Source organism: Roseococcus sp. SYP-B2431 (assembly GCF_004336745.1).
Lineage (GTDB): Bacteria > Pseudomonadota > Alphaproteobacteria > Acetobacterales > Acetobacteraceae > Roseococcus.
This window is the reverse complement of record NZ_SJXD01000011.1, coordinates 394,893-450,344: the sequence shown is the minus strand read 5'-3', so window position 1 is coordinate 450,344 and position 55,452 is coordinate 394,893. Positions and strand designations below refer to the sequence as shown.

Genomic DNA, 55,452 nt, shown 5'->3' with positions numbered 1-55,452 from the left:
CTGGGCTTCGGGCGGATCGTGAACATCGCCTCCACCGCCGCGCTCAAGGGCTATGGCTATGTCGCGCCCTATGTGGCGGCCAAGCATGCGCTGCTCGGCTTCACGCGCGCCCTGGCGCTGGAGGTCGCGGCCAAGGGCGTGACCGTGAACGCCATCTGCCCGGGATTCACCGAGACGCCGCTGCTGGCCGAGAGCGTCGCGCGCATCGCGGCGAAGACCGGCCGCGACGGGGAGGCCGCCCGCGCGGAGCTCGCGCGGAGCAACCCGCAGGGCCGCCTGCTGCAGCCGGAGGAGGTCGCGGAGCTGGCCGCGTATCTCTGCACCGATGCGGCGCGCGGCATCCATGGCGCCGCGCTGCCGGTCAGCGGGGGCGAGATCTGATGGACGCCGAGACCGCGCTGGCCGATGCGGCACCGGGCAAGGACTCGCTGCGGCTCTGGCTGCGGCTGCTCACCTGCGCGAACCTCGTCGAGGCCGAGATCCGCAGGCGCCTGCGCGTGGAGTTCGGCACCACCCTGCCCCGCTTCGACCTGCTCGCGGCGCTGGACCGTGGCGGCGAGGGGCTGACGCTCGGCGACGTTTCGCGCCGGATGATGGTGAGCAACGGCAATGTCACCGGCCTCGCCGCGCGGCTGGAGGCGGAGGGGCTGGTGGAGCGCCGCCTCGACGCCGGCGACCGCCGCGCCTTCCGCCTGCGGCTGACGGCGCGCGGCGCGCGCGAATTCGCCAAGCAATCCGCCGCGCACGAGCAGTGGATCGCCGAGCTGCTCGGCAGCCTCGCCGAGGCCGAGCGCGCGCAGCTGCACCGGCTGCTCGGCCGCGCCAAGACCTCCATCCGCGACAGGCTCGACACGGAATGATCCCCAAGACCGCGCAGCATCTCCGGCTGGACTCCTCGGGCGGCGTGGTGACGCTCACCCTCGACCGGCCGGAGCGCAAGAACCCGCTGACCTTCGAGAGCTACGAGGAGCTGTCCGCCATCTTCCGCGCCGCCGCGAAGGACGATGCCGTGCGCGCCTTCATCGTCACCGGCGCCGGCGGGAATTTCTGTTCGGGCGGCGACGTGCACGAGATCATCGGCCCGCTGCTGGAGCGCGACACGAAGGGGCTCATGCGCTTCACCGCCATGACCGGCGAGCTGGTGAAGGCCATGCGCGCCTGCCCGCAGCCCATCATCTCGGCGGTGGACGGGATCGCGGCCGGCGCCGGCGCGATCATCGCCATGGCCAGCGACATCCGCCTCGCCACGCCGCGGGCCCGCGCCGCCTTCCTGTTCAACCGCGTGGGCCTGGCCGGCTGCGACATGGGGGCCTGCGCGATCCTGCCGCGCCTGATCGGCCAGGGCCGCGCGAGCGAGCTGCTCTTCACCGGCCGCGCCCTTCGCGCCGAGGAAGGCGAGCGATGGGGCTTCTTCAACCGCATCGTCGCGGAGGACGCGCTGATGGCCGAGGCGCGCGCGCTGGCCGAAGAGATCGCGGCGGGGCCGGGTTTCGCGCATGGCATGACGAAGCGGATGCTCGCGATGGAATGGGCGATGGGCATCGAGCAGGCCATCGAGGCCGAGGCGGTGGCCCAGGCCCTCTGCATGACCACCCAGGATTTCCGCCGCGCCTACGAGGCCTTCGTGGCGAAGCAGACACCCGTGTTCAGGGGCGACTGATGGCGGACCGGTCCTTCCTCGACTGGCCCTTTTTCGAGGCGCGGCACCGCGCCTTCGCGGAGGAGGTCGAGACCTGGGCCGCCGCCAATGCCGAACGCCTCACCGACCACCACGACCCCGATGGCAGCACGCGCGCTTTGGCGCGCGCCATGGGAGAGGCTGGGCTGCTGCGCGTCGCCGTGCCGGAGGACGGCGTGCTCGACGCCCGCAGCCTCTGCCTCGCACGCGAGATTCTGGCGCGGCACTCCGGCCTCGCGGATTTCGCCTTCGCCATGCAGGGGCTCGGCACGGGCGCAATCACCCTCTTCGCCAGCGAGGCCTTGAGGCGGCAGGTGCTGCCCGGCGCGCGTGCCGGCACCATGCTGGCGGCCTTCGCGCTTTCCGAGCCCGAGGCGGGCAGCGACGTCGCCGCCCTCGCCACCACCGCGACGCGCGACGGCAGCGCGCATTGGCGGATCGACGGCGAGAAGACCTGGATCAGCAATGGCGGGATCGCCGGCAGCTACGTCGTCTTCGCGCGCAGCGGCGAGGCGCCGGGCACGCGCGGCCTCACGGCCTTCTGGATGCCGGGCGAGGCCGCGACGGTCGTCGAGCGCATCGAGGTTTCCGCGCCGCATCCCCTCGCCCGCCTGCGTTTCAACGAAGTGCGCGTGCCGGATGCCGACCGCATCGGCGCGCCCGGCGACGGCTTCAAGGTCGCCATGGCCACGCTCGACGTCTTTCGCGCCACGGTCGGCGCGGCGGCGCTGGGCTTCGCGCGGCGGGGCTTAGACCTGCTTCTGGCGCGCGCCACCTCGCGAAAGCTGTTCGGCGCCGCGCTCTTCGACCAGCAGATGACCCAGGCCGCCATCGCCGACGCCGCCGTCGAGGTGGATGCCGCCGCCCTGCTCGTCTATCGCGCCGCCTGGCTCAAGGATCAGGGCACGCCCCGCGTCACCCGCGAGGCCAGCATGGCCAAGCTCCACGCCACCGAGGCCGCCGGCCGTATCGCGGATGCCTGCGCGCAGCTGCATGGCGGGCTCGGCGTCGTCCGGGATTCCGCCCCCGAGCTGCTGACCCGCGAGGTCCGCGCGCTGCGCGTCTATGAGGGCGCCTCCGAGATCCAGCGTGTGATCGTCGCGCGCACCGAGCGGGACAGGGCCTGAGCATGGACCACTTCGCGCGCGACAACCTGCCGCCGGCCGGGGAATGGCCCGACCTCCGGCCCCTCCCCTACCCCGCGCGGCTCAACTGCGCGACCGAGCTGCTGGACGCCAATCTCGCCGCGCGCGCCGACCATCCCGCCGTCGTCACCCCGGCCGAGACGCTGACCTACGCGCAGCTGGCGGAGCGGGTGAACCGCATCGCCAATGTGCTGGTGGGCGAGCTCGGCCTCATCCCCGGCAACCGCGTGCTCCTGCGCTCCGCGAACAACGCCTGGATGGTCGCCGCCTGTTTCGCAGTGCTGAAGGCGGGTGGCGTGGCCGTCGCCACCATGCCCCTGCTGCGCGCGCGCGAGATCGGCCAGATCTGCGCCAAGGCCCGCATCACCCACGCGCTCTGCGACGCGCGGCTCGCCGAAGACCTGCGCAAGGCCGAGGCGCCGGAGCTGAAGCACCTCGTGTTCTGGGGCGACGGCGATCTGGAAGCGCGCTGCGCCGCGGCGAGCCCGGACTTCGCCGCCTTCGATTCCGCCGCCGACGACACCTGCCTCATCGGCTTCACCTCGGGCACGACCGGCGAGCCCAAGGGCACCATGCACTTCCATCGCGACATGCTCGCGGTCTGCGACGCCTATTCCGCGCGCGTGCTCCAGCCCAGCCGGGACGACCGCTTCATCGGCTCGCCGCCGCTGGCCTTCACCTTCGGCCTCGGCGGGCTGGTGCTCTTCCCCTTCCGCGTCGGCGCCACCGCCATCCTGCTGGAGCGCGCGAGCCCGGAGGAGCTGCTGCCGGCCATCGCGGCATACCGCGCCACCATCTGCTTCACCGCGCCCACGGCCTATCGCGCCATGGCGGCGCATGTCGCGGATTTCGACATCTCCTCCCTTCGCAAATGCGTCTCCGCCGGCGAGACCCTGCCCAAGCCGATTTTCGACCTCTGGCGGGAGAAGACCGGAATCCGGCTGATGGACGGCATCGGCGCCACCGAGATGCTGCACATCTTCATCGGCGCGCCCGAGGAGCTGGTCCGCCCCGGCAGCACCGGCCTCGTCGTCCCCGGCTACGAGGCGCGCGTGGTGGACGGGAGCGGCCAGGAGGTCCCGCGCGGCACCCCTGGCCGCCTCGCCGTGCGCGGCCCCACCGGCTGCCGCTACCTCGCCGATCCGCGCCAGCGCCGCTATGTCGAGAAGGGCTGGAACATCACCGGCGACACCTACATCCAGGATACCGAGGGCTATTTCTGGTACCAGGCCCGCAGCGACGACATGATCGTCTCCGCCGGCTACAACATCGCGGGCCCCGAGGTGGAGGTCGCCCTTCTGCTGCATCCGGCCGTGCGCGAATGCGGCGTGGTCGGCACCGCCGATCCGGAGCGCGGCCAGGTCGTCACCGCCTTCGTCGTGCTGGAGGACGGCCACACGCCGGACGAGGCCATGGCCAAGACCCTGCAGGACCATGTGAAGGCCGAGATCGCGCCCTACAAATACCCGCGCAGGCTGGTCTTCGTGCCGGAGCTGCCGAAGACAGGCTCGGGCAAGCTGCAACGCTTCCTTCTCCGGCAGCGGGCCTGACCTCCGCCCTTGCGCGCCGCGCCACCTCCTGCGAAAGCCTCGCCCATGAGCCTCACCGCGCTGCAACCCAAGGGCTGGCCCGCCCCCAAGGGCTATGCCAACGGCCTGACGGGCGAGGGCCGCCTCGTGATCATCGGCGGCCAGATCGGCTGGGACGCCGCCGGGCATTTCGCCGAGGGCTTCGTGCCCCAGGTGCGCCAGGCGCTGCAGAACATCCTCGCCGTGCTGGCCGAGGCCGGCGGCCGGCCCGAGGACATCGCGCGGCTCACCTGGTTCGTCACCGATATCGGCGAGTACCGCGCGAGCCTGGCCGAGCTCGGCCCCGCCTATCGCGCCGTGATGGGCCGCCACTTCCCGGCGATGACCCTGGTGCAGGTCGGCGCCCTGGTGGAGGAGGAGGCGAAGGTCGAGATCGAGGCCACCGCCATCCTTTCCAAGGTGTGACGGCGTCCGATGGCCGGAGCGCCGCAGGGCGCGGAGGCCTGAATCGGCCGCCCAACGAAGCCACCGAGGCCGTTCGGGCGGAAGCGATCGCCCAGGGCTTCGACGTGGCCCGCTTCACCCAGGCCCTGCTGCCCGAGACGGCCCGCGCGCGCCTCGACGCCTTTCTCGATGCCGGCGCCCATGGGTCGATGGGCTGGCTCGAGGGCCGCCGCGCGCAACGCGCGCAACCCCGCATGCTCTGGCCGGAGGCGGTCAGCGTCATCGCCCTCGGCCTCAACTACGGGCCCGCCTACGATCCCCTGGCCAGCCTCGCCGAGCGCGGCCGCGCCACGATCAGCGCCTATGCCCAGGGCCGCGACTATCACGACCTCGTGAAGAAGCGCCTCAAGGCCCTTGGCGGCTGGATGGTGCGCCGCTTCAAGGGCAGCGAGCTGAAGGTCTTCGTCGACACCGCCCCCGTGATGGAGAAGCCGCTGGCCGCCCAGGCCGGGCTGGGCTGGCAGGGCAAGCACACCAACCTGGTCAGCCGCACGCACGGCTCCTGGCTCTTCCTCGGCGAGATCTACACCACGCTGGATCTGGCGCCCGACAGGCCCGAGACCGACCATTGCGGCAACTGCCGCGCCTGCCTGGAGTCCTGCCCGACCGCGGCCTTCCCGGCGCCCTACCGGCTCGATGCGCGGCGCTGCATCTCCTACCTCACCATCGAGCATCACGGCCCGATCCCGCACGAGTTCCGCGAGGCCATGGGCAACCGCATCTATGGCTGCGACGACTGCCTCGCCGCGTGCCCGTGGAACAAGTTCGCCCGCGCCTCCGCCGAGATGCAGCTCGCGCCGCGCAGCGAGATCGCGCCGCCACTCAGCGTGCTCGCCGCGCTGGACGATGCCGCCTTCCGCGCGCGCTATTCCGGATCGCCCATCAAGCGCATCGGCCGCGACCGCTTCACCCGCAACGTGCTGAACGCCATCGGCAACAGCGGCGACGCCGCCCTGCTGCCCACCGCGCGCGCCCTGTGCGAGGATGCGGACCCCACCGTCGCCGAGGCCGCGCGATGGGCCGTGGAAAGGTTGCAGGCATGACGAATGGAGCCCTCGTCCTCCTCTCCGGCGGGCAGGACAGCGCCACCTGCCTCGCCTGGGCGCTCGACCGCTTCGACCATGTCGAGACGCTGGGCTTCGACTACCGCCAGCGCCATGCCGTCGAGCTCGACTGCCGCGCGGCGCTGCGCGAAGGCATGGCCTCGCCCAGGCTGGGGCCGGACCACACGATTGACCTCGGCGTGCTCGGCCAGATCAGCGAGACGGCGCTGACCCGCGATACCGAGATCGCGCTGCGCGAGGACGGGCTGCCCAATACCTTCATCCCCGGCCGCAACCTCATCTTCCTCACCTTCGCCGCCGCGCTGGCCTATCGGCGCGGGCTGAAGCACATCGTGGGCGGCATGTGCGAGACGGATTATTCCGGCTATCCGGATTGCCGCGACGACACGATCAAGGCGCTTCAGGCCGCCATCAACCTTGGCATGAACACGCGGCTGGTGCTGCACACGCCGCTCATGTGGCTGGACAAGGCGGGCACCTGGCGGCTGGCGGAATCGCTCGGCGGACCGCGGCTGGTGGAGCTGATCCGCACCGAAAGCCACTCCTGCTACAAGGGCGAGCGAAGCAAGCTGCGCCCCTGGGGCTTCGGCTGCGGCAGCTGCCCCGCCTGCGAGCTGCGGGCCGCGGGCTGGGCGGCCTATGCGGCGCGTGCCGCCTGACAGCGCGCGTCGAATCCACGCTCCTATCCTGCTCGATTGCTCACGCTTGGCGATATTTACGTGATCGGGGTGAAATTGTATTTATCGGACTTAGATGTGATTTACCCGATGCACGGAGTTGCTTGATTATTCCGCCGCGATATGTGGTCATGCGCGAGAAATACTTGAGGGCGACGCTTGATGGCGGAATGCGAGGCCAGCATCCTGATCTGCACCCGGAACCGGGCCGCCTCCCTCGCCCGGACGCTTCATGGGCTCGCCGGGATGCCGGTTCCGGCGGGCCTCTCCTGGGAGGTCGTCGTCGTGGACAACGGCAGCACGGACGACACCCAGGCCGTCATCGCCCAGTTCTCGGCCCGCCTGCCGCTGCGCGGCGTCGTCGAGCCGCGGACAGGGCTGGCGATCGCCCGCAACAGGTCGCTGTCGGCCTCCCGGGGGCGATGGCTGCTGGTCACGGACGACGATTGCGTGGTCGCGCCGGACTGGCTGGCCGTGGCCGTCGGACTGCTCCGGGCCGAGCCCATGCAGCTGATCTGCGGTCGCGTGGAGCTGGGAGATCCCCTCGACTTGCCGCTGGCCATCAAGACCTCCCGCATCCGCGACATCCTGGCCCACCCGGGCGGGCTGTGGGGGTTCCTGCACGGGGCCAACATGGCCTTCGGGCGCTGCGTCGTCGAGCGCGCGGGCGGCTTCGATCCGCGCTTCGGCGCGGGGTCCAGGCTGAGATCGGCCGAGGATGTCGACTTCGCCTATCGCGTGCTGCGTTCCGGCACCCGCATCGCCTACGAGCCCGACCTGCTGGTCCACCACTTCCATGGCCGGCGCGGCACCCGGACGTGGTACCAGCAGGTCGGCGACCACGCCTTCGGCTTCGGCGCCATGGCGACGAAGTACGCGCTGCGCGGCGACGGCGACCCGATGCGCGCCCTGTACTGGGACATGCGATCCACCATGCGCCTGTGCCGCAGCGAGCTGCGGGAATGGCGGCGGATTCCCGCCAAGCTCCGCGGCCTTCTCGGATGCGCGCAATTCCTGCGCGTGCGGCACCACCCCGACGACCAGGCCGAAATGGGAGGCCCCAAATGAACGCCGCAGCCACGTCCACGCCCTATGGGCGCGAATTCTACCTGGACCAGCAGGATGGGTCGCTCCGCTCCGCCGCGGCGGTCGTGCCGCATATCCTGGAAAGCTTCCACCCCGGCTCGGTCGTCGATGTCGGCTGCGGCGTCGGAACCTGGCTGTCGGTCGTGCGGCAGGCCGGGGTCCAGGACGTGCTGGGCCTGGACGGCGACTATGTGGACCGCTCGCTCCTGAAGATCCCGCCCGCCGACTTCCTCAGCGCGGACCTGCGCCAGCCGCTTCCGGTGGTGCGCGGCTTCGACCTGGCGATGTGCCTCGAAGTGGCCGAGCATCTTCCCGAAGCGGCCGGCGCCGCCCTGGTCCGGCAGCTGACCGCGCTGGCGCCCGTCGTGGTCTTCTCGGCCGCGATCCCCGGCCAGGCCGGCACCGACCACATCAACGAGCAGTGGCAGGACTATTGGCGGGCCCGCTTCGCGGCCGAGGGCTTCGCGGCCTATGACGTGATCCGCCCCAGGATCTGGAACGACGACCGGGTCGATTTCTGGTACCGGCAGAACCTCGTCTGCTACGTCAGGGCGGGCCATCCGGTGGCGGCCGGTCTTACGCCGGTGGCCGAGGGCGCCAGCCTCAACTTCGTGCATCCCGCCCTGTTCCAGCGGGCGCTGGAGCAGGCCGACATGTTCCTGTCCCGCGCGGTGTCGATGCTGCCGAGGCTGGCGGCCAAGGCCATGAAGCGCCGGCTGCCCGGCGCCAGGGCGCCGGACCGCGAGACCGGCTGACCCGGCGCGCGGCCCGACCGGAGCCTCCCTCGGCGAAGGCACGCCCTGCGGGCGCCCCCGGGAAACCGGAGCGGCCGAACTCCGTTCGACCCTGGGGGCCCGGGCGGCCCTTCGAGGGGGATCGGAATTGCCTGTGGAACCGACGGCGCGACCTGCGCCGCACATGACCCATGAGTCGGCGCCGGCCGCGGCCCGTTCCGGCATCGGCCGAGCGGCCCTCGCGGCGCGCGGATGAGCCCGATGGACACGGCGTCCAGCTGGCTGCGGGCCGGCGAGAAGACATCGCTGCCAATCGAGGATTACGGCCTCATCGGCGACGGCCGGACCGCGGCCCTGGTCGGGCGCGACGGCTCCATCGACTGGTTGTGTTGGCCCCGCTTCGACAGCGCGAGCTGCTTCGCCGCCCTGCTCGGCGACGAGGGCCATGGCCACTGGTCCATCGCGCCGGCCGGGGGCGAGGCACGCGCGACGCGCGCCTATCGCGGCGACACCATGATCCTGGAGACCGTCTTCGAGACGCGGGACGGCAGCTTCGCGGTGATCGACTTCATGCCGGCGGCCCGTCCGGATTCCTCCATCATCCGCATCGTGGAGGGCCGGCGGGGCACGAGTCCCGTGCGCATGCAGCTCCGGCTGCGCTTCGACTACGGCTCCTCCGTCCCCTGGGTGACCCGGCTGCCGGACGGGACGGGGATCTCGGCGATCGCCGGGCCGAACCTCGTGGTCCTCCGATCGGAGGCGGAGCTCCATGGCGAGAACCTCGCGACCGTCGCGGAATTCAGCCTCTCGGCCGGGCAGCGCCGACACTTCGTGCTCACCTATGGCCCCTCGCATCTCGCCCCGCCCGCGCCGATCGACCCGGAGGCCGCCCTGCGCGAGACGGACACCTTCTGGCGCGCCTGGGCCGGGCGCTGCACCTATGACGGCCACCGGCGCGAGGCGGTGCTGCGCTCGCTGCTGACGCTCAAGGCGCTCATCTACGCCGAGACGGGCGGCATCGTCGCTGCCCCCACCACCTCGCTGCCCGAATGCCTCGGCGGGACGCGCAACTGGGACTACCGCTACTGCTGGATCCGCGACGCGACGCTGACGCTCATCGCCCTGATGGGCGCGGGCTATCACGAGGAGGCGAAGGCCTGGCGCGACTGGCTGCAACGGGCCGTGGCGGGAAGCCCGGCCGACCTGCAGCTCATGTACGGCATCGCGGGCGAGCGCCGGCTGGACGAATGGGAGGTGCCGGGCCTGCCGGGCTACGAGGGCTCGGCGCCGGTCCGGGTCGGGAATGCCGCGTCGGGCCAGCTCCAGCTCGATGTCTGGGGCGAGATGATGGATGCGCTGCACCTCGCGCGCGAAGGCGGGCTCGCCTCCCTGCCCTCGGCCTGGGCGCTGGAATGCCGGGCGCTGGAGCATCTCGAGGGCATCTGGGACGAGCCCGACGACGGCATCTGGGAAATGCGCGGCGGGCGGCGGCACTTCACCCATTCGAAGGTCATGGCCTGGGTGGCCTTCGACCGCGTGATCCGCGACGCGGAGAAATACGGGCTAAGGGCGCCGCTGGACCGCTGGCGCGCCGTCCGGGAGGAGATCCACCGCACCGTCTGCGACAAGGGCTTCGACCCGGCGCTCGGCAGCTTCACCCAGAGCTTCGGATCGCGCGAGCTGGATGCCAGCCTCCTCCTGATCCCCACGACCGGCTTCCTGCCCATCGACGATCCGCGCGTCGCCGGCACCATCGCCGCGGTGGAGCGCGAGCTTCTGGAGGACGGGCTGGTGCTGCGCTACCGCACCGAGAGCGGCAAGGACGGGCTGCCCGCCGGCGAGGGCGCCTTCCTCGCCTGCAGCTTCTGGCTGGCCGATGCCTGGTTGCTCCAGGGGCGGGAGGCGGAGGCGAATGCGCTCGTCGACCGGCTGCTGTCCCTGCGCAACGACCTCGGCCTGCTCGCCGAGGAATTCGACACCGGGGCCCTCCGGCAGGTGGGCAACTTCCCGCAGGCCTTCTCGCACCTCGCGCTGGTGCGAACGGCGATCAGCCTGCACGCGCATGCCCCGTTGCGCGAGACGATCGAGACGCCGGGTCAAGAGATCAGGGCAGCACCGCCTGCATCGAGGTCTTGACCAGGATGGCCGCCGGGCCGGGCCGGCGGATGGCCTCCTGCATCGCCGGCAAGTCGTCCCGCGTGTTCACCCGCGTCACCGGCAGGCCGAAGGCCTGGGCCCAATGGGCAAAGTCCGGATTGGCGAACATGGTGCCGCTGACCCGCCCGGGATGCTGCCGCTCCTGGTGGATGCGGATGGAGGCGTAGCCCAGGTTCTCGGAAAGCAGCAGCTTGATCGGCAGGTTGCGCTCGACGGCCACGGCGAGCTCGCCGCCGGTCATGAGGATGCCGCCGTCGCCCACGCCGCAGACCACGGTCCGTCCGGGGCAGCGCAGCGTGGCGGCGACGGCGGACGGCACGCCGAAGCCCATGGCGCCGGAGATGGGCACCAGCAGCCGCTGGCCGGGCGCGTAGCTCACCTTGCGGTAGAAGGGCGCGCCGAAGGTGCCCGCGTCGAGCGTGACGATGCCGTCGGCCGGCAGCGCGGCGCCGACCGCCTGCGCCACCTCGGCGAAGGGCAGCCCGTCCGGCCAGTCGCGCGGCTTCACCTGGCAGTCGGCGACATGCAGCGCGCGGAGCTTCTCCGCCCAGGCCTTGCGGCCCGGCGGCACGTTCGAGGCCGGCAGGGCGGCGATGAGCGCCTGGGCGTCGGCGGCCAGGGCGATCTCCGCCGGGAAGAGCCAGTTCAGGAATTTCGGGTCCGGGCAGACATGGATCAGCCGCTGCCCTGCCGCCGGCCAGGAATAGCCCTGGGTGGTGATGTCGGTCAGCCGCGTGCCCAGCGCCAGGATCAGGTCGGCCGAGGCGAAGGCCTCGCGCTGCGCATCGGGGTTCCGCAGCCCCATGTCGCCGGCATAGAGCGGCGAGTGGTTGTCGAAGATGTCCTGCCGGCGGAAGGACACGGCGACGGGCAGGTGCCAGGCCTCGGCGAAGCGGGCCAGCGCCGCGCGCCCCTCGGCGCTCTCGAAGCCGTGGCCGGCGAGCAGGATCGGCCGCTCCGCCTGCGCCAGGGCGGCGGCGATGCGCGCGACATCTGCGGGCGCGGCGGCGGCCGGCGTGGCGAGGCTATAGGACGGCGCGGCGGCGGCGCATTCCATGTCCAGCACGTCCTCGGGCAGCGAGAGCACGACCGGGCCGGGCACGCCCTGCATGGCCATGGCATAGGCCCGCGCGATGAGCTCGGGCACCTGCTCGGGCCGGGTCGCCTCGCCCACGAACTTGCAGAAGCGGCCGAACATGTGGCCGTAGTCGATCTCCTGGAAGGCGTCGCGGCGGAGGTCCTTCGCCTCCACCTGGCCGATCAGCAGGATGAGCGGGACGGCGTCCTGCTCGGCCGTGTGCAGCGCGATGGCGGCGTTGCAGGCGCCGGGCCCGCGGCTGACCATGAACACGCCCGGCCGTCCCGTGAGCTTGGCGTCGGCGATCGCCGCAAAGCCCGCGCCGCCCTCGTGGCGGTTGACCACGAGGTCGATGGGCGCGTCGTGCAGCGCCTCCAGCAGCGCGATGTAGCTCTCGCCGGGCACGCAGAAGGCGCGGTCGATCCCCTGGGCGGCGAGAAAATCCACCAGGCGTTGGGCGGCTGTCGGCAAGGCTGTTCCCCGGAACGTTCTTCGTGGGTCCGGTGTAGCCCCGCGGGGCGGGTGCGACTACCCGGCGGGGGGTGGTCAGCGCGGGCTTTCGGAAATGCGCGCGAGGGTCTCCGTGACGAGGCCGCGCTCGACGCGGACGGCCGCCTCGATGGTGATCATCATCCGGTTGTCGCCCGGGCGGCGCATGACGCAGCTCCATTCGCCCGTCGTGGTCGCGGGCGCCGCGCAGCCCAGGCCGAGCGCGCCCAGATGCTGCACGGCCGGGCCGGGATCCTGGCCCTCGGGCGAGAGCCGGTCGATGTCGCGCTTCAGCAGGACGGCCCCCTGCCGCAGGCCCTGGCGCAGATAGGTCTCGATCTGCGTGCGTTCCCGATGATTGGGCCAGTAGGTGGCCACCAGCGCGACGACGAAGGCGATCACGAGGAAGACCAGGAGGGCGCGCCGCTTGGTGCCCTGCTGCATGCGATCCGAGACTTGCGGATCGGCCCTCATGCGGCCCTGAGCCGGGGATTGCCCAGGAAGCGGCCCGGCGCGGCCGTGCCGGGTTCGGAGCCCTCGGTGTAGGTGGTCACGCCGTTGCACCAGACCTGCTCGATGCCGTCCGAGACGAGGTCGGGCTCGGACCAGGTCGCGTTGTCGCGCACGCGGGCCGGGTCGAAGAGCACGAGGTCGGCGAAGCCCCCAGGGCGGATGGTGCCGCGGTCGGGCAGGCCGAAGATGCTCGCCGGGCGCCCGGTCATCTTGTGGACCGCCGTCTCGAGGCTGAAAAGCCGCACGTCGCGCACATACATGCCCAGCACGCGCGGGAAGGTGCCCCAGAGGCGCGGATGCGGCTTGGCGTCGTGCGGGATGCCGTCGCTGCCGATCATGGAGCGCGGATGCGCCATGATGCGGCGGACATCGGCCTCGTCCATCTGGAAGGTGATGGCGCCGGCGGGCAGCAGCTTGTCGGCCGCGGCGCGGCGCGTCATGCCCCATTCCTGCGCGATGGCGTCGAGGTTGCGGCCGGCCATCTCCGGGAAGGGCACGGACCAGGTGATCTGCACCTGCACGTCCTGCCGCAGCTTGTCGGGCATCAGCACGGTGGAGCCCGCCGGGTAAGGATAGACGTCGAAGGCCACCGGCTGGTCCTGCGCCATGGCGTCCATGAGCGCGAGCGTGTCGCGCGAGCGTCCGAAATTCTCGCTCATGCTGCATTTGTGGTGGCTGATGCAGAGGTCGAGCCCGCCCGTCCCGCCATTGGCCTCGCGCGTGGTGCGCAGCGTCTCGCGGATGCTGTCGAGCACGTGGTCCGCCTCGTCGCGCATATGGGTGGCGTACATGCCGCCGACCTCGGCCACGACCTCGGCGATGGCGATGACCTCCTCCGTCGTCGCCTGCGCGTTGGGCGGGTAGTAGAGGCCGGTCGAGAAACCCCCTGCCCCCTCCTTCAGCGCCTCGCGCAGGCGGTCCTGCATCTTCGCGATCTCGTGGTCCTTGGCGGCGCGATAGACGTCGCCATTCATGGCCTCGACGCGGAGCGACATGTTGCCGCAGAAGGCGAAGGTGTTGACCGCCGTGGGCCGCTTCTTCAGCGCCTCGGCATATTCGCCGAAGCTGCCCATGGTGAACCAGCTCTCGTCGCCCAGCAGGTCGAGCGGCGGCGGCGGGCGCTTCGTCATGCGGACCGGGGCGAGGCTCACGCCGCAATTGCCGACCACGACGGTGGTGACGCCCTGGCTGGTCTTGCAGTGCACGCATTCCGGCCCGCAGGTCACCAGGCGGTCGTCATGGGTATGCGCGTCGATGAAGCCGGGCGCCAGCGCCTTGCCCCTCGCCTGGATCTCCTTCTGTCCCGCCATGCTGCCGAGGGCGCCCACGGCCAGGATCCGGTCCCCTTCGACCGCCACGTCGCCCCGGAAGCGCGGCGCGCCCGTGCCGTCGAAGACGGTGGCATCGCGGATGACGAGGTCGCAGCGCAGGGTCATGGGTCTCTCCTTCGGGGCAGGAATGATGCCCGAGGGCGGGCGCGGACGCCATCGGGCGCCGGAGGCCGCCTGGATTGCACCGCGGGGGGCGGATGACGTATCCGTGGGACCAAGGAAATCCTGGAGGAAGCCATGTCCCTGCTCCGCCGCGCCGTCCTTGGCGCCGGTCTCGCCGCGTGTCTCGCCCCCCTGGCGGCCGCGCCCGCCCTCGCCCAGACCCAGCTGACCATCCAGCACCCGCTGCCGCTCGCCAGCCACTACGGCGACGGCGCGACCGCCTTCAAGCAGACGCTGGAGCGGCTGACCAACAACCGCCACCGCGTGAACATCCAGCGCAACGACAACGAGCGCGAGATGGTGGAGAGCGTGCAGATCGGCACGATCGACTGCACCATTACCTCGACCGGCCCCGTCGGGAACTTCGTGCCGGCGGTGCGCAACGTGGACGTGCCCTTCCTCTTCCGCGACTACGCCCATGCCCGCGGCGCGCTGGACAGCGAGATCGGCCAGTCGATCCTGGGCCAGTTCAACGCCCGCGGCCTGGTCGGCGTGATCTGGCTGGAGAACGGCTTCCGCCACCTCACCAACAGCCGCCGCGAGGTGAACCTGCCGGCCGACATGCGGGGCCTGAAGGTCCGCACCATGGAGAACCAGGTGCATATGCGCGCCTTCTCCACGCTCGGCGCGCTGCCCACGCCGATGGCCTTCTCCGAGCTGGTTCCGGCCCTGCAGCAGGGCACGGTCGACGGGCAGGAGAACCCGATCCCGGTCATCGTGGCCAACAACCTCAACCAGGTTCAGCGCTTCCTGACCCTGACCTCGCACGTCTATTCGCCGGCGCTGCTCATCTGCAATCCGGGCACCCTGGGCCGGCTGAACGCCGCCGACCGTGCCGCCTTCCTGGAAGCCGCGCGCGCCGCGCAGGCCGCCAACCGCGCCCGCGTCGCAGCCGACGACGCCTCGGGCGTGGAGGAGCTGCGCCGCCGCGGCATGACGGTGGTCACGACCGTGGACACCGCCGCCTTCCAGGCCGCGCTGGCGCCCGCCTTCGCCGAATACGAGCGCTCGCTGGACGGCGCGCTGCTGCGCCGCATCCGCGACTGGCGCCCGGCGCAGTAGGACTCGTGAACGCGATGAACCTGCTGCCGCTGCAGATCGTGGCGGCGGCCACGGCGGCCGTGGTGATGCTGGCCCTCTGGGCCTCCGGGCGGGACGGCGCCTTCCGCCGCGGGGTGCTGGCGGCCGACCGGATCGCCACCGGCCTGGCCACCGCGCTCGCCTGCGCGGCGCTCGCCGTCGCGGTCTTCGCCGGCTTCTGGCAGGTCGTCGCGCGCTTCGCGACGGAGACGCCCTCCATCTGGTCCGAGGCGCTGGTGCGCACGGCGCTGATCTGGATGGCCTTCCTGGGCCTCGCCGCCGCGCTGCGGACCGGCGCGCTGGTCTCCATCGACGTGGCGCACCGCTACTCGCGGGGCACGCTGCGCCGCGCGCTGGAAGCGGCGGCGCTGGCCTGCAATCTCTCGCTGATGGGCGTGCTGCTCTGGTTCGGCTGGATCATGGCCGGGCGGGTGCAGTTCCAGGAGATGGCCGGCCTCGAGGTCTCGATGAGCTGGGGCTATGCGGCCCTGCCCATCGGCGCGGCCTTCGCCATGCTCGGCGCCATCGGGCATTTCCTCGACCGCCGGGCCGATGAGCTGGAAATGGCCGTATGACCTCCGCCATGCTCACCGCGATGCTGGTGCTCTTCGCCATCAGCGTCCCGGTCGCCGTCGCGATCGGCATCGCGGCCGTGATCGGCGTGGCGGGCTTCACCAGCTTCCCGCTGATCGTGGCGGCGCAGCAGCTCTTCGTCTCGCTGGACCGCTTCCCGCTGGCGGCCATCCCCTTCTTCATCCTCGCCGGCAATCTGATGGATGTGGGCGGCATCTCGCGCCGCCTCGTCGAATTCGCGAAATCCCTCGTGGGCGGGGTGCAGGGCGGGCTGCCGGCCACCTGCATCGTCACCTGCATGATCTTCGCCGCCATCAGCGGCAGCTCCGTCGCCACCACCTTCGCGGTCGGCGCGGTGATGATCCCGGCCCTGGTGAAGCACGGCTATCCGGTGGCCTTCGCCGCCGCGCTGCAGGCCACGGCGGCCGAGCTCGGCGTCATCATCCCGCCCTCCATCCCGATGATCCTCTACGGCGTCACCACCCAGACCTCGATCCCGGAGCTCTTCATCGCGGGCGTGGGCCCCGGCATCCTGATCGGCGCTGCGCTGATCGCGACCGTGCTGATCTGGTGCCGCCTCAAGGGCTGGGGCAAGCAGGACGGGCTGGGCCGCCTGCCCTTCCTCGTCTCGCTGCGCCAGGCCGGATGGGCGCTGTTCATGCCGGTGGTCGTGCTCGGCGGCATCTATGGCGGCATCACCACGCCGACCGAGGCGAGCGTCGTCGCCGTGGTCTATGCGATCCTGGTGGGGATGTTCCTGCATCGCGAGATCGGCGTGCGTGACCTCTACCCGATCTTCCGCAAGTCGGTGATCTCCTCCTCGGTCATCATGTTCATCATCGCCTGCGCGGGGCTCTTCTCCTGGCTGCTGAACCGCCAGGGCGTGCCCGATGCCGCCGCCGAATGGCTGGTGACGAATTTCGACGGGCCGGGCTGGTACATGCTGGGCGTGAACCTGTTTCTCTTCGTCGTCGGCATGTTCGTGGAGACTTCGGCCTCCATCATCGTGCTCGCGCCGATCCTGTCCGAGGCCGCGCAAAGGCTGGGAATCGACCAGGTGCATTTCGGCACGGTGATGGTGGTGAACCTCGCCCTGGGCATGATCACGCCGCCCTTCGGCGTGAACCTCTTCGCCGCGGCGCAGGTGGCGGGCACCAGCATCGACCGCATGATGCGCTACCTGCCGATCTTCATCGGCGTCATCTTCGCCTGCCTGATGATCATCGCCTACGTGCCCGCGATCGTGCTTTTCCTGCCCCATCTGGTCTTCCGCTGATGGGACTTGCGCGGGGATGCGGTCCCCGCGCAGCATCCCCGAGGGATACAGGGACGAAACCGAGATGCATCAGATCACCCGCCGCGGCGCACTCGGCGCGGCCGCCGCCAGCACCCTCGCCGCCAGGAGCCACGCCCAGCCGCGCGACAACACCATCCGGATCGGCGTGCTGGCGGATTTCTCGGGCCCCTATCGCGACACCTCCGGCCCCACCTCCTTCGCTGCCGTGCAGCAGGCCATCGAGGATCTCGGCCTCGCGCAGCGCGGCATCAACGTCGAGGTCGTCCAGGGCGACCACCTCAACCGTCCCGATGCCGCGCTGGCCCTGGCCCGCCGCTGGATCGACACCCAGGGCGTGGACATGATCTGCGAGGTGAACAACAGCGCGGTCGCGCTCGCCGTCGCCAACCTGGTGCGCGAGAAGGACAAGATCCAGCTCGCCTCCGGCGCCGCCAGCTCCGCCCTCACCGGGGCGCAATGCTCCACCCACACCATCCAGTGGACCTACGACACCTGGGTCTTCGCCAATGTGGTGGGCGGCGCCGCCGTGCGCGCGGGCGGCGACAGCTGGTACTTCATCACGGCCGACTACGCCTTCGGCCACCAGCTGGAGCGCGACACCGGGCAGTTCGTCACCCGCGCGGGCGGGCGTATGCTCGGCGCCGCGAGATACCCCTTCCCCGGCACGACCGATTTCTCCTCCTTCCTCGTCCAGGCGCAGGCGAGCCGCGCGAAGGTGATCGGCCTCGCCATGGCGGCCGCCGACACGCAGAACTGCGTGAAGCAGGCGCATGAATTCGGCCTGACGCGGCGCGGCCAGAAGCTCGCCGGCATGATCATGTTCGTGCAGGACATCAAGTCGATCGGCCTGGAGGCCGCGCAGGGCATGCTGCTCTCGGAGGTCTTCTACCACGACCTCAACGACCGCACGCGCGGCCTCGCGAGCCGCATCCTTCGCCGCACGCCGACCAACATGCCGGGCCAGGAGCATGCCGGCACCTATTCCTGCGCCATCCACTACCTCAAGGCCGTCGCCGAGGTGGGCGTGGCGCGCGCCAAGGCCTCGGGCATTGAGGTCATCAACGTGATGAAGCGCATGCCCACCGACGACGACGCCTTCGGTCCCGGCCGCGTGCGCGAGGACGGCCGCAAGATCCACCCCGCCTATCTCTTCGAGGTGAAGAGCCCCGCCGAGAGCCGCCGCGAATGGGACTATTACAAGCTGGTCTCGACCGTGGGCATGGAGGAGGCGTTCCGGCCGCTCAACGAAGGCGGATGCCCGCTGATCCGCACCTGATGCGTGCCCATTCCGTGGCATGACAAAAAGGCGCTAGGCTTCCCATCGAGGGGCCGGCCCATGCAGCCGGCCTCCGAACCGGGAGGACATCATGATCGAACGCCGAAACCTGGCGCTTCTCTCCGGCGGCGCGCTTCTCGCGCCCGCCATCCCAAGGGCGCAGGAGATGGAGCGCCGCGAGGACCTCGTGCAGGGCTTCTCGCGCGCGCGGCTCGGCCGCTTCCAGCCCGCCATGGAGCGCGAGGTGGAGCGCGGCAGCTTCAACGGCGCCGTCGCCCTCATCGCCCGCAACGGGCAGATCGTCCATCACGAGGCCTATGGCCACCAGGACAATGCGCGCCGGGTGCCGATGACGCGGGAAGCAATCTTCCTGCTCGCCTCCATGACCAAGCCGCTCACCTCCGTCGCCGCCATGATGCTGATGGAGGAAGGCCGCCTCAAGATCACCGACCCGATCCGCCAATGGCTGCCCGAGCTCGCCAACCTCAAGGTCGAGGTCCGCAACGGCGACCGCTTCGAGGACGTGCCGCTGCAACGCCCCATCACCGTGCAGGACCTGCTGCGGCATTCCTCCGGCTTCATCTACGCCAACGACGCCTCGCCCTCGCGCCGCATCAACGCCATGTACGAGCAGCACCAGATCGAGGCCCGCGACCGCCAGGTAACGGGCGACGAGATGCTGCGCCATCTCGGCACCATCCCGCTGGCCTTCCAGCCGGGCGCGCAGTTCTTCTACTCGATCAGCACCGATGTGCTGGGCCTGCTGCTGGAGCGCGTGAGCGGCCAGCGGCTCGACCGCCTCATCGCCGAGCGCCTGACCGAGCCGCTGGGCATGCGCGACACCACCTGGTGGGTGGAGCCCGCCCGCCGCTCGCGCATCGCCGAAAGCATCGCCTCCGACACGCAGAGCGCGCCCATGTGGCGGACCTATCGTATCGAGGAGGACCAGGCCGGCCGGAGCTACCTCAAGGGCGGGGCGGGCCTCGTCGGCACCAGCGGCGACTACTTCCGCTTCGCCCAGATGGTGGCCAATGGCGGCACGCTGGAGGGCCGGCGGTATCTCTCCCCGCCCACGGTGAACTACATGCTCTCCGACCACATGGGCACGATGGGCGGCACGCCGGCGGCGAGCACGGGGCCGGGCTACGGCTTCGGCCTGGGCTTCGCGGTACGCCGGCAGGACGGGCTCGGGGCCGCGACCGGCAGCATGGGCGACGCCATGTGGGCCGGCGCCTGGGGCACCAGCTTCACGATCGACCGGGCCGAGAAGCTGGTGGGCGTCTTCATGGCGCAGGGGCCGAGCAACCGCGGCCACACGCGGATGGTCTTCAAGAACCTGACCTATGGGGCGATGGTGGAGAGCCTGCGGGGCTAGGTCGCTCGCGGCGACGGGGCGGCACCGATGGGCAGCCGGAGGGCCATGTGCTATTGGCGCCGCCCTGCATCCCGCAGCGGACGGGATCGCCGCCAGCACCGCGTCCTGCGCGACGCCCCGGACGCGGCGAGCGACTCCGACCCATCCAGAAGAAGGGGATTTCCCATGATCAAGAGACTGCTGCTCGCAGCGGCGACCGTCGCGACGGCTTGGGCCGGCATCGGCGCCGCCTCCGCCGCGACCCTCGACAACGTCCGCCAGCGCGGCCAGCTCATCTGCGGCGTGAGCCAGGGCTTCGCCGGCTTCTCCACGGCCGACAGCCGCGGCGAGACGCGCGGCTTCGATGCCGACTATTGCCGCGCCGTGGCCGCCGCCGTGCTCGGCGACGCGAGCAAGGTGCGCTTCGTGGCCCTGACCGCGCAGAACCGCTTCACCGCGCTGCAGGCCGGCGAGATCGACGTGCTGTTCCGCAATTCGACGCAGACCTTCCTGCGCGGGAATTCCATCGGCCTGCGCCAGCTGCCGGTGAACTTCTATGACGGCCAGGGCTTCGCCACCCGCCGCGACGCCGGCGTGGCGCGCGTGCAGGATCTGAACGGCGCGACCATCTGCGTGGCCCAGGGCACGACGCATGAGCTGAACCTGGCCGACATCGCCCGCGCCCGGAACATCCGCTTCCAGCCGGTGGTCTTCGAGCGGGTGGACACGATGTACTCGGCCTTCTTCGCCGGCCGCTGCGACGCGATGACGCAGGACGCCTCGGCGCTGGCCGGCGCCATCTCGGTCGCGCCCAACCCGGCGCAGTTCATGGTGCTCTCCGAGACGATCAGCAAGGAGCCGCTCGGGCCCTTCGTCCGCAACGGCGACGACCAGTGGGCGAACATCGTCACCTCCGTCCACTACGCGCTGGTCGAGGCCGAGGAGACGGGCGTGACGCAGGCCAATGCCCAGCAGCAGGCGGCCGGCAGCACGGATGCGACGGTGCAGCGCCTGCTCGGCCGCACGGGCGAGTTCGGCTCGCGCATCGGGCTCGACAATGCCTGGGCGCTGAACATGATCCGCGCGGTGGGCAATTACGGCGAGCTCTTCGAGCGCAACCTCGGCCAGGGCAGCCCGCTGAAGCTCGCCCGCGGGCTGAACGGCCTCTGGAGCCAGGGCGGGCTGCAATACGCGATCCCCTTCCGGTGAGGATGGCTTGCGCGGAGCAGGCGCGGGACCAGATCTGAAGCCTGAAGGAGACAGACCATGATCCTGAAAATGCTCCGCGCGAGGAAACGGCTCGCGAAGATGGCCCTGGGCGGCGCCTTCGCCGCCGGGGCGGTCGCGGGCGGCACGGCGGCGGCGGTGGCCGTGACGGGCGTTGCCGTCACCGGCGCGGTCGGCGTTGCGGGCGTTTGCGCCCTGAAGCGCGCGAAGGACAGGCGCGAGGCTGCGGCTTCGACTTAGCCCATGAGGGGAGGGCCCCGGCCCTCCCCTTTTCGTATCAATCCCCCGCCGCCACCGGCGGCAGGTAGATGGCGCCGCCATTGCCGCGGAACGTCTCGCTCATCTCGTCCATGCCCTTCTGGGCGGCGTCGCGGATCTCCTGCGTGATCTTCATCGAGCAGAATTTCGGGCCGCACATCGAGCAGAAATGCGCGAGCTTGGCGCCCTCGGCCGGCAGGGTCTGGTCGTGGAACTTTTCCGCCGTCTCGGGGTCCAGGCCGAGATTGAACTGATCCCGCCAGCGGAACTCGAAGCGCGCCCGCGAGAGCGCGTCGTCGCGCAGCTGCGCCGCCGGATGGCCCTTTGCCAGATCCGCCGCATGGGCCGCGATCTTGTAGGTGATCACGCCCGTCTTCACGTCGTCGCGATCGGGCAGGCCGAGGTGCTCCTTGGGCGTCACGTAGCAGAGCATGGCGCAGCCGAACCAGCCGATCATCGCCGCGCCGATGCCGCTCGTGATGTGGTCGTAGCCCGGCGCGATGTCCGTCGTCAGCGGCCCTAGCGTGTAGAAGGGCGCCTCGCCGCACGCATCCAACTGCTTCTCCATGTTGATCTTGATCTTGTGCATCGGCACGTGGCCGGGCCCCTCGATCATGACCTGCACGTCCCGCGCCCAGGCCACCTTGGTCAGCTCGCCCAGCGTCTCCAGCTCGGCGAATTGCGCGCGGTCGTTGGCGTCGGCGATGCTGCCCGGCCGCAGCCCGTCGCCGAGCGAGAAGGACACGTCATAGGCCCGCATGATCTCGCAGATTTCGGGAAACTTCTCGTAGAGGAAGCTCTCCTTGTGATGCGCGAGGCACCACTTCGCCATGATGGAGCCGCCGCGCGAGACGATGCCCGTCACGCGCTCGGCCGTCAGCGGCACATAGGCCAGGCGCACGCCGGCGTGGATGGTGAAGTAGTCCACCCCCTGCTCCGCCTGCTCGATGAGCGTGTCGCGGAAGATCTCCCAGGTCAGCTCCTCGGCCTTGCCGCCGACCTTCTCCAGCGCCTGGTAAATCGGCACGGTGCCGATCGGCACGGGCGAATTGCGCAGGATCCATTCGCGCGTGGTGTGGATGTTCCGGCCCGTGCTGAGGTCCATCACATTGTCCGCGCCCCAGCGGATGGCCCAGACCAGCTTGTCCACCTCCTCGGCCACGCTCGACGACACCGCGCTGTTGCCGATATTGGCGTTGATCTTCACCAGGAAGTTGCGGCCGATGATCATCGGCTCGCTCTCGGGGTGGTTGATGTTGGCCGGGATGATCGCGCGGCCGCGGGCCACCTCGTCGCGCACGAATTCCGGCGTGACGTGATCGGGGATGGCGGCCCCGAAGCTCTCGCCGCCGCGCTTCATGCCCAGCGCCGCCGCGCGGCCCATATTCTCGCGGATGGCGATGTATTCCATCTCCGGCGTGACGATGCCCGCGCGGGCATAGGCGAGCTGCGTCACGGCCTTGCCGGCCTTCGCGCGCAGCGGCAGGCGGCCCTGCCGGTCGAAGAGCGGCACGCGGCGCTCCTCCCCGGCCTTCAGCCCGTCATCCTCCGGCTTCTGCGCGCGTCCGGCGATGTGCTCGACATCGCCGCGGGCCACGATCCAGTCATGGCGGTGCGGCGCCAGCCCGCGGCCGATGTCGGTCACGACCCGGGCGTCGGTATAGGGGCCGGAGGTGTCGTAGACGCGCAGCGGCGGCTCGCCGCCGGAGACCTCGATCTCGCGCATGGCGACGCGGATCTGCGGATGGAGCTGGCCGCCGACATGCAGCTTGCGCGAGGCAGGCAGCGGGCCGGTGGTGACGTTGGGGCCTTGCGGCGGCAGGTGATCTGGCATTCTCGGACTCCCCTCGCGAAAGAACATACGAAGGGAGTGGTGGCTGCGACGCCGAGTTGCCCATCCCTTCGCCGGCATGACCCGGATCAGGTTCGAAGGGTGACCGCGTCGCTCGCGGAATCTCAGCCCTGCGGAAAGGGCTCCCCTTGGATGTGGCAAGCCTGCGCCGGGTCGCGGGGTGGAGTCAATTCGCGGCTTCAGCTCCGCTGCATCTCCATCGTGTAGGTCGCGACATCGGTGCGGTAGGTCGAGCGCGCGACCTGCAGCACGCGGCCCGAGGCGGTGCGGTTCACGCGGGTGATCGCCAGCAGCGGATCGCCGGCCTTCACGTCCAGGATGCGCGCGACCTCGGCCGTGGCGCGGATCGCCGTCATGCTCTGCTGGATGCCCGTCATGCGCTCGCCTGTCAGCAGCTCCGCCACCTCGACCAGCAGCGGGTTGCGCCGGAGCAGGCTGTCGAGCGGCTGCCTGGCCAGCACCTCGCCGATCGCCTCGGGGTAGAAGGCGTCGGTCATCATGAAGGGCGTGCCGTCGCGCAGGCGCATGACGCGCAGATGCTGGCCAGGCTCGCCGCGCTCCAGGCCGAGCGGCTCGGCCGCCCAGTCGGGAATCGGGTCGCGCTGGTTGCGCAGCAGCCGCACCTCGGCGCGACGGTTTGCCGCCTGGATCTCGTCGATGCTGCCCACGCCCCATTCCGGCGTCGGCGCCCGGGGCGCGCCCACGAAGGTGCCCCGGCCCTGCCGGCGCTCGATCAGGCCGCGCTGCTGCAGCTCGCGCAGCGCGCCGCGCACGGTGATCATGCTGACCCCGAAGTGGCGCGCGAGCTGATCCTCGGTGGGAAGCTGCGCCCCCGGCGGCAGGCGGAGCTTGGTGACCACCTTCTGCACCTGGTCGGCCAATGCCTGGTACAGCGGCGAGCGGCCCGCCGGAAGGCGGCCGAATTTCGACAGGGCCACCGGACCGTAGCTCTCCACCATGTGCCGACCGCCGTCCATTCCGAGTCCTCCGAATTCCTTATGCTCATGGCACGGCGCGACCGGACAAATCGACGGCAAAACGGAAGGTCTGGAGATCAGATCGTCATGAGCTCGGCATTGCCGCCGGCGGCCGCTTCGTTCACCGAAAGCGTGCGCTCGGCGACCAGCCGCAAGAGCGCGGCGGGCTCGATCCGATCGATCACCGGGACGAGCGGCCCCTCGCGGAAAGCGAAGGTTTTCCGGGCTTCCGCTGCGTCGAAAGGCGCGAAGGCGAGCACCGCGGCGCAATCGGCGGCCCGCCAGTCCTCGATGATTCCCATTCGGATTCCAGCGGGAAGCAGGGCGTTCAGGCGATCCGCCTCCGGGCCGCGCGGGGCGATGGCGACGTTGCCGGTGGCCAACGCCGCCGCGAGCCCCGTGATCAGACCAGACATTTCCCCCGCCAGGACCAGCACGACGCCGCGCCCCGCGAAGCGCAGCGTGTTGGTCTCGCCCACGGGGCCGGGCAGCGCCAGCGTGACCGGCAGCGGCGTCGCCGCGCGGAACTCCGCCAGCAGGCCGGCCAGCGGCGCCGCCGCGGGCAGAACCGCGAGCCGGTCGAAATCCGCCAGCAGCCTCTCGTCCCGCGCGCCGTCCAGGCGGGGCATCGGCCCCTCCCGCATCAGCCGGCGCAGGTAGAGCGGGCCGCCCGCCTTGGGCCCGGTGCCCGAAAGCCCCTCGCCGCCGAAGGGCTGCACGCCGACCACGGCGCCGATGATGTTGCGGTTCACATAGGCGTTGCCGACACGCGCGCGCGCGGTGACGAAATCGATGGTCTCGTCGATGCGCGAATGCACGCCGAGGGTCAGGCCGTAGCCCGTCGCGTTCAGCGCCTCGACGAGTTCGCCGAGCCTGTCCCGCTCGAAGCGCAGCACATGCAGCACGGGACCGAAGACCTCGCGTTCCAGCTCGCCGATGGAGCCGATCTCGATGAGGCTCGGCGGGACGAAGCTGCCATGCACCGTATGGCCGCGCAGCGGCAGCGCGAAGCGCGCGGGGCGGCGCGCGAGGTAGTCGCGCAGCCCGGCCTCGGCCTCGGCATCGATCACCGGGCCGACATCCGTCTCGATGCGCGAGGGATCCCCGAGCGTCAGCTCCGCCATGGCGCCCTCCAACATCTTGAGCACGCGCGGCGCGATCTCGCTCTGCAGGCAGAGCACCCGCAGCGCCGAGCAGCGCTGGCCCGCGGAGTCGAAGGCCGAGGCGAGCACGTCCGCCACGACCTGCTCGGGCAGCGCGGAGCTGTCCACGATCATGGCGTTCTGGCCGCCGGTCTCGGCGATGAGCGGGACGTCGCCGCGTGACGAGAGCGCGCGCTGGAGAAGGCGCGCGACCTCGGTGGAGCCGGTGAAGACCACGCCCCGGCAGCGCGGATCGGCGACCAGCCCGCCGCCGATCGTGGCGCCGTCGCCCGGCAGGAGCTGCAGCACGTCGCCCGGAATGCCGGCCTCGTGCAGCAGCCGCACGGCCTCGGCGGCGGTGAGCGGCGTCTGCTCGGCGGGCTTGGCGACGACCGTGTTGCCCGCCGCCAGCGCCGCCGAGACCTGGCCGGCGAAGATGGCGAGCGGGAAGTTCCAGGGGCTGATGCAGACGACCGGGCCGAGCGGAACGCCATCCAGCTCGCGCACGCGGGCGGCGTAGTAGCGCAGGAAGTCCACCGCCTCGCGCAGCTCGCCCATGGCATTGGCCATGGTCTTGCCCGCCTCCCGGATGGCGAGCGGGACGAGCGTGTCGCGATGGGCCTCGAAGAGCTCGGCCGCGCGCTCCAGCATCGCGGCGCGGGCCGCGGCGGGACAGGCCGCCCAGCCGGGCGCGGCCGCCTCCGCGCGCGCCAGCGCCTCCGGGACGGCGGCGGGCGGCGCCTCGTGGACCTCGCCCACCCGCTCGCGATGATCCGCCGGATTGGGCACGGGCCGGGCCGGCCAGGCCGGGTCGCCGGCCGTGAAGAGCCGCGTGCAACTCGCCGCGATGGCCGCCTGCATGGCGGCCAGCGCCGGCGGCGAGGAGAGGTCGTAGCCGGCGGAGTTCCGCCGCTCGGGGCCCAGCATCTCGGCCGGCAACGCGACCCGCGGATGCGGCGCGCCGTGCAGCCGCGCGGCCTCCCGCACCGGATCCTCGGCCAGCGCCTCGATGGGCAGGTCGTCGTCTACGAGGCGATGCACGAAGGAGGTGTTCGCGCCGTTCTCCAGCAGCCGCCGCACGAGATAGGCGAGCAGCGTCTCGTGGCTGCCGACGGGCGCGTAGATGCGGCAGGGGCGGTCGAGGTTCGCGGGGCCCACCACCTGCGAATAGAGCCCCTCCCCCATCCCGTGCAGGCACTGGAACTCCCAGTCGCCCTCTCGGAACTTCTCGCCGGCGAGGTGGTACACGGCGCTCAGGGTCTGCGCGTTGTGGGTGGCGAATTGCGGGAAGACGTGCTCCCGCTCATCGAGCAGGATCTTCGCGCAGGCCAGGTAGGAGACATCGGTGTAGGGCTTGCGCGTGAAGACGGGATAGCCCGCGAAGCCATCGACCTGCGCGCGCTTGATCTCGCTGTCCCAATAGGCGCCCTTCACCAGCCGGATCATGATGCGCCGCCCGTGCCTGCGGGCGAGCGCGACGACGTGGCGGATCACCGCCGGCGCGCGCTTCTGATAGGCCTGGATCACGAAGCCCAGCCCCTGCCAGTCGCCCAGGCCGGGATCGGCCGCCAGGGCCTCCAGCAGGTCGAGCGAGGGCTCCAGCCGGTCGGCCTCCTCGGCATCGATGTTGAAGCCGATGCCGTGCCGCGTTGCCTGCCGCGCGAGGCCGAGCAGCCGGGGGAGGATCTCCTCCATCAGCCGGCCGGGCTGCGCGTAGGAGTAGCGCGGATGCAGGGCCGAGATCTTCACGGAGATCCCCGCGCCCGCATGCACGCCGCGCCCCGCATGCGCGGCGCCGATCGCCTCGATCGCCGCGCGGTACTGCTCCGTGTAGCGGTCCGCGTCGGCCGCGGTCATCGCCGCCTCGCCCAGCATGTCGAAGGAGTAGCTGAAGCCCTTCGCCTCCATGGCGCGCGCCTGCCTCAGCGCCTCGGCGATATCCTGCCCCAGCACGAATTGCCGGCCGAGCAGCCGCATCGCGAGGTCGAAGCCGGCGCGGATCAGCGGCTCGCCGCCATGGGCGATGAGGCGCGTGATGGTGGCGCTCAGCCCGCGCTCGCTGCTCGTCGTCACCAGCCTGCCGGTGATGAGCAGGCCCCAGCTCGCCGCATTGACGAAGAGCGAGGGGCTCGCGCCCAGATGCGCGCGCCAGTCGGCGCCGCCCAGCTTGTCGCGGATCAGGCGGTCCCGGTTGTCGGCGTCGGGGATGCGCAGCAGCGCCTCGGCGAGGCACATGAGCGCCGCGCCCTCCTGGCTGGAGAGCGAGAATTCCTGCATCAGCGCATCGACGCCCGAGGCCCGCGACCGCTCGGCGCGGAGCTGGCGCACGAGCCGCAGGGTCAGCTCGCGCACCGGGGCGTCCAGATGCCCGGGAAGCCGCGCCGCCTCGATCAGGGGCGGCACGCAGACGGGCTCGGGGGCCCGGTCGCCCTCGGCGATGGCGCCGCGCGTGGCCGTCAAATCCAGGTCGCGCAGCGCCGCCTCCGCTATCCCCGCTTCACGGCCTGCGGGTACATCACGGAATCGCCCTTGGTCCACATGCCGGCGAGCTCCTCGTCGGTGATGACCTCGGGCGTCTTGCCGTTCCGCGAGGTCAGCGTCTCCACGATGATGTTGCGCTTCACCTCGGAGACCAGCACGCAGGTGCGGTGATAGGCTTCGGACAGCGTGCGGCCGAGCACGGTGAAGCCGTGGCGGCGCATGATGATGCAGTTGGTGTCCTGGATGAAGGTCTTGATCGGCGCCACATCCTCCTCGACGTTGATGCTGGCCGGCAGGTAGAAGGCCGGCTTCTGCATCAGGAAGCCGTAGGTCAGGCTGTAGCTCTTGATCTCCTCGTAGCCGGCCGCGAGGAAGGCGATGGTCTCGTCGTGATGCAGATGGATCACCGCGTTGACGTCCGGCCGCAGCCGCAGCATCTCGCGGTTCATCTGGTGGCCGACGGTCGTGGCCTTCTCGCCCGCGAGCAGGCGGCCATGGGGGATGTCGGTGATGACCAGATCCTCGGCCTCCACCTCCTCCAGGCTCACGCCCTGCGGCTTCGCGTAGCAGATGCCGTCCGGATAATCCGGATGCGGCACGCGCACGACCATGCCGCCCACGCTGGAATTCACCAGCCCGCGCGCGGCCAGCCAATGCGCGTATTTCACGTAGGACGCGGTGACCTTGGGGTCGAAGGTCACGTTCGGGTCGGGCGTCAGCTCGTTGACGCGGTAAAGCGGGGCCTGGATGCCGTCCATGGTTTCGCTCCTCCTATTCGGGCTGGATGTTGAGCCGATCGGCCAGCGCGCGCCACTTCCGCGCATCGCTGGCGACGATCCCGGCGAATTCCGCCGGCGTGGGCATGGCGGGGATGATGTCCACGGCCTCCAGCTCCGCCTTGCCGGGTCCGGAGAGGAAGGCCGCGGCCAGCGCCTGCTGCATGCGCGCCGCGACCGCCGGGGGCATCCCGGCCGGGCCCATCAGCCCGTACCAGAAGGCGGCGTCGAAGCCCTGAATGCCGAAGCTCGAGAAGAGCGGCACCTGCGGCAGCATCGCCGACGGCCGGCTGATGGCATAGGCGGTGAACTTCCCGTCGCGGACCATGGCGGCGGAGGCCGGCGGGTTGTCGAGCATCACGGCGACCGTGCCGTTCAGCAGGTCCGGATAGACCTGCGAGGAACCGCGATAGGGCACATGCCGCATCTCGATCCCGGCCAGCATCTCGAACTGCCGCGTCAGCAGATAGCCGAGCGTGGTGACGCCGACGGAAGCGTAGATCACCTGGCCCGGATTGGCCTTGATGCGCGCGATCAGCGCGGGAAAATCCGCGGCCTGGGCGGCTGGCCCGCCGATCAGCACATAGGGCGTGTTGCCGATCAGGGTGATCGGCGTGAAGGAGGCCACGGGGTCGTAGGGGAGGTCGCGCCGGAAGATCGGCGCCACGGGATGGCTGCTCGATGTGGCGATGCCGATCGTGTAACCGTCGGGCGCGGCGCGGGCCACGGCCTCGGTGCCCACCATGCCGCCGGCGCCGGGCCGGTTCTCGACCACCACGGGGACGCCGAGCGCCTCCGACAGGCGCCGCGTGGCGATGCGCGCGGCCGTGTCGGTGCCGCCGCCGGGCGGCAGCGGGACGATGCAGCGGATGGGCCGCGACGGCCAGACATCCTGCGCCAGAGCAGGCGTGGCGAGGGTGGCGGCCATCAGGCTGCGGCGGGTGGTTCGGATCATGCCGGTCTTCCGTATCGCGGGTGTGAGAACGCCCAGGTTGCGCCGGGCAAATGTCCGGGTCGCAGGACAATTCTGGGGCGCGCCGGGAAAAGCGGCAAGCTGGTTTTCGGACAATATCGGGCAGGCCCGCCCGCCCCTCCGGAAACCGGAAGGGCGGGGATGCCGTCACGCGGCCTTTGCGCCGTTGCGCTCGCGCAGGAAGCGGAAGAACTCCACGCCCTCGCGCAGGCGGCGCACCAGCATCTGGCGGTCGCGCACCATCTCGCCGCAGATGGAGGCGATCTTCGGGGCGCGGAAGTAGAACTTCTTGTAGAAGGTCTCGACGTTGTCGAAGATTTCCGTGTGCGTCAGGTGCGGATAGGCCAGCGGCGCGATCTGCACGCCATGGGCGTCCACGTAGTCGGTGTTGGCGATGTCGAGCCAGCCTTCCTTGGCCGCCTGGTCGTAGAGGAAGGTGCCGGGATAGGGCGCCGCCAGGCTCACCTGGATGGTGTGCGGGTTGGTCTCGATCGCGAAGCGGATCGTCTCCTGGATGGTCTCCTGCGTCTCGCCGGGCAGGCCCATGATGAAGGTGCCGTGGATCTTGATGCCGAGTTCGTGGCAGTCCTTCGTGAAGCGCCTGGCCGTCTCGACCAGCATGCCCTTCTTGATGTTGTGCAGGATCTGCTGGTTGCCGGTCTCGTAGCCCACCAGCAGCAGGCGCAACCCGTTGGCGGCCATCACCTCCAGCGAGGCGCGCGGCACGTTGGCCTTGGCGTTGCAGGACCAGGTGACGCCGAGCTTGCCCAGCTCCTTCGCGATGGCCTCGGCGCGCGGCAGGTCGTCGGTGAAGGTGTCGTCGTCGAAGAAGATTTCCTTCAGCCCCGGGAAGTTCGCCAGGACGTATTTGATCTCCTCGATCACATGGCCGACCGAGCGAGTGCGGTAGCGGTGGCCGCCGACCGTCTGCGGCCAGAGGCAGAAGGTGCAGCGGCTCTTGCAGCCGCGGCCCGTGTAGAAGCTCACATAGGGGTGCTTCAGGTAGCCGATGAAGTACTTCTTGTAGTCGAGGTCGCGCTTGTAGACCTCGGAGACGAACGGAAGATCATCCATGTTCTCGAGGATGGGGCGGTCCTCGTTGTGGACGATCACGCCCTCGGCGTTGCGATAGGAGATGCCCTTGATGGAGGAGAGCGCGTGGCCCTCGGCCACGTCCTTCACCGTGAAGTCGAACTCGTTGCGGGCCACCCAGTCGACCACCGGCGCGTCGCGCAGGCTCTCCATCGCCTGCACGGCGACCTTGGCGCCGATGAGGCCGATCTTGAGGTTCGGGTTCTCGGCCTTCAGGCGCTCGGCGACCTTGATGTCGGAGGCGAAGGAGGGGGTGGAGGTGTGCAGCACCGCCATGTCGAAGTCGCGCGCCATGGGGGCGACGTCGGCCAGGGACTGGTTGTGCGGGGGCGCGTCGACCAGCTTGGAATTGGGGATGAGCGCGGCGGGCTGGGCGAGCCAGGTGGGGAACCAGAAGCTCTTGATCTCGCGACGGGCCTGGTAGCGGGAGCCGGCGCCGCCGTCGAAGCCATCGAAGGAGGGGGCCTGGAGGAAGAGCGTGCGCATCATCGCGAGAGCGACCTTTCGAGACTTTTCAGGGCATTGGCAGCGCCACGGCGAGGGGGTGCGGCGACTCCCCTGCCCCATATGGAGGGGATGGCGGAAATGACCAGCGAAAGCAAGCGCGGTGCGGGCATGGTGGCCGGGCTCATGGCCAGGAGACCTTCAGGGCGCGGGGGATGTAGCGGCGGCCCGCCACGACCGTAAGGCACTTCCGCATGGCGCGGAGCCAGCCGATGGCACGCGCCTTCGGCCACCCCCTGATGGTGGGAAGCCGCGCCTTTTGCAGATCGAAGAGGATTTCGGACAAATCCGGGTCGGGGCATAGCCAGGGCGGGGCCGGCAAAGCGCGCTTCAGGTTAAGGCGGCGGATGAGGACGATCAGGCGCAGGCCGCGGATGCGGATAGCGCGGCGGCAGGCGCGGCAGATCAGGCCCTCGATGCGGCGGAGCGGATGGCCCTTGGGCGAGGCGGCCAGGGCGAGGAGAAGATGTTCCCAGAACTTGGCGTGGGTGAGTCGCCGGAAGTAGCGGGAGATGGTGTCGGGCTTGCCGTAGGATTCCGGGAGGTCCTTCCAGGGGCCGTCGGTGGCGGCGACGCGGAAGATGGCGTCCAACTTCTGGCGTCTGTCGCTGGGGCGGCCGCGGGTGGGGTCGTGCCGGAGGTGGGGGAGGATGGCCTGCCACTCGGCGTCGGAGAGAGGGGCGTGGGGGATGCGGAGAGGGGCCATAAAATCATTATAGGAAAATATACAGAGAAATCGCAAGAAAAACCAACCGGGGGAGCCACGGGCTCCCCAGCCCCCCTGCGGAAACTTGGAGCCAGCGTCGAAACCTCATCGGATAACGGCCATGCGATTGGGTTTTGAAGTCAGACGGTCTACTCGCGACCCATAGACGACATTCGCATCGGACTTCTGCGTGCCGTAAGCAGTTTTCGTGGCTGGGCCCGGGCGCGGTGCATAAATCTTGATTTTTTGTAACTGGCCTGCCGGTTGAGGGAGATCGACGCGGTGCTTGATTGCACGCCAGCTCCCTGTCAGTGTTGTAGCATTGCAAAAGATAAGAAACGCGCTCGGCAATTGGTCCGCCTTAGACCCATATTTTGGAAGGGGTTACCAGAATGGCCGATGTACTCATTGATTGGAATGCTGCCGGCAACGTTCTCGACAGCGATGGCGAGATTGTCGGCCAGATCGGCGTTGGAGGCATGGGCTCCGCAGTTCGTATCCCAGTACCAGGAACAAACGGGCTCGCTATCGAGTTCAGCCCGCGTGGATGGACACCCCAGAGCGGCAGCACATCACGGCTGTTCATTCAGGATCTGGCCGGAAAACGGATGCTGCGCCTCGATTATGGCTACAATATCAAAACTAAAACTATCGACTTCCATTGGAATCAGAAGGGGGTGGCGCAAGATTTCCGCATATCCAACCACACACCAGCCGGGCGCATGGGAGAGGGATCATATAAGGGAGCACGTTATTTTAAGTGGGGCGGACGCGTTTTTCTCGCAGCCGCCGTTGTTGCTGATGGATACTCGGTGGTGCTTTCTGACCGGCCATGGCGGCAGTTGGCAATTGTTACCGGTGGATGGACCGGAGCCTGGGCTGGCTGCAAAGTGTTCGGCGCAGCTGGTGCTGCAATTGGCACTGCAATCGAACCGGGAGGTGGGACAGCCATTGGTGGTGTAGTTGGTTGCTTCGCTGGAAGCCTCGGAGGCTATTGGGCAGGGAAGACACTCGTCACGATGGCAGTCGATAGTGAAACCGCCGAGAAAGTGACGCGGAGCGTTGAGGAGCTTCTTGGTCCACCAACAAGCGGCTTTGCCCCCTCAAACAACGCTTGCCGGAACCCGCCGCCGCTATGTAGCTCAAGTGTAGGCGTATATGCCTTATAACGTGGCACAATGTGCGACGACGATAAGCCCGCCCGATCCCACTTGGCAGAAGGCGTCGTGTTGGCCGGCCGGTGTCACTATCTTCTTGAATTGGGCCCCTTCGGACGAGACGGGAACCGTGCCCACGGAGGTCCGTGCTGCAATCGCGACGGGACTTTGCCACGTTGGATCCGTCATCTTTTTGGGTGGCTCACATTGGTCAAAATCAAATGTTTGGCACCGGGTAGATGGAGGATGGGCTGGAATTTCTAGGAAGTTTCTCAGCGGGTTTTTGCGAAGGCGTAACCTTAAATTTACTACTAGCCGCCAAGTAGAAATCGTCGAAACCTTGTTCGATCAGCAGGGTTTTGACTGGAATCTACGGGGTCAGCTTGCCTTCGTATTGGAAGGTCGCGACACAAATATCCCCCCCATAGCCTTGCCCGATAGTTTTGCTGCTTGTCTGGAGGCCGATCCGCCACGCTGTGCGCCGCAGGGCTGCATTGCCATTCTCCGCCCAGGAACGGATGGCGATTTTGCTGAGTTTCACGCTGCTTCCCAGAAATTCATGGAAACTTTTCAGAATTGCTTCTCTGTCCCTGGCACCCAAGAATTTGCGGTCAAAAAAGGCCCCAATTGAGCGCGTATGCCGATTGGATGTTGTCTCGAAATTCTTGATTTTTGCACCACGCAGCGCGCGGCTTAGCAAAAGGTTAGGAGCTGGGTCCAGGTCGGCGATGTCCGCTACCCGCCCAAAATGGCCGCCCCGATCGGGCTCCCCTCCCTAACTCGCGCTCACCAATCCCTTGAGCCGCTTCCCATGCCCCATGATGGCCCCGATGGATCCCAGGTTCCGTCGGTCGGCCAGGCTCTTCAGCGCCTCGCCGATCTTCCCCTCGCGCAATCTCGCAAAACTGTCGCCCAGCGAGACGGAGAAGTGCAGCATGATGCTGGCGTCGCGGTAGCAGTCCGTCGTGCAGGACTGGCAGATCTCGCGCATCACCTTCTCCGGCGAAAAATCCCAGACCTTGGAGATCGGCGCCTTCCAGTCCTCGCAGCGCCAGAGGTCGTAGTTCCAGTCGAGGTAGAAATACTTATAGCCGGCGTGGCAGATGAAGCGCTCCCCCTCGCCCGTCAGGCGGCGGCGCATGTCGGCGATGCCCTCGCGCGGGTTATGGACGGGGATGATGTCGCGGACCGACTGCGCGCCGTCGAAGGCCGCGATCAGCTCCTCCTTGGACATGTCCACGAGGTCGCTGTCCTCGGAATAGACCAGCGAGGAGGAGCCCAGCGCCGCGCGGCGGGGGTAGGAGAAGGTCACGGCCTCGAAGCCCAGCTCCCGCAGGAAATGGCCGAGCGCCCGGTAGTCGCGGATCAGCCGCGTCATCGCCACCGAGGCGATGGGGGTGATGTTGAGCTCCTTCAGGCGCCTGGTGCTCTTGCGAATGCGGTCGCAGACGCCCTTGAGGCCGCGGTTCTTCTCGTGCAGCCCCTCGTCGTCGCTGTCGATGGAGATGAAGAGCGTGCTGAGGCCGGTCTTGGCCAGCGCCTCCAGCTTCTGGGGCAGGTTCCAGCCGTTGGTGACCAGCGTGGGCTGGATGCCCATCTCGGTGGCCTGGGTGACCATCTGGATGATCTTGGGGTGCAGCAGCGGCTCGCCGCCCATGAAGGTGACGAAGCGGACATTCGCCTTCTCCTTCATGATGGCCATGGATTCCTCGAAGCGGGCGGCGTCGAGCCAGCCGCGATGGGTCACGAAGCCCTTGTTGTGCGCGAAATTGCAGAAGTCGCAGGTCGCGTTGCACATGTTGGTGACGGAGACGTTGCAGATCGCGGGGCCGCCGCTGGGAACCAGCTTCACGAGGTCCAGGAAGCCGGTCTTGTTCACGGCCCGGGCGGGGGCGGGTCCAGGGGGGATGGCACGCGCGGTGACAGTCGCAGTCATGTACTCTCCTCAGGCGCCGAAGCAGCCGAATGCCCTCGCATACCCCCAACCTCCGCCCGGTGCCAAGCGAAGAGGCCGGGCAGGCTGAAGGCCACTTCGCGCGCCCGGCGGACCAGGGCCGCGGCGAGGGCAGCGCCGGGCGGAACGCCGACCAGGGCGGCGGCGGCGATGATGGCGCCCTCCTGCACGGCGAGCGCGCCGGGCAGGAGGATGCCGAGGTTCCGCAGGGCCTGGGCCAGGGCCTCGATCACAACGGCGTCGGCCAGCGATATGGGGTGGCCGAGCAGGGCCAGGACGCCCGCGATCTCCACCGCGCCCAGGACCCAGGAGATGGTGTGCCAGGCGATCGCCGCCAGGAGGCGCGGCCATTCGGCGTGGAGCGTGAGGATGGCGGCCTGGATCTCGTGGACCGCATTCGGGCGGAGGGCGGGCCAGCGGCGGGAGAGCCGGGCGAGGCCGCGCTCGATCAGGCGCAGCGGGAGGCGGCGGGAGACGAGGATCAGGGCGGCGGCGCCGAGGGTGGCGAAGCCGAGGCCGCCCAGGGCGAAGCCGGCCAGGCCGGGGGCGCCGTGATGCGCCAGCAGCAGCGCGATGCCGGCCAGGGTGAAGAGAAGCTGCGAGACCGTCTCCAGGGTGATGTCGACGGTGGCGGTGGCGCCGGCGAGGTCGGCGGGGATGCCGCGCCGGGCCAGGAGCCGCGCGGCGGCGGCCTGGCCGAGGAGGGCGCCGGCGGGGAGAAGCGCGTGGGCGGATTCGCGGTACCAGCGCAGCGCGGCCATGGTCCGGATGCGGGGGCGCAGGGCGGGCGGGAGCAGGACGCGCCAGGCCTGGCCGGTCATGACGATCTGCGGGAGGTGGATGCCGGCGGAGAGGGCGACGGCGGCGGGCATCTCGGCGAGGATGCGGCCGAGGCCGGGCAGCTCCTGGTGGTTCAGGGCCAGCACGGCGGCGAGGGCCAGGACGGCCATGATCGCGCCGTTCCACAGTCCGCGGCGCCACCAGCGGGCCGTCGCCTGCACCTGCCCGCTCAGGCCCGCCTCGTCCGACGCATCATGGGGGCAGCGTAGCACGGGCGGCGTGGTCCGGTCGCGGCCCGGAGCTATATAAGTCCGCTTCATATGAATTGCGTTTCGGCGGGTGAGCATTCATCTTCCCGCCCAAGGCATCGGAACAGATGCGGCCCGGGGAGACGGCACATGCAATGGAACGACCGGCAGCGCACGGCGCGGGACAAGGGCCAGCTCGTCTTCGCCATGAACCAGGCGCAGACGCCGGCCATGACGCAGCCGGGGCCCTGGGGCACCTCGACCGCGGGCTATTGCCTCGGCCTTGCCTCCATCTGGATCTCCTATTGCTATGCGGGGAAGAGCTTTCCGGTGGACGCCGCCAAGGTCTGCGACAACCCGCCCTGGCAGGCGACGCTTTCCCATACGGTCGCGGGGATCGACAATGCGACGAGCTGGATGGATTTCTGGAAGGCCTCCATCGCGCCCTTCCAGCTGACGCTTTCCGACGGGCTGCGGGCCCATCGCGGCAGCAATCCCACGGCCAGCTTCATCTACTCCATCGTGACCCAGGCCTATGGCTGCTACGCCGTCACGCTCACGCGGTCCGGCGGCGCGCATGCCATCGCGCTGCGCCACGGGCAGGACAACCGCATGCACCTCTTCGACGGCAACAACGGCCATTTCGCCGTGCGCGACCACACGCTGCTGAAGGCCTTCCTGCGATGGTACCTGACCGAGACCGGCTATGCCGCGCGCTACGACAAGGGCTGCGGCGTCGTGGGCGTGCGGCCGCCCATCACCTGACCCCGAGGGGTGGTGCTCGCTCCGCATCGAAGCCACGATGCGTCCCAGGGATTGGAGGGACGCATGTCCGAGAACAACTACACCGTGGGCGACATGGTCGCCGAGTTCCTGTCGCGCATCGGCGTGACGACGGCCTTCGGCATCGTCTCGGTGCACAACGTGCCGATGCTGGACGCGATCGGGCGGCGCAACGCCATCCGCTACGTGATGTGCCGCGGCGAGATGGGCGGGGCGCATATGGCCGATGCCTATGCGCGCGTGACCAACGGGCTCGGCGTGCTCTTCACCAGCACGGGGCCGGGCATGGCCAACAGCATCGGCGGGCTGGTGGAGGCGCGGTTCGCGGCGAGCCCGGTGCTGCACATCACCGGGCAGACGGCGACGAAGTTCGTCGACCGCGACATGGGCACGGTGCATGACGTGCCGGGGCAGACGGCGATCCTGGCGAATGCCGGCAAGGCGGCCTATCGCGTGCGCGCCGCCTCCGAGGCGCTGGGCGTGCTGGTGCGCGCCGCGACGGAGGCGCTGACGCCGCCGCGCGGGCCGGTCTCGGTGGAGATCCCGATCGACCTGCAGCGCGTGGCGATCCCGCGGCCGGCCGCGCTGGATTCGCTGGTGCTGCCGGTGCCCCCGCCCCTGCCCCCCTCCGAGGCCGCGCTGGACGAGGTGGCGGAGATCCTGGCGCGCGCGAAGCGGCCGATGATCTGGCTCGGCAACGGCGCGCGCGGGGCGCGGGAGGGCGCGATGGCGCTGCTCGACCTCGGCTTCGGCGCCGTCTCCTCCTGGAACGGTCGCGGCATCGTGCCGGAGGACCATCCGATGACCTTCGGCGGGCTGCAGGGCAACGGCGCGCCGCGCATCGTCGGCTTCTACGAGGGCGTGGACGCCATGCTGGTGCTCGGCTCGCGGCTGCGCGGGCACGAGACCGGCGACTTCTCGCTGAAGCTGCCCGGCAATCTCATCCAGGCGGATGTCGATCCGGCGGCGGATGGGCGCACCTATCCCAATGCCTATTTCCTGCATGGCGACGCCCAGCTGGTGGCGGAGGGGCTGGCCCGGCGCCTCAAGGGGAAGATCCAGGTCGATCCCGCCTTCGCCGCCGATTTCCGCGAGACGAAGCGGCTGGCGAACGAGGAATATCTGGCGACCCTCGGCCCCTATGCCGGCTTCCCCGCGCAGATCCGCGCGGCCATGCCGCGCGACGCGCTCTGGGTGCGCGACATCACCATCAGCAACTCCACCTGGGGCAACCGGGTCTTCGAGGTCTATGGGCCGCATGACGCGGTGCATCCCGTGGGCGCCGCGATCGGGCCGGGCCTGCCGCTGGGCATCGGCGCGGCCATGGCGGCCGCCGAGGGCGACGGGCAGCGCAAGACCGTCGCCATGGTCGGCGACGGCGGCTTCGCGATGAACATGACCGAGCTCTGGACCGCCGTGCAGGAGCGCGCGCGGCTCTGCACCATCGTGATGAACGACAAGGGCTATGGCGTGATCCGCCACATCCAGGACGCGGTGGTGGACGGCCGCCGCTTCGGCGACGACCTGCGCGGGCCGGAGCTCGGCCGGCTCGCCGCGCTGGCCGGCCTGCCGCACTTCAAGGTCAGCCGCGCCGAGGAGTTCGGCGCCACCGTGGCGAAGGCGCTGGCGGTGGACGGGCCGACGCTGGTGGAGGTGGACATGGTGGCGATCGGCGAGTTCCCGCCCTATGCGCCCTACAACACCATGGGCAAGCACGCGGAGCGCGCCCGCCGTTGAGGGTCCTGGTCACCGGGGCGGCGGGCTTCATCGGGCGGCGCCTGCTGCGCGAGCTGACGGCCGCCGGCGCGCTCGCCGGCCGTCCCATCGCGGAGATCGTGGCGGCCGATCTCGCCGCCGCGCCGCCGGGCCCGCGCGTCGTGCCGGCGGTAGGGACGATCGGTGATCCGCGCTTCCTGGACGCGCTCTTCGCCGGGGACGGCTTCGACGCGGTCTTCCACCTGGCGGCCTCGCTGACCAGCGAGGCCGAGGCCGATCTGGGCCATGGGCTCGCCGTGAACCTCGAGGGGCTGCTGGCGCTGCTGGCCCGCTGCCGCGCGCGGGCGAAGCCGACGCGCTTCGTCTTCGCGAGCTCCATCGCCGCCTTCGGGGGCGAGCTGCCGGAGGTGGTGGAGGACGACACGCGCCGCACGCCGCGCACCTCCTACGGCACGCAGAAGCTGATCGCCGAGCTGCTGCTGGCGGACCATGCGCGGCAGGGCGCGCTGGATGCACGCGCGCTGCGACTGCCCATCGTGCTGACGCGGCCGGGCCTGCCGAATCCGGCGGTGTCGGACCGCATCGCCGCCATCCTCCGCGAGCCGCTGATGGGCCGCGACGTGGAGATCCCGCTGCGGCCGGACACGCCCCTGCCCCTGGTCACCGTGCAGCGCGTGGCCCAGGCCCTGCGGCTGGTGCACGATATGCCGGCGGAGGCCTTTCCGCCGTCCCGCGCGATCAACCTGCCGGCGCTCACGGCGACGCCGGCGGAGATGGTCGCGGCGGTGCAAAGGCGCGGCGCGACGGGGCGCGTGAGCTGGGCGCCGGACCCGGCGCTGCAGGCGGTGGTGGAGGGCTGGCCGCGGCGGTTCCGCTCCGCCACGGCCGGGCGGCACGGCATCCATGCGGTGGAGAGCGTGGATGCGGTGGTGGAAGCCTTCCTGGGCCCCCTCGCCCCCGTTGCCTGACCCCATCTTCCCGGGCCGCGCGCCGGGATGGATGGCCCCTGCCGCGCGAGCCGGCGGCAGGGGGTGGTCGACGCGAAGGCGTCAGGACTTCCGGCGCCGCCGGACCATGCCCAGGCCGAACAGCCCAACCCCCAGCAGGGCCATGCTGGCAGGCTCGGGAACGGCGGTCGGCGTGTAGGTCACGGCGAAGTTGTCGAAGTAGAGCGAGTTCGGAAAGGTCGGGCTGCCGCCGATGAACACGAGCGAGCCGATGCCTGCGGACCCGGTCACGCTCAGCATGTCCACCGCGCTCGGCAAGGTGGCGTCCCCCGTGCGGCTTCCCGAGGCGGTGCCGACCAGGGCTCCGGTCCCGTTCGCCCCGGCATAGGCCTGGACCGAATAGGTGTCGGCGTCGGCGTTGAAGTCACCGGCCTGGAACGACACGCTCGCGATCAGTTCCGAGAAGTTCAGCAGGAAGGACGTGTTGCTCGTCGAGTTTGCGAAGGGCGACAGGGAGCGCGAGCCGAAGGAGGCCGGCCCACCCCCACCGCTGAGGTCCACGATCTCGAAGGTCGAGCCGGGCCGCGTGAAGGTCGCCGTCAGCCCCCCGGCCGATTGGGACAGGGAGGCGAGCCCACTCGCCGTGCCTGTTCCCTCGAAGTCGAACGTCACCACGGCCGCCTGTCCGAGAGAGGGCGCGATGGCGATCGCCGCGCCCAGAAGCAATGCCTTCAGCATGATGGTCTCCAGTTCTTGATTGCGGTTCCATCACGACAGCAATTGCCATGCCAAACTTTATGCCTTTGATGTGTAAAGTTAATCCTGAATATTTCCCGGTCCCGCATTGGTTGCGTAAAGGACAGCGACAACCCGTGGCGGTCGGCGTCCGTTGGCGCCGTCCCCTTCGACCAGGGCGCTGCCCGCCTAACCCGCGCTGATATTCGCCGCCCGCACCACCTCCGCCCAGCCCGCCGTCTCGCGCGCCAGCCGCTGCGCCGTCGCCTCCGGCCCGAGCGGCGCCACCAGCGCCCCCGCCTCGAAGGCGCGCCGCCGCAGCCCCGGCTCGGCCAGCACCTCGTCGAGCTTCGCGCCGATCAGCCTCGTCACGCTCTCCGGCGTGCCGCGCGGCGCGTAGATCGCGAACCACACGTTCAGCGCCATGTCCGGATAGCCCTGCTCCGCCGCCGAGGGGATGTCCGGCAGGCCCGGATGGCGCTCGTTCGAGCTGACCGAGAGCGCGCGCAGGCGGCCGTCGCGCACCAGGGGCACCAGCGGCGGGGGCGAGTTCATGTAGAAATCGACGCGGCCCGCGATGAGGTCGCGCATGGTCTCGCCCGTGCCGCGATAGGGGATGTGCAGCATCTCGATGCCCGCGCGCAGCTTCAGCAGCTCGGCGCCCATATGGTGCATGGAGCCGACGCCGGCCGAGGCATAGGTCACCTCCCCTCGCCGCGCTTTCGCATAGTCCACGAATTCCTTGAGCCCGTTCACCGGGATGGAGGGGTGGGTGACGAAGAGCTGCGGCGTGTCGGTGATCTGGCCGACGGGGATGAAGTCGCGCATCGGCACGATGCTGCCGAGCCCGCCGACCGCCGCGCGCCCCGCCATGGTGCCGCAATAGCCGCAGAGCAGCGTATGCCCGTCCGGCCGCGCGTTCAGCACGGCGGTGAGGCCCACCACGTCGTTGCCGCCCGTGCGGTTCTCCACGACCATCGAGGTGCCCAGCGCGCGGCCCAGCGGCTCGGCCACCAGGCGGGCGCTGTAGTCGGTGCCGCCGCCCGCCGGCGAGGGCACGACCAGCGTGATCGGGCGCGAGGACAGCTCCTTCGCGCGCAGGACCGTGGGCGCGGCGAGCATGGCCGCCAGCAAGGGGCGGCGCGGGATGCGGATCATGGTCATTCCTCCGGATGGCCTCTGCGGGCCTGTCCGGAGAGCATGCCTCAGCCGCGCGCGGGCGTCACTTCATCCGGGCGAAGATCATGCGGTCCCTGTTCTCCTCCATGAGCCGGGAGAAGCCGGGAATGGTCTCGAAACTCAGGCCGAGCGGCAGGCCCGTCTCGGCATCGGCCACGACCTCGCGATAGGGCCGGCCGGCGATCTTCTCCCATTTGCCGGCGGGCTTCTTCACCTCGACGTTGACGACCGTGGCCTTGAGCGAGAGCCGCACGATCGCCTCCTTGGGCGAGGAGGGCTTCGTCAGGCTCGGCATGCCCGCGATCATCTGCCAGCCATGGGCCAGCGCCCATGTCGTGAGTTCGTCCTTGTCCATGCGCCGCGTCCCTCCGATGCTGGCGGAGCTATGCGCCGGATGGCGCCGCGCGCCAACCGCGATGGACGGGCCCGACGCCGCATGGAAGGCTGGCGAGAAGGATGGGGAGCGCAGGGATGGGGTTCGAGGGAAAGGTCGCCGCGGTGACGGGCGGCGCCAGCGGCATCGGCGCCGCCTGCTGCCGGATGCTCGCGGCGCGCGGGGCCAAGGTGGCGGTGACGGATCGCGACCTCGCCCGCGCCGAGGCGCTGGCGGCGGAGATCGGCGGCCTGGCGCTGCCGCTCGACGTCGCCACCCAGGCGGCCAACGAGGCCGCGGCCGCCGAGGTCGAGGCCGCGCTGGGGCCGGTGGAGATCCTCGTCACCTCGGCCGGCGTGCTCCAGCGGCCGCTGCGCGCCGAGGCGCTGCCGGAGGAGGACATCCGGCGCGTGGTGGATATCGACCAGATCGGGACCTATCTTTCGGCTGTCGCCTTCGGGTCACGGATGGCGCGGCGCGGGCGCGGCTCCATCGTGACCATTGCCTCCATCTCCGGCTCGCGCGGCCTGCCGCTGCATGCCTATGCGCCGGCCAAGGCGGCCGTGATCGCGATGACACGCGGGCTCGCGGGCGAATGGGGCCGCTCGGGCGTGCGGGTGAACTCGGTCTCGCCGGGCTTCACCATGACGCCGGCCATGGCGGCGGCCATCGAGGTCGGCGAGCGCGACCCGGCGCTGCTGGAGGAGACCAGCGCGCTCGGCCGCATGATCACGACGGAGGATGTCGCGGAGGCGGTGTGCTTCCTCGCCTCGGAGGCGGCACGGGCGATCACCGGCATCGACCTGCCGGTGGATGCGGGCTGGCTGGTGGCGCCGTCCTGGGCGAGCTATGGCGGCGTGCCGCCGGCACGGGCGAATGCGGGGTAGGAAGGGCCGAAGCCCTTCAGCTCAGGCGGCCACGGTGGCCCGTCCCAGCTCGAAGCCCCTGTACCCCTCCGCCGCCACCTCGTCGCAGATGCCGCGATACTTCGCCATGCCGCCGGCATAGGGCATGAAGACCCGCGGCTTCCCGGGCACGTTGGCGCCGAGATACCAGGAGCTGGAGGCCTGCGGCAGCAGCGTGGCCTCGGCCGCCGCATTCACCTCGGCGGACCAGGACTCGGTCGCCTCCTCCGTCGCCTCGATGGTGGCGATGCCGTGCTGGCGCATATGGGCGATGCAGCCGGCGATCCACTCCGCATGCTGCTCGATCGGCACGGGCATGTTGCACAGCACGGAGGGGCTGCCCGGCCCCGTGATGGTGAAGAGGTTGGGGAAGCCCTTCACGTTCAGGCCGAGATAGCTGCGCGGCCCGGCCTCCCAGGCCTCGGCCAGGGTCAGCCCGTCGCGGCCGCTTATGTCCATGCGCAGGAAGGGCCCGGTCATCGCGTCGAAGCCGGTGGCGAAGACCAGGATGTCGAGCGGGATCTCCTTGCCGGATTGCAGCCGGATGCCGGTCGGGGTGATGCGGTCGATGGGGTCGGCGCGGATGTCCTCCAGCGTGACGTTCTCGCGGTTGAAGGTCTCGAAGTAGAAGCTGTCGATCGGCGGGCGCTTGGCGGCATAGGGGTGGTCGATCTCGGAGAGCTTCGCCGCGGTCGCCGGATCCTTCACGATCGCGCGGATCTTGGCCTTGATGAACTCGGCCGCGGTCGCATTGGCCGCCATGTCCGTCGTGATGTCGCGGAAATTGGCGCGGAACTGCAGCCCGCCCTTGGCCCAGGCCCTCTCGTAGATCGCTTCCCGCTCCTCGGGCGTGACGTCGAAGACCGACTGTTCCTCGATGACGAAGGGATGCCCGTTGGTGGTGGAGTGCATGGTGCGCTTGATGTCGGCGAAGCCGGCCTTCACCTTCGCCTTGAATTCCGGCGTCAGCGGCGCGTTGTGCGCGGGCACGCTGTAATTCGCCGTGCGCTGGAAGACGGTGAGATGCGCGGCCTGCGCGGCGATGACGGGCGCGGCCTGGATGCCGGTCGAGCCCGTGCCGATCTGGCCGACGCGGCGGCCGGCGAAGTCCACGCCCTCATGCGGCCATTCGCCGGTGTGGTACCAGTCGCCCTCGAAGTCCTCGAGGCCGGGAATCTTCGGCACATTGGCCGAGGAGAGGCAGCCCACCGCCGTGATCAGGAACTGCGCGGAGAAGGTCTCGCCGGCCTCGGTGCGGACCGTCCAGCGGCTCGCGCCTTCGTCGAAGCTGGCGCCCGCGACGCGCGTGCCGAGCTGGATGTCGCGCTTCAGGTCGAAGCGGTCGGCGACGAAGTTCAGGTAGCGGCGGATCTCCGGATGCTCGGGATAGCGCTCCGACCATTCCCAGTCGCGGATCAGCTCGTCGGAGAAGCTGTAGCAATAGGAATGGCTCTCGGAATCGCAGCGCGCGCCCGGGTAGCGGTTCCAGTACCAGGTGCCGCCGATGCCGTCGGCGGCCTCCAGCACGCGCACCTTCAGCCCGAGGCGGTCGCGCAGGCAGTGGAGCTGGTAGAGGCCGGCGAAGCCGGCGCCGATGACGATCGCGTCGAACTGGGCGGGCGGACTCGTGGTGTTCGCGTCTGGCATGGATCGAAGACCTCCGTTTTCACGGAGTTTGACCCCCCCATCGCGCCGGCCGCAACCCTGCTTCGCAGTTGCAGCAGAATCAGTTTGCGGTGACGCCCGCCGCGCGGACCACCGGCCCCCACTTCCGCTCCTCGCCGAGCATGAACTCCTGGTAGTCGGCCGGGCCGAGGGGCCAGGGGTCGGCGCCGAACTCGCGCAGCCGCGCCACCGTGGCCGGATCGGCCAGCGCGCGCAGCACGGCGCCGCCCAGCTTCTCCACCACGGGACGCGGCGTCGCGGCCGGCGCGGCCAGCCCGTACCAGGAGGCGACGTCGAAATCCGGCACGCCGCTCTCCTGCATGGTCGGCACCTCGGGGAATTGCGACCAGCGCTGGGCGGAACTCACCGCCAGCGCCGTCAACAGCCCGGCCCGCACCTGCTGGGCCGAGGCCGGCGCATTGTCGATGGCGAAGAGGATCTCGCCGGCCAGCACCGCCTGCATGTTGGGCGCGGTGCCGCGATAGGGCACATGCGTCACCTCGATGCCCATGCGCTGGCCGAAGAGCACGCCGCTGAGATGGGACGAGGTGCCCACGCCCGCCGAGCCGAAGGTGGCCCGGCCCGGATTGGCCTTGGCGAAGGCGACCAGATCCGCCACGCGGCGAAAACCGCGCGAGGGCAGCACGATCATGCAATTGGGCATGGCCGCGATCCGCGCCACGCCCGTGAGATCCCGGTTCGGCTCGAAGTTCGGGCGCCGGTGCAGATGCGGCCCGATCCCGTTGCTGGCGATGTGGTTGACGAGGAAGTTGTAGCCGTCGGCCGGCGCCTGGGCGCAGATCTCCGCGGCCAGCATGCCGCCCGCGCCGGGGCGGTTGTCGAGCCAGAAGCCGTGGGCCAGGCTCTCGCGCAGGCTGGGCTCGAGGATGCGCATGAAGATGTCGCTCGCGCCGCCCGGCGCCCCGCCCACCAGCACGCGCCAGGGTTTCTCCGGCCAGCCCGCCTGCGCGAAGGCCGGCGCGGCGAGGGTGGAGAGGGCGGCGCCCATGAGGGCCCGTCGGGCGACATCCGTCATTCGTTTTCTCCCTGCAGTGGCCGCAGGGTCGCGCCTTTGGCCCGCCGATTTCAAGCGCGGCGTTGAATGGGCGCTCAGTCGGCGTAGGCGCCGTTCGCCAGGATGACGGGCCGCCAGCGGTCGATCTCCTCCGCCAGGAAGCGGCGGTGGAAGGCGATGCTCGCGCGCTCCTCGGTGGCGGGATCGGTCGCCAGCTCGGCGAAGCGCTGCCGCAGCCGCTCCTCGCGCAGCGCCGCGCGCAGGGCGTCGGAGAGGAACCGCTGGATCGGCTCCGGCGTGCCCGCCGGCGCGTACAGGCCGTGCCAGGTGGACATCGCGATGGGCTGGAAGCCCGCCTCCGCCGTGGTCGGCACCTGGGGCAGGCCGGGCAGCCGTGCCGGGCTGCTCACGCCATGCGCCAGCACGCGGCCGTCGCGGATATAGGGCACCGTGTTGGTCGCCTGGTCGCAGAGGATGTCGATCCGGCCCGCCATCAGCTCGGCGATGGCCGGCGCCGTGCCGCGGAAGACCACGATCGTGGCGCGCCGGCCGGCCGCCGCCTGCACCAGGAGCGCGCAGAGATTGGCGGCCGAGCCGAGGCTGGCCGTCGCGAAGTTGATCGCGTCGCCCTCGCGCGCCAGCACGGCCATGACGCCGCGCAGGTCCTCCGCCGGGAAGTCGCGCCGGGTGATGACCGTCATCGCCGCGTCGGAGACCAGGCCGAGCGGGGCGAAGGCGGTCAGCGGGTCGTAGGGCGCGCGGCGGTACAGCGTGGCGCCGGCGGCCATGCCGATGTTGTTGATCATGAGCGTGTAGCCGTCGGGCCGCGCATTCGCGAGCCGCTGCGGCCCGACGATGGCGCCGCCGATGGCCTCCACCACCACGGACTGCCCGACATGCCTGCCGAGGTTGTCGGCGACGATACGGGTCACGGTGTCGGTCGGCCCGCCCGCGGCGCCGGCGGCGATGATGGTGATGGTGCGGGACGGGAAATTGTCCTGGGCGCAGACGGCGGGTGCCGCGAGGGTCAGCGGCAGCCCGGTCAGCAGGGTGCGACGGCGCATGGGCGGTTCCTCCTGGGACGTGGGACCCGCCGGTTGGCCCGGCGTGATCCCCGCCATCCTGGACCCCGCGTCAGTTCAGCCGCAACTCCAGGATGTGCTTCGGATCGGGCGCGATCTCGCCGCGCTCGACCCGCTTCACGATCGCGGTCAGCGCCGCATTGGCCGGCGTGGGAATGCCGAGCGGCGCGGCCTTGTCCACGATGAAGCCGTTGATGAACTCGATCTCGGTGCGGCGGCCCTTCACCATGTCCTGGCCCATGGAGGGCCGGTGCGCGCCGCCGCCCTTGGCGGCCTCGGCGAGGCGGTGCTCGTCGTATTCCTTCGTGGCGGCGGCATTCCCCTCGCCGGCCCCGGCGATGATCTCGGGATCCATGTGGTGGATCTCCTCCAGCTCATAGCCCAGCGCCTGGCCGACTCGGATGCCCTCCGCGCCCAGCCGCGCGCCGAAGCGCCGCAGCGCGTCGTTCATCAGGATGTCCTTGCTGATGAGGCCGGTGCAGGCCGAAAGCCCGTTCGCCATGCCGTTGGTGACGAGCTTGGACCAGCGCTCGCCCCAGAGGTTCTGCGTCACCAGCGTGCTGTCCGACAGCGCGGTCAGCCGGCCGACCTCCTTCGCGCGGCTCGTGAGGCGCCCATGCACCTCGCCCACGCGGTAGACGGTGTGCGCCTGGCCGCCCTTGCCCGAGGCGCGGCGGACATGGCCGGGCTCGGTGAGCTCCACGGTGATGGAGCTGGCGATGGCGCCCAGCGTGCGGCCCCAGCCGACGATGCCGGCGATGGTCTCCTCGTTCATGCAGTTCTGCAGGCTGACGACGAAGCCGCCGGGCGAGAGGTACTGCTGGATCATCATCGTGGCCCAGGCGGTGTCGTAGGATTTCACGCAGACGAAGGCGATGTCGAAGGGCTTCTGCTTCACCGTGGCCTGCAGCTCGGTGAGGTGGATCGCCTTCACAGGCACGGTGAACTCCGGCACGTCGCGGATATGGGTGATGCGCAGGCCCTTGGACCGCATGGCCTCGACGTTCTCGGGCCACATGTCGATGAAGGTCACGTCCTCGCCGGCCTGCGCCATATAGGCGCCGGCATAGCCGCCGACGGCGCCCGCCCCCACGATCGCGATGCGATGGCCCATGTCTCGTTTCCTCGTCCGTTCGTCGAGAAAACGCTAGGGCCTCAGAACAGCATCTGCAAATCGCCGTCGATGCCGATCGCCTGCCCGCTCGTCGTCCGGCCGCGCGCGCTGGCGAGCAGCAGGATCTGGTCGGCGAGCTGCCGCGCCGTCACGAGTTCCTTGACGCTGGCATAGGCCATGGCCTGCCGCTCCACCTCGGCATAGGGCGCGCCGCGCGCCTGGGCCTTGGCTTCCAGCACGCGCCGCTGTCGGTCGCCGGCGACGAGGCCGGGCAGGATGGCGTTCACGCGGATGCCCGCGCCGCCCAGCTCGATGGCGAGCGACTTGGTGAAGCCGATCACGCCCCATTTCGCCGCGGCATAGGGCGCGCGCAGGCCGAAGCCGAAGCGGCCGGCGGCGCTGGACAGGTTGATGATGGACGGGTTGCGGCTCCGGCGCAGCAGCGGGATGGCGAGGCGCGCCACGTTGAACTGTCCGGTCAGGCAGATCTCGATGCAGCGGTCCCAGTCCTCGGGGTTGATCTCCTCGACGAGGCCGGTCGGGCCCGCGATGCCGGCATTGTTCACCAGCACGTCGAGCTCGCCGATCCCCGCGAAGAGCTTCGCGACATCCGCGCGGTCCGAGACGTCGCAGCGCGTGCCGCTGATCTGCGGCGGCAGCGCGGCCAGCGCCGCGTCGTCGACGTCGCAGACCATCACCTCCGCGCCCTCCTCGAGGAAGGCATCCGCCACCACGCGGCCGATGCCCCCCGCCCCCGCCGTCACCAGGACGCGCGCAGCCTGCAAACCGAGTTCCATGACCATTCCTCCCGCAAGGCGGCGCGATCCGGGCGCTGGACAAGGCCGCGCATCGGCTCGACCATGAACCGTGATCGCGGGCGGCGGCAAGGCCCGCGCATGAGGGGACGCCAATCGCCAGGACGCCGCGCCTGAGCGGGCGATGGCCCCCTGCCCCCAACCTCGCCGCGAGGATGCAAGGGCGCGGCCGGAGCTGGCCGCGCCCGTCGCTCAGAAGAAGAAGGGTTGAGCAAGAATGGCCAAGCCGCGCCGCGTCATCATCACCTGCGCCGTCACGGGCGCGATCCACACGCCCAGCATGTCGCCGCACCTGCCGGTCACGGCCAGCGAGATCGCCGAGGCGGCCATCGGCGCGGCCGAGGCGGGCGCCGCCATCGTGCACCTGCATGCGCGCGACCCCAAGGACGGGCGGCCGGACCAGTCGCCCGAGGCCTTCGCGCCCTTCCTCGGCGTCATCAAGCAGGCGTCCAACTGCGTGGTGAACATCACCACCGGCGGCGCGCCGACCATGACCATCGAGGAGCGCGTGCGGCCGGCGGCGGTCCACAAGCCCGAGGTCGCCTCGCTGAACCTCGGCTCGATGAACTTCGGGCTGTTCGGGATGCTCAACCGCTTCAAGGAGTTCAAGCACCCCTGGGAGCGCGAGTACCTGGAGAACAAGGACATCATTTTCCGCAACTCGTTCAAGGACATCGAGTACATCCTGACGACCTGCGCGGGGAACGGGACCCGATTCGAATTCGAGTGCTACGACACCTCGCACCTCTACAATCTGAAGTACTTCTTCGACCAGGGGCTCGTGAAGGCGCCGCTGTTCATCCAGACCGTCTTCGGGCTGCAGGGCGGCATCGGCGCGCATCCGGACGACGTGATGCACATGAAGCGCACGGCCGACCGGCTCTTCGGCGACAACTACCAGTGGTCGGTGCTGGGCGCGGGGGCGAACCAGCTCAAGATCGCGGCGATCGCGGCGGCGCAGGGCGGCAATGTGCGCGTGGGGCTGGAGGACAGCCTCTGGGCCGGACCCGGGCGGCTGGCCTCCAGCAATGCGGAGCAGGTGCGGCTCGCGCGGCAGATCATCGAGGGGCTGGGCCTCGAGATCGCGAGCCCGGACGAGGCGCGCGAGATGCTCTCGCTCAAGGGCGGCGACCAGGTCGCCTTCTGATGACGAAAGCCGACGCGCTGCGCGCCAAGCTCGATCCCGCCAGGCCCGCGCTGGCCATGGCGGCGCACAGTCCGCTCGCCGCGAAACTGGCCGCCGAGGCCGGCTTCGACGCGATCTGGGGCAGCGGCTTCGAGCTCTCGGCGAGCTATGCCGTGCCCGATGCCAGCATCCTGCCCATGGGCACGCATCTCGAGATGATGCGCGCGATCGGCGAGGTGCAGGCGGCGCCGGTCGTGGCCGATATCGACACGGGCTTCGGCAATGCGGTGAACGTCGCCTATGCCGTGCCGCGCTACATCGCCGCCGGCGTCGCCGCCGTGGTGATGGAGGACAAGACCTTCCCCAAGGACAGCAGCCTGCGGCCCGGCGGACGGCAGGAGCTGCTGCCGGTGGAGGAGTTCCAGGGCAAGGTCGAGGCCGCGCGCGCCGCCGGCGACGTGCTGGTGATCGCGCGGACCGAGGCGCTGATCGCGGGGCTGGGCCAGGAGGAGGCGCTGCGGCGCGGCGCCGCCTATGCCGAGGCCGGGGCGGATGCCGTGCTCATCCACAGCAAGCAGAAGACGCCGGACGAGATCCTCGCCTTCTGCCGCGCCTGGCCCGGCCAGGTGCCGCTGGTGCTGGTGCCGACCAGCTATCCGCAGCTTTCCTTCGCGGATGTGGCGGCGCTCGGAAAGGTCGGGCTGATCATCTGCGGCAACCACGCGATCCGCGCGGCGGTCGGCGCGATGCGCGACACCTTCCGCCGCATCCTGAAGGAAGGCGGGATCGCCGGCGTCGAGGCGGGCATCGCCTCCGTGGCGGACGTCTTCGCGCTGCAGGGCGACGCGGAGATGCGGAAGCTGGAAAAGGCCTATCTGCGCTGATGCGCCTCGTCCTCGCCCGTCGGCATCGCCGGAGGCCGTGAGGCGCCAGCCCCAGACGTGCTTCCTCCAGAGCTGAGCCGGACCCGGCGCGTTGCGCGCGGCCGCGAGCCAGGCGCGGCCGTCCGTCCGATTGACGGAAGAACCGGCCGGGCGCCAGACTTCGCCGACAAGAAACCAGGGAGGCAGGCGTCGCATGAGCGTGGCCGTATCGATGCCGAACGCCGGGGATCCGGTGTCCCGTGCCCGCGCCCTCGCGCCGGTGATCGAGGCCGCCGGCGCGCGGATCGAGGCCGGACGCGAATTGCCGGCCGATCTCCTCGAAGCCCTGCACGCCGCGCGCCTCTTCCGCACGCTGCTGCCGCGCTCGCTCGGCGGCGACGAGGCCACGCCCGAGACCTATGCCCGCATGATGGAGATCATCGCCCGCGCCGATGCCTCCACCGCCTGGTGCATCGGCCAGGCCTCCGGCTGTTCCATGGCGGCGGCCTATGTGGCGCCCGAGGTCGCGCATCGCATCTGGGATCCGCGCGACGCGGCCCTGGCCTGGGGCGCCGTCCAGCCCGGCCAGGTCGCGGAGGTCGTGGAGGGCGGCTATCGCGTGACGGGCTCCTGGCCCTTCGCCAGCGGCGGCCGCCACGCCACCTGGTTCGGCGGGCATTGCCGGGTCCGCGAGCGCGACGGAACGATGCGCGACTTGCCCGACGGCTCGCCCTACGAGCGCACCATGCTCTTCCCGCGCGAGGCGATTGCCATGGCGCCGGACTGGCAGGTGATGGGGCTGCGCGGCACGGGCAGCGACACCTATACGGTCACCGGCCTCTTCGTGCCGGAGGCCTTCACCGTCCGCCGCGACCGCGAGGAGGAGCGCCGGGCGCTCGGCCATGGCAGCCTCTACCGCTTCACCACCACGCATCTCTACGCGACGGGCTTCGCGGCCGTGGCGCTCGGCATCGCGCGGGGGCTGCTCGACGATTTCGTGACCCTGGCCGGCGGCAAGACGCCCATGGCGACCAGCCGCATGCTGCGCGACAGCCCCGTGCTGCAAAGCGGCCTCGCCTGGGCCGAAGGCAAGTGGCGCGCCGCCCGCGCCGGGCTGCACGCCGCGCTGCGCGAGGCGCAGGAGCATGTGGCGACAGGCACCGCCATGACGACGGATCAGAAAGTCGCCATCCGGCTCGCCTCCACCTTCGCCATCCACCAGGCCAAGGAGGCCGCCGACTTCGCCTGGACCGAGGCGGGCGCCACCGCCATCTTCGAAAGCCGGCCCTTCGAACGCCGCTTCCGCGACCTCCATGCCGTCACCCAGCAGGTGCAGGCGCGGCGCAATCACTTCGAGACCGTCGGCCAGCACCTGATGGGGCTGGCGGCAAATCCCCGTTTCCTCTGACCCGGAAGGACCGCGCCATGCCGCTGGAAGGCCTGAACCACTACACCATCCGCCCCGTGGATCTCGCGAGGACGCGGGATTTCTACGTGAACGTGCTGGGGCTGGAGGAGGGCTACCGCCCGCCGCTCGGCTTCGAGGGCCATTGGCTCTATTGCGGCGGCAATCCGACCGTCCACCTGATCGGCCCGCGGCCGCAGCGGGAGCAGGGCTGGCCGGAGCGCGTCGTGGGGCCGACCGGGCTGCTGGACCACATCGCCTTCTCCTGCACCGGCCTCGCGGAAATGCGCGGGCGGCTGGAGAAGAGCGGGTACAAATACGAGGAGCGCGTCGTCCCGCGCGACCGGCAGACCCAGCTCTTCGTGCATGATCCGGACGGGGTGGCGGTGGAGCTGAACTACCCGCCCTCGGAAACGACCGCCGCATAGGGAAGGCCCAGTTTCGGACGCGCCGCTCCGGCCACTGATCGGCGCGAGGTGAGGTGGTTCTCTACGCGCGTTCATGAGCCGCATCGGGTTCGAATGCGGTTCGGAACGGGGGAGGCGAGGACTCGACTCGCGTCCTGAGTTCTCTTTATGTTCTCTTTCATGGAGAGCGAGGCATACCTGATCGATCTGGCCCGCCGCGCGGCGGCCAGAGCACGCGACCGCGGCCAGGACGAGGTCCGGGCCGCGCACGAGGCCGTCTGGGCTGCTCGCCCGGCATGGCCGGTGCCGCTGATCTCCGAGGCCGTGGAAGCCGCCTTGTGGGGCCGGTGACGCGGTCCGAGACACAACCAAGGCGAGACCTGCCAGACCCTCGCGACCAGACAAAGAAGCTGTCGCCGAAATTGACGATTCTTCGTTGAATGCTGAGGCATACGGCTATCCGGCGGAACTGACAGAAGAAATCCCTAGGCACGGCTATTGCATTGTCGATGTGGCAAGCAAAGGGAGATTTCGATGTTCCATACATTACGCTGCTTACTTCTGGGCATGGCCTTGGCATTGGCCGGGGCTCAAGCAGGACGAGCCGACGTGATCCTGACGTTCCAGCAGTCCGGGCCTCTGGTCCAAAATAGCACGCCTCTTGATCCGCCCACACCGCGGTCGGGTCTTCTGGGGCTCACGCTCGTTCTCACCGACGAGGCTTTCGCAGCGGGCGTCAACCTGCGACAGACACAGGGCCAGTTCGGGGAGGTCTCGTGGCTCCTGGATGGATTGGTGCAGGTCTACGTCAGCATCTACGACGTCACTGACGCGTTCAGTGCGGATATCTGGAACTTCCGCAGCGCGTCCACGCGCACCGCGCCGAAGAACTCCCGGATCGACCTCACCTCAGGCGCCGGTTCCTTCCCCAGCGGGTTGGTCCACTATCAATACAGCAATGCCATAGACCTCTTCTTCACGCTCAATGGGACCAATGTGGTATCTGGAATCGTGACCGGCGATTTTACCTGCTTCCGGGGGTGCACCTTCGGCGGAACATTGGTGCAGTCGGTCCCCGAGCCCGCATCCATCCTGACGTTCGGTGTCGGACTGCTCGCACTGGGTGGCGCTATCAGGCGGCGCCGGGCGGCCTAGCCTCGGGCAATCGGCCGGGTCGGGGGCGGCTTCGCGGCCGGGCCCTCCCGGTCATCATCGCGTCAATTCGGCACCTTCTTGTCCATGGCCGCATCGACGACATCCAGGCGCGGATGCGGCAGCAACGCGGTGGGCCAGTGGGTCGCCGGGTGCGCCCTCGCGCAAAGATGCAGCGGCTGCCGGCGATCTCGGGACCTGGTGGATGGGACGGCGCCGAGTTCGATCCCGCCGCCACGGTCCCGGTCGGCCCGGGCAGCTTCGTCACGCATGTCGCGCGCGGCATCCACTTATGACGGACCTCGACGCCGGCCCGGTAGATCACTCCTGCGCGATCCCGGCCTGCGCGATCAGCTCGCGCCAGGCGGGAACCTCGCGCGCGACGCGGTTGGCCAGCGCCTCCGGCCCGTCGGGGCGCACGATGAAGCCGGCGTTGCGCATGCGCGCGCGGGTCTCGGCCGCGCCCATGACGGCGGTGGAGGCGCTGGCCAGCCGCTCGATGATGCCATGGGGCGTGCCGGCGGGCACGTGGAGGCTGAGGAAGGTCTCGGTCACGAAATCCGCGAAGCCGAGCTCGCGCATGGTCGGCACCTCGGGCAGGTCGAACCAGCGCTCCGGCCCGGTCAGCGCGAGCGCGCGCAGCGTACCCGCCTTGATCTGCGCGTGGGAGGAGGCGAGCGCGGTGGCGCCGATCTCCGTATTGCCCGCGAGCAGCGCCTGGACGCAAAGCGCCGCGCTGCTGTGCGGCACCTGCACCAGGCTGAACTGGCGCAGGATGCGCAGGCGCTCGCCCGCCAGATGGGGCGTGGAGCCCGTGCCCGGATTGGCGAAGTGCATCCCGCCGGCCGTGGCGCCGGCGCGGGCGATCAGTTCGTCGAGGCTGCGGATGGAAGAGGCCGCCCCGGCCAGGAAGACATCCGGCGAGGCGCCCAGCTCGGTGACCGGCGCGAAGTCGCGGATCGGATCGTAGCCGGGATTGCGGAACAGGCTGGCATTCACCACGAAGCCCGTCGAGGGCACCAGCAGCGTATAGCCGTCGGGCGCCGCCCGCGCGGCCAGCGCCGTTCCGATATTGCCGCCGGCGCCGCCGCGGTTCTCGATCACCACGGGCTGGCCGAGCGCGGGCGAGAGCCCGTTGGCCAGGATGCGCGCCACGACGTCGGTGGGGCCGCCCGGGCCGAAGGGCACGACGATGCGCAGCGGACGGCTGGGCCAGCCCTGCGCGCGGGCGGGCGCGGCGATCAGGGCCGGCAGCGCGAGCAGCGCCCGGCGCGCCAGGCCGGCGCGTGGTGATGTCATCTCCCGTTTCCTCCCGTCTTCCGGAAACGGTGCGGCGCGCCGCGGCGCCGGGTCAAGCGCGGGTTTCGTCCGGTGTCGCAGGGGACCGGCGGCCGCGGCGTTCCGGCCGGCTTCGCGCCGGCCGGGATCGGGGCCAGCATGGCCCGGAGCTTCGCAAGGATTTCCCGCATGCCCCTTCCCGCGCATCCCGTCTGGCGCTCCGGCCTCTTCGTGCCGGTGAATGTCGAGCGCTTCCTCGCCAAGGCCTCGTCGCGCGGCGCCGACGTCATTCAGCTCGACCTCGAGGACAGCATCGCGCCGGCCGACAAGGCCGCGGCGCGCAAGGCGCTCCCGGCCGCGGTGGAGCGCATCCGCCGCGAGGGCGTCTCCGACATCCTGGTGCGCATCAACCAGCCGCTGGAGCTCGCCGTGCGCGACCTGGAGGCGGCGGTGCTGCCGGGCGTGGACGGCCTCATGATCACCAAGGCCCAGGGGCCCGACCATCTGCGGCTGCTGGACGAGCTGGTCTCGCGGCTCGAGGCCCAGCGCGGCCTCCCCGACCGCGCGATCCGCTTCATGGTGCTGATCGAGGGGCCCGGGCCGCTCGCCAATGCCCAGGAGATCGCCCGCGCCACGCCGCGCAACCTCGGCCTCTCGCTCGGCGCCGAGGACTACGCGACCGAGATGGGCGGCGAGCCGACGGCCGAGACGCTGCTGCTGCCCAAGCAGCAGGTGCTGCAGGCCGCGCGCACCCACGGGCTGATGCCCATGGGCACGATCGGCACCGTCGCCGACTATTCCGACCTGGTGGAGTACGGGCGCATCGTGCGGCTCTCGGCCAGCTACGGCTTCGTCGGCGCCTCGGCCATCCACCCGGCGCAGGTGCCGGTGCTGAACGCCGGCTTCAGCCCCTCGCCCGAGGCGGTGGCGAGGGCGGAGAAGATCGTGACGCTGGACAAGGAGGCCGCGGCGGCCAACCGCGGCTCCTGGTCGCTGGACGGCAAGATGATCGACATCCCCATCGTCCAGCGGGCGGAG

At 70.2% G+C, this 55,452-nt stretch carries 53 protein-coding genes and 1 riboswitch (2 of these 54 running past the window's edge); of the genes, 31 read left to right on the top strand and 22 right to left on the bottom strand.

The features are described from left to right. The 11 genes from EJV46_RS03440 to EJV46_RS03390 all read left to right on the top strand — a co-directional run. Window positions 1–381: the 3' portion of an SDR family NAD(P)-dependent oxidoreductase gene (locus EJV46_RS03440; protein WP_240782380.1), read on the top strand. 318 nt of this gene lie to the left of the window's left edge; the window shows 381 of its 699 coding nt (coding positions 319–699); its start codon lies beyond the left edge, outside the window; its stop codon occupies window positions 379–381. After that, window positions 381–860 (top strand): MarR family winged helix-turn-helix transcriptional regulator, encoded by a 480-nt coding sequence (locus tag EJV46_RS03435; RefSeq protein ID WP_131547176.1) that lies wholly within the window; start codon window positions 381–383, stop codon window positions 858–860. The genes EJV46_RS03440 and EJV46_RS03435 overlap by 1 nt, the downstream gene beginning before the upstream one ends. After that, on the top strand, window positions 857–1,660 hold the full coding sequence (locus tag EJV46_RS03430) for an enoyl-CoA hydratase family protein (RefSeq protein WP_131547175.1): 804 nt from the start codon (window positions 857–859) through the stop codon (window positions 1,658–1,660). The genes EJV46_RS03435 and EJV46_RS03430 overlap by 4 nt, the downstream gene beginning before the upstream one ends. Continuing rightward, window positions 1,660–2,805, top strand: coding sequence for an acyl-CoA dehydrogenase family protein (locus EJV46_RS03425; RefSeq protein ID WP_131547174.1), 1,146 nt, complete (start codon window positions 1,660–1,662; stop codon window positions 2,803–2,805). Before EJV46_RS03430 ends, EJV46_RS03425 begins: the two co-directional genes overlap by 1 nt. A gap of 2 nt (window positions 2,806–2,807) precedes the next feature. Next, a complete protein-coding gene (locus EJV46_RS03420) occupies window positions 2,808–4,373 on the top strand; it encodes an AMP-binding protein (protein ID WP_131547173.1) in 1,566 nt (521 codons plus the stop codon). A 45-nt stretch (window positions 4,374–4,418) separates the two neighbouring features. Then, a complete protein-coding gene (locus EJV46_RS03415) occupies window positions 4,419–4,817 on the top strand; it encodes a RidA family protein (protein ID WP_131547172.1) in 399 nt (132 codons plus the stop codon). A 38-nt stretch (window positions 4,818–4,855) separates the two neighbouring features. Continuing rightward, window positions 4,856–5,899 carry a tRNA epoxyqueuosine(34) reductase QueG gene (gene queG / locus EJV46_RS03410; protein WP_131548012.1) on the top strand — a complete coding sequence of 348 codons (1,044 nt, stop codon included), beginning with the start codon at window positions 4,856–4,858 and terminating at the stop codon, window positions 5,897–5,899. Then, window positions 5,896–6,579, top strand: a complete 684-nt coding sequence (gene queC, locus EJV46_RS03405) for a 7-cyano-7-deazaguanine synthase QueC (RefSeq protein WP_206020692.1) — start codon at window positions 5,896–5,898, stop codon at window positions 6,577–6,579. Before queG ends, queC begins: the two co-directional genes overlap by 4 nt. A gap of 180 nt (window positions 6,580–6,759) precedes the next feature. Beyond that, a complete protein-coding gene (locus tag EJV46_RS03400) occupies window positions 6,760–7,665 on the top strand; it encodes a glycosyltransferase family 2 protein (RefSeq protein ID WP_165585313.1) in 906 nt (301 codons plus the stop codon). Further along, the gene (locus tag EJV46_RS03395) at window positions 7,662–8,438 is read left to right on the top strand and encodes a bifunctional 2-polyprenyl-6-hydroxyphenol methylase/3-demethylubiquinol 3-O-methyltransferase UbiG (RefSeq protein WP_165585312.1); all 777 of its coding nucleotides are present in this window, start codon (window positions 7,662–7,664) and stop codon (window positions 8,436–8,438) included. Before EJV46_RS03400 ends, EJV46_RS03395 begins: the two co-directional genes overlap by 4 nt. A 240-nt stretch (window positions 8,439–8,678) precedes the next feature. Next, a complete protein-coding gene (locus tag EJV46_RS03390; protein WP_206020690.1) occupies window positions 8,679–10,553 on the top strand; it encodes a glycoside hydrolase family 15 protein in 1,875 nt (624 codons plus the stop codon). Here the strand turns inward: EJV46_RS03390 and EJV46_RS03385 are convergent. From EJV46_RS03385 to EJV46_RS03375, 3 genes are all read right to left on the bottom strand, one after another. Then, a complete protein-coding gene (locus tag EJV46_RS03385; protein WP_131547168.1) occupies window positions 10,522–12,123 on the bottom strand; it encodes a thiamine pyrophosphate-binding protein in 1,602 nt (533 codons plus the stop codon). The genes EJV46_RS03390 and EJV46_RS03385 overlap by 32 nt on opposite strands. A 75-nt stretch (window positions 12,124–12,198) precedes the next feature. Then, complete coding sequence (locus EJV46_RS03380) at window positions 12,199–12,585, bottom strand: hypothetical protein (RefSeq protein WP_131547167.1); 387 nt, start codon at window positions 12,583–12,585, stop codon at window positions 12,199–12,201. Window positions 12,586–12,611: 26 nt separating this feature from the next. Further along, window positions 12,612–14,090, bottom strand: coding sequence for an amidohydrolase family protein (locus EJV46_RS03375; protein ID WP_131547166.1), 1,479 nt, complete (start codon window positions 14,088–14,090; stop codon window positions 12,612–12,614). Between the two features lie 132 nt (window positions 14,091–14,222). On the opposite strand from EJV46_RS03375, the gene EJV46_RS03370 reads away from it, so the two are divergent. From EJV46_RS03370 to EJV46_RS03340, 7 genes are all read left to right on the top strand, one after another. Further along, window positions 14,223–15,209 carry a DctP family TRAP transporter solute-binding subunit gene (locus EJV46_RS03370; RefSeq protein WP_131547165.1) on the top strand — a complete coding sequence of 329 codons (987 nt, stop codon included), beginning with the start codon at window positions 14,223–14,225 and terminating at the stop codon, window positions 15,207–15,209. A gap of 14 nt (window positions 15,210–15,223) precedes the next feature. After that, window positions 15,224–15,802 (top strand): TRAP transporter small permease, encoded by a 579-nt coding sequence (locus EJV46_RS03365; protein ID WP_131547164.1) that lies wholly within the window; start codon window positions 15,224–15,226, stop codon window positions 15,800–15,802. Further along, a complete protein-coding gene (locus tag EJV46_RS03360) occupies window positions 15,799–17,076 on the top strand; it encodes a TRAP transporter large permease (RefSeq protein WP_131547163.1) in 1,278 nt (425 codons plus the stop codon). Before EJV46_RS03365 ends, EJV46_RS03360 begins: the two co-directional genes overlap by 4 nt. Window positions 17,077–17,140: 64 nt before the next feature. Then, window positions 17,141–18,373, top strand: coding sequence for an ABC transporter substrate-binding protein (locus tag EJV46_RS03355; protein ID WP_131547162.1), 1,233 nt, complete (start codon window positions 17,141–17,143; stop codon window positions 18,371–18,373). A gap of 91 nt (window positions 18,374–18,464) precedes the next feature. Continuing rightward, a complete protein-coding gene (locus EJV46_RS03350; protein WP_131547161.1) occupies window positions 18,465–19,748 on the top strand; it encodes a serine hydrolase in 1,284 nt (427 codons plus the stop codon). A 165-nt stretch (window positions 19,749–19,913) separates the two neighbouring features. Then, a complete protein-coding gene (locus EJV46_RS03345) occupies window positions 19,914–20,936 on the top strand; it encodes an amino acid ABC transporter substrate-binding protein (RefSeq protein WP_131547160.1) in 1,023 nt (340 codons plus the stop codon). A 57-nt stretch (window positions 20,937–20,993) separates the two neighbouring features. Continuing rightward, window positions 20,994–21,194: a hypothetical protein gene (locus EJV46_RS03340; RefSeq protein WP_131547159.1), complete on the top strand. Its 201-nt coding sequence runs from the start codon at window positions 20,994–20,996 to the stop codon at window positions 21,192–21,194. Window positions 21,195–21,231: 37 nt separating this feature from the next. Here EJV46_RS03340 and thiC read toward each other — a convergent pair whose 3' ends face one another. The 7 genes from thiC to EJV46_RS03305 all read right to left on the bottom strand — a co-directional run bounded on the left by thiC (window position 21,232) and on the right by EJV46_RS03305 (window position 31,715). Beyond that, window positions 21,232–23,046 (bottom strand): phosphomethylpyrimidine synthase ThiC, encoded by a 1,815-nt coding sequence (gene thiC, locus EJV46_RS03335; RefSeq protein ID WP_131547158.1) that lies wholly within the window; start codon window positions 23,044–23,046, stop codon window positions 21,232–21,234. Window positions 23,047–23,092: 46 nt separating this feature from the next. After that, window positions 23,093–23,203, bottom strand: a riboswitch (TPP riboswitch). A 40-nt stretch (window positions 23,204–23,243) separates the two neighbouring features. After that, a complete protein-coding gene (locus EJV46_RS03330) occupies window positions 23,244–24,041 on the bottom strand; it encodes a GntR family transcriptional regulator (protein WP_131547157.1) in 798 nt (265 codons plus the stop codon). A 77-nt stretch (window positions 24,042–24,118) separates the two neighbouring features. Continuing rightward, complete coding sequence (gene putA, locus EJV46_RS03325; protein ID WP_240782378.1) at window positions 24,119–27,643, bottom strand: bifunctional proline dehydrogenase/L-glutamate gamma-semialdehyde dehydrogenase PutA; 3,525 nt, start codon at window positions 27,641–27,643, stop codon at window positions 24,119–24,121. A gap of 26 nt (window positions 27,644–27,669) precedes the next feature. Beyond that, window positions 27,670–28,422, bottom strand: coding sequence for a class II aldolase/adducin family protein (locus EJV46_RS22995; RefSeq protein WP_206020689.1), 753 nt, complete (start codon window positions 28,420–28,422; stop codon window positions 27,670–27,672). 13 nt (window positions 28,423–28,435) lie between these two features. Beyond that, on the bottom strand, window positions 28,436–29,395 hold the full coding sequence (locus EJV46_RS03315; RefSeq protein ID WP_131547155.1) for a tripartite tricarboxylate transporter substrate binding protein: 960 nt from the start codon (window positions 29,393–29,395) through the stop codon (window positions 28,436–28,438). A gap of 165 nt (window positions 29,396–29,560) precedes the next feature. Beyond that, window positions 29,561–30,994 (bottom strand): hopanoid biosynthesis associated radical SAM protein HpnJ, encoded by a 1,434-nt coding sequence (hpnJ, locus tag EJV46_RS03310; protein WP_206020688.1) that lies wholly within the window; start codon window positions 30,992–30,994, stop codon window positions 29,561–29,563. 139 nt (window positions 30,995–31,133) lie between these two features. After that, a complete protein-coding gene (locus EJV46_RS03305; protein ID WP_131547154.1) occupies window positions 31,134–31,715 on the bottom strand; it encodes a transposase in 582 nt (193 codons plus the stop codon). A 392-nt stretch (window positions 31,716–32,107) separates the two neighbouring features. Between EJV46_RS03305 and EJV46_RS03300 the strand changes: the two genes are divergently transcribed. Together EJV46_RS03300 and EJV46_RS03295 are read left to right on the top strand one after the other, a co-directional pair. Beyond that, complete coding sequence (locus tag EJV46_RS03300) at window positions 32,108–32,884, top strand: hypothetical protein (protein WP_131547153.1); 777 nt, start codon at window positions 32,108–32,110, stop codon at window positions 32,882–32,884. A 118-nt stretch (window positions 32,885–33,002) separates the two neighbouring features. Continuing rightward, window positions 33,003–33,503 carry a hypothetical protein gene (locus EJV46_RS03295; RefSeq protein WP_131547152.1) on the top strand — a complete coding sequence of 167 codons (501 nt, stop codon included), beginning with the start codon at window positions 33,003–33,005 and terminating at the stop codon, window positions 33,501–33,503. 144 nt (window positions 33,504–33,647) lie between these two features. Here the strand turns inward: EJV46_RS03295 and EJV46_RS03290 are convergent, their stop codons facing one another. Next, complete coding sequence (locus tag EJV46_RS03290; protein ID WP_131547151.1) at window positions 33,648–34,808, bottom strand: radical SAM protein; 1,161 nt, start codon at window positions 34,806–34,808, stop codon at window positions 33,648–33,650. Then, the gene (locus tag EJV46_RS03285; RefSeq protein WP_165585311.1) at window positions 34,805–35,926 is read right to left on the bottom strand and encodes a lysylphosphatidylglycerol synthase domain-containing protein; all 1,122 of its coding nucleotides are present in this window, start codon (window positions 35,924–35,926) and stop codon (window positions 34,805–34,807) included. Before EJV46_RS03285 ends, EJV46_RS03290 begins: the two co-directional genes overlap by 4 nt. 78 nt (window positions 35,927–36,004) lie before the next feature. Between EJV46_RS03285 and EJV46_RS03280 the strand changes: the two genes are divergently transcribed. The 3 genes from EJV46_RS03280 to EJV46_RS03270 all read left to right on the top strand — a co-directional run bounded on the left by EJV46_RS03280 (window position 36,005) and on the right by EJV46_RS03270 (window position 39,321). Further along, a complete protein-coding gene (locus EJV46_RS03280; RefSeq protein ID WP_131547149.1) occupies window positions 36,005–36,619 on the top strand; it encodes a hypothetical protein in 615 nt (204 codons plus the stop codon). Window positions 36,620–36,682: 63 nt separating this feature from the next. Beyond that, on the top strand, window positions 36,683–38,374 hold the full coding sequence (locus EJV46_RS03275) for a thiamine pyrophosphate-binding protein (RefSeq protein ID WP_131547148.1): 1,692 nt from the start codon (window positions 36,683–36,685) through the stop codon (window positions 38,372–38,374). After that, window positions 38,371–39,321 (top strand): NAD-dependent epimerase/dehydratase family protein, encoded by a 951-nt coding sequence (locus EJV46_RS03270; protein WP_131547147.1) that lies wholly within the window; start codon window positions 38,371–38,373, stop codon window positions 39,319–39,321. The genes EJV46_RS03275 and EJV46_RS03270 overlap by 4 nt, the downstream gene beginning before the upstream one ends. An 81-nt stretch (window positions 39,322–39,402) precedes the next feature. On the opposite strand, the gene EJV46_RS22990 is transcribed toward EJV46_RS03270, so the two are convergent. The 3 genes from EJV46_RS22990 to EJV46_RS03255 form a co-directional block, all read right to left on the bottom strand. Continuing rightward, window positions 39,403–40,038, bottom strand: coding sequence for a PEP-CTERM sorting domain-containing protein (locus EJV46_RS22990; RefSeq protein ID WP_206020687.1), 636 nt, complete (start codon window positions 40,036–40,038; stop codon window positions 39,403–39,405). 186 nt (window positions 40,039–40,224) lie between these two features. After that, window positions 40,225–41,193 (bottom strand): tripartite tricarboxylate transporter substrate binding protein, encoded by a 969-nt coding sequence (locus EJV46_RS03260; RefSeq protein ID WP_165585310.1) that lies wholly within the window; start codon window positions 41,191–41,193, stop codon window positions 40,225–40,227. A 64-nt stretch (window positions 41,194–41,257) separates the two neighbouring features. Next, window positions 41,258–41,569, bottom strand: coding sequence for a hypothetical protein (locus tag EJV46_RS03255; protein ID WP_131547145.1), 312 nt, complete (start codon window positions 41,567–41,569; stop codon window positions 41,258–41,260). Window positions 41,570–41,685: 116 nt separating this feature from the next. On the opposite strand from EJV46_RS03255, the gene EJV46_RS03250 reads away from it, so the two are divergent. Then, complete coding sequence (locus tag EJV46_RS03250) at window positions 41,686–42,474, top strand: SDR family NAD(P)-dependent oxidoreductase (RefSeq protein ID WP_131547144.1); 789 nt, start codon at window positions 41,686–41,688, stop codon at window positions 42,472–42,474. A gap of 21 nt (window positions 42,475–42,495) precedes the next feature. On the opposite strand, the gene EJV46_RS03245 is transcribed toward EJV46_RS03250, so the two are convergent. The 5 genes from EJV46_RS03245 to EJV46_RS03225 form a co-directional block, all read right to left on the bottom strand. Then, complete coding sequence (locus tag EJV46_RS03245; protein ID WP_131547143.1) at window positions 42,496–44,139, bottom strand: NAD(P)/FAD-dependent oxidoreductase; 1,644 nt, start codon at window positions 44,137–44,139, stop codon at window positions 42,496–42,498. Window positions 44,140–44,218: 79 nt separating this feature from the next. Then, window positions 44,219–45,193: a tripartite tricarboxylate transporter substrate binding protein gene (locus tag EJV46_RS03240; protein ID WP_131547142.1), complete on the bottom strand. Its 975-nt coding sequence runs from the start codon at window positions 45,191–45,193 to the stop codon at window positions 44,219–44,221. A gap of 74 nt (window positions 45,194–45,267) precedes the next feature. Then, window positions 45,268–46,236, bottom strand: coding sequence for a tripartite tricarboxylate transporter substrate-binding protein (locus tag EJV46_RS03235; RefSeq protein ID WP_131547141.1), 969 nt, complete (start codon window positions 46,234–46,236; stop codon window positions 45,268–45,270). Between the two features lie 70 nt (window positions 46,237–46,306). Continuing rightward, a complete protein-coding gene (locus EJV46_RS03230) occupies window positions 46,307–47,368 on the bottom strand; it encodes a ketopantoate reductase family protein (RefSeq protein WP_131547140.1) in 1,062 nt (353 codons plus the stop codon). A 41-nt stretch (window positions 47,369–47,409) separates the two neighbouring features. Continuing rightward, on the bottom strand, window positions 47,410–48,165 hold the full coding sequence (locus EJV46_RS03225; protein ID WP_131547139.1) for an SDR family oxidoreductase: 756 nt from the start codon (window positions 48,163–48,165) through the stop codon (window positions 47,410–47,412). Between the two features lie 235 nt (window positions 48,166–48,400). On the opposite strand from EJV46_RS03225, the gene EJV46_RS03220 reads away from it, so the two are divergent. The 6 genes from EJV46_RS03220 to EJV46_RS03200 all read left to right on the top strand — a co-directional run bounded on the left by EJV46_RS03220 (window position 48,401) and on the right by EJV46_RS03200 (window position 53,139). Then, window positions 48,401–49,330 (top strand): 3-keto-5-aminohexanoate cleavage protein, encoded by a 930-nt coding sequence (locus tag EJV46_RS03220; RefSeq protein ID WP_131547138.1) that lies wholly within the window; start codon window positions 48,401–48,403, stop codon window positions 49,328–49,330. Then, window positions 49,330–50,193, top strand: coding sequence for a phosphonopyruvate hydrolase (locus EJV46_RS03215; protein ID WP_131547137.1), 864 nt, complete (start codon window positions 49,330–49,332; stop codon window positions 50,191–50,193). The genes EJV46_RS03220 and EJV46_RS03215 overlap by 1 nt, the downstream gene beginning before the upstream one ends. A gap of 193 nt (window positions 50,194–50,386) precedes the next feature. After that, on the top strand, window positions 50,387–51,580 hold the full coding sequence (locus EJV46_RS03210; protein WP_131547136.1) for an acyl-CoA dehydrogenase family protein: 1,194 nt from the start codon (window positions 50,387–50,389) through the stop codon (window positions 51,578–51,580). A gap of 17 nt (window positions 51,581–51,597) precedes the next feature. Then, window positions 51,598–52,005 (top strand): VOC family protein, encoded by a 408-nt coding sequence (locus tag EJV46_RS03205; protein ID WP_131547135.1) that lies wholly within the window; start codon window positions 51,598–51,600, stop codon window positions 52,003–52,005. A 147-nt stretch (window positions 52,006–52,152) separates the two neighbouring features. Then, window positions 52,153–52,335, top strand: a complete 183-nt coding sequence (locus EJV46_RS22655) for a hypothetical protein (RefSeq protein ID WP_165585309.1) — start codon at window positions 52,153–52,155, stop codon at window positions 52,333–52,335. Window positions 52,336–52,593: 258 nt separating this feature from the next. Further along, a complete protein-coding gene (locus tag EJV46_RS03200; RefSeq protein WP_165585308.1) occupies window positions 52,594–53,139 on the top strand; it encodes a PEP-CTERM sorting domain-containing protein in 546 nt (181 codons plus the stop codon). A gap of 62 nt (window positions 53,140–53,201) precedes the next feature. Here EJV46_RS03200 and EJV46_RS03195 read toward each other — a convergent pair whose 3' ends face one another. After that, window positions 53,202–53,408 (bottom strand): hypothetical protein, encoded by a 207-nt coding sequence (locus tag EJV46_RS03195; RefSeq protein ID WP_131547133.1) that lies wholly within the window; start codon window positions 53,406–53,408, stop codon window positions 53,202–53,204. A gap of 49 nt (window positions 53,409–53,457) precedes the next feature. Further along, the gene (locus EJV46_RS03190) at window positions 53,458–54,435 is read right to left on the bottom strand and encodes a tripartite tricarboxylate transporter substrate binding protein (protein ID WP_165585307.1); all 978 of its coding nucleotides are present in this window, start codon (window positions 54,433–54,435) and stop codon (window positions 53,458–53,460) included. 168 nt (window positions 54,436–54,603) lie between these two features. On the opposite strand from EJV46_RS03190, the gene EJV46_RS03185 reads away from it, so the two are divergent. Next, a protein-coding gene (locus tag EJV46_RS03185) for a CoA ester lyase (RefSeq protein ID WP_131547131.1) crosses the window boundary here: on the top strand, window positions 54,604–55,452 show its 5' portion. 54 nt of this gene lie beyond the right edge of the window; 849 of the gene's 903 nt are visible here — the first part of the coding sequence; its start codon is at window positions 54,604–54,606; its stop codon lies beyond the right edge, outside the window.

Excerpts from the sequence above, each read along its gene's own strand:
- EJV46_RS03435 (WP_131547176.1), top strand. The coding sequence starts at position 381 with ATGGACGCCGAGACCGCGCTGGCCGATGCGGCACCGGGCAAGGACTCG.
- EJV46_RS03430 (WP_131547175.1), top strand. The coding sequence starts at position 857 with ATGATCCCCAAGACCGCGCAGCATCTCCGGCTGGACTCCTCGGGCGGC.
- EJV46_RS03425 (WP_131547174.1), top strand. The coding sequence starts at position 1,660 with ATGGCGGACCGGTCCTTCCTCGACTGGCCCTTTTTCGAGGCGCGGCAC.
- EJV46_RS03420 (WP_131547173.1), top strand. The coding sequence starts at position 2,808 with ATGGACCACTTCGCGCGCGACAACCTGCCGCCGGCCGGGGAATGGCCC.
- EJV46_RS03415 (WP_131547172.1), top strand. The coding sequence starts at position 4,419 with ATGAGCCTCACCGCGCTGCAACCCAAGGGCTGGCCCGCCCCCAAGGGC.
- queC (WP_206020692.1), top strand. The coding sequence starts at position 5,896 with ATGACGAATGGAGCCCTCGTCCTCCTCTCCGGCGGGCAGGACAGCGCC.
- EJV46_RS03400 (WP_165585313.1), top strand. The coding sequence starts at position 6,760 with ATGGCGGAATGCGAGGCCAGCATCCTGATCTGCACCCGGAACCGGGCC.
- EJV46_RS03395 (WP_165585312.1), top strand. The coding sequence starts at position 7,662 with ATGAACGCCGCAGCCACGTCCACGCCCTATGGGCGCGAATTCTACCTG.
- EJV46_RS03390 (WP_206020690.1), top strand. The coding sequence starts at position 8,679 with ATGGACACGGCGTCCAGCTGGCTGCGGGCCGGCGAGAAGACATCGCTG.
- EJV46_RS03380 (WP_131547167.1), bottom strand. The coding sequence starts at position 12,585 with ATGCAGCAGGGCACCAAGCGGCGCGCCCTCCTGGTCTTCCTCGTGATC.
- EJV46_RS03375 (WP_131547166.1), bottom strand. The coding sequence starts at position 14,090 with ATGACCCTGCGCTGCGACCTCGTCATCCGCGATGCCACCGTCTTCGAC.
- EJV46_RS03370 (WP_131547165.1), top strand. The coding sequence starts at position 14,223 with ATGTCCCTGCTCCGCCGCGCCGTCCTTGGCGCCGGTCTCGCCGCGTGT.
- EJV46_RS03365 (WP_131547164.1), top strand. The coding sequence starts at position 15,224 with ATGAACCTGCTGCCGCTGCAGATCGTGGCGGCGGCCACGGCGGCCGTG.
- EJV46_RS03360 (WP_131547163.1), top strand. The coding sequence starts at position 15,799 with ATGACCTCCGCCATGCTCACCGCGATGCTGGTGCTCTTCGCCATCAGC.
- EJV46_RS03355 (WP_131547162.1), top strand. The coding sequence starts at position 17,141 with ATGCATCAGATCACCCGCCGCGGCGCACTCGGCGCGGCCGCCGCCAGC.
- EJV46_RS03350 (WP_131547161.1), top strand. The coding sequence starts at position 18,465 with ATGATCGAACGCCGAAACCTGGCGCTTCTCTCCGGCGGCGCGCTTCTC.
- EJV46_RS03345 (WP_131547160.1), top strand. The coding sequence starts at position 19,914 with ATGATCAAGAGACTGCTGCTCGCAGCGGCGACCGTCGCGACGGCTTGG.
- EJV46_RS03340 (WP_131547159.1), top strand. The coding sequence starts at position 20,994 with ATGATCCTGAAAATGCTCCGCGCGAGGAAACGGCTCGCGAAGATGGCC.
- thiC (WP_131547158.1), bottom strand. The coding sequence starts at position 23,046 with ATGCCAGATCACCTGCCGCCGCAAGGCCCCAACGTCACCACCGGCCCG.
- EJV46_RS03330 (WP_131547157.1), bottom strand. The coding sequence starts at position 24,041 with ATGGACGGCGGTCGGCACATGGTGGAGAGCTACGGTCCGGTGGCCCTG.
- EJV46_RS22995 (WP_206020689.1), bottom strand. The coding sequence starts at position 28,422 with ATGGACGGCATCCAGGCCCCGCTTTACCGCGTCAACGAGCTGACGCCC.
- EJV46_RS03315 (WP_131547155.1), bottom strand. The coding sequence starts at position 29,395 with ATGATCCGAACCACCCGCCGCAGCCTGATGGCCGCCACCCTCGCCACG.
- hpnJ (WP_206020688.1), bottom strand. The coding sequence starts at position 30,994 with ATGATGCGCACGCTCTTCCTCCAGGCCCCCTCCTTCGATGGCTTCGAC.
- EJV46_RS03305 (WP_131547154.1), bottom strand. The coding sequence starts at position 31,715 with ATGGCCCCTCTCCGCATCCCCCACGCCCCTCTCTCCGACGCCGAGTGG.
- EJV46_RS03300 (WP_131547153.1), top strand. The coding sequence starts at position 32,108 with ATGGCCGATGTACTCATTGATTGGAATGCTGCCGGCAACGTTCTCGAC.
- EJV46_RS03290 (WP_131547151.1), bottom strand. The coding sequence starts at position 34,808 with ATGACTGCGACTGTCACCGCGCGTGCCATCCCCCCTGGACCCGCCCCC.
- EJV46_RS03285 (WP_165585311.1), bottom strand. The coding sequence starts at position 35,926 with ATGAAGCGGACTTATATAGCTCCGGGCCGCGACCGGACCACGCCGCCC.
- EJV46_RS03280 (WP_131547149.1), top strand. The coding sequence starts at position 36,005 with ATGCAATGGAACGACCGGCAGCGCACGGCGCGGGACAAGGGCCAGCTC.
- EJV46_RS03275 (WP_131547148.1), top strand. The coding sequence starts at position 36,683 with ATGTCCGAGAACAACTACACCGTGGGCGACATGGTCGCCGAGTTCCTG.
- EJV46_RS22990 (WP_206020687.1), bottom strand. The coding sequence starts at position 40,038 with ATGCTGAAGGCATTGCTTCTGGGCGCGGCGATCGCCATCGCGCCCTCT.
- EJV46_RS03260 (WP_165585310.1), bottom strand. The coding sequence starts at position 41,193 with ATGATCCGCATCCCGCGCCGCCCCTTGCTGGCGGCCATGCTCGCCGCG.
- EJV46_RS03255 (WP_131547145.1), bottom strand. The coding sequence starts at position 41,569 with ATGGACAAGGACGAACTCACGACATGGGCGCTGGCCCATGGCTGGCAG.
- EJV46_RS03250 (WP_131547144.1), top strand. The coding sequence starts at position 41,686 with ATGGGGTTCGAGGGAAAGGTCGCCGCGGTGACGGGCGGCGCCAGCGGC.
- EJV46_RS03245 (WP_131547143.1), bottom strand. The coding sequence starts at position 44,139 with ATGCCAGACGCGAACACCACGAGTCCGCCCGCCCAGTTCGACGCGATC.
- EJV46_RS03240 (WP_131547142.1), bottom strand. The coding sequence starts at position 45,193 with ATGACGGATGTCGCCCGACGGGCCCTCATGGGCGCCGCCCTCTCCACC.
- EJV46_RS03235 (WP_131547141.1), bottom strand. The coding sequence starts at position 46,236 with ATGCGCCGTCGCACCCTGCTGACCGGGCTGCCGCTGACCCTCGCGGCA.
- EJV46_RS03230 (WP_131547140.1), bottom strand. The coding sequence starts at position 47,368 with ATGGGCCATCGCATCGCGATCGTGGGGGCGGGCGCCGTCGGCGGCTAT.
- EJV46_RS03225 (WP_131547139.1), bottom strand. The coding sequence starts at position 48,165 with ATGGAACTCGGTTTGCAGGCTGCGCGCGTCCTGGTGACGGCGGGGGCG.
- EJV46_RS03220 (WP_131547138.1), top strand. The coding sequence starts at position 48,401 with ATGGCCAAGCCGCGCCGCGTCATCATCACCTGCGCCGTCACGGGCGCG.
- EJV46_RS03215 (WP_131547137.1), top strand. The coding sequence starts at position 49,330 with ATGACGAAAGCCGACGCGCTGCGCGCCAAGCTCGATCCCGCCAGGCCC.
- EJV46_RS03210 (WP_131547136.1), top strand. The coding sequence starts at position 50,387 with ATGAGCGTGGCCGTATCGATGCCGAACGCCGGGGATCCGGTGTCCCGT.
- EJV46_RS03205 (WP_131547135.1), top strand. The coding sequence starts at position 51,598 with ATGCCGCTGGAAGGCCTGAACCACTACACCATCCGCCCCGTGGATCTC.
- EJV46_RS22655 (WP_165585309.1), top strand. The coding sequence starts at position 52,153 with ATGTTCTCTTTCATGGAGAGCGAGGCATACCTGATCGATCTGGCCCGC.
- EJV46_RS03195 (WP_131547133.1), bottom strand. The coding sequence starts at position 53,408 with ATGCGTGACGAAGCTGCCCGGGCCGACCGGGACCGTGGCGGCGGGATC.
- EJV46_RS03190 (WP_165585307.1), bottom strand. The coding sequence starts at position 54,435 with ATGACATCACCACGCGCCGGCCTGGCGCGCCGGGCGCTGCTCGCGCTG.